The sequence below is a fragment of the Kluyvera genomosp. 1 genome, assembly GCF_001266615.1.
Classification (GTDB): domain Bacteria; phylum Pseudomonadota; class Gammaproteobacteria; order Enterobacterales; family Enterobacteriaceae; genus Kluyvera; species Kluyvera cryocrescens_A.
In genome coordinates, this window is record NZ_LGHZ01000037.1 from 1 (window position 1) to 56,067 (window position 56,067).

Here is a 56,067-nt window from a genome sequence, read left to right on the forward strand (position 1 = left end):
AGATGTGTATAAGAGACAGTCCCGGCGTTTCCCCTAATCGCTTTGCTTAAGTGAACGGTGTTAGGCTCTGCGCCGGGCTTTTTTATGCTTCGTGCTGGCTGGTATTATGCAGCAATTCGCGTAGCCACTGCTGCGCCGCGTCGCGGTGGCTGCGGTCGTGCCAGGCCATGCTTTTGGTGAAGCCCTGAATCTCGACCGGTGGTTCCTGGACGCAAATCAAAGCCGGTGAACGGGCCATTCGGCTGGGTACGACCGCAATCATTTCGCTCACCGCCAGCACCTCCGGCAGCACCAGGAAACTGCTTACCGAGAGTCCAATACGTCGGTTACGGCCCACTTTTGCCAACGCATCGTCGGTGACACCCCAGAAACTTTCCCCTTCGTAGGAGACCAGAATATGCTCCAGCGAGCAGAAGCGATCGAGCGTCAGCGGCCGTTGGGCGTCTGGGTGATCGGCGCGCAGCATGCAGACGTAGCGCTCTTCGTACAGCGTGCGGCTGTGCAGATCGCCGGGCGTGGTATTGGGCGTGAGGAGTGCAAGATCGATCTTTCCCTGTTCAAACTGGCTGTGTAAGCGCTCGGGCTCGACCGGAACCACCCGCACTCGGATACCCGGCGCCTGCACTTTCAGCGCGGCAATAAACGGTACCACCACCGCTTTTAAGGCGTAGTCGGTGGCGGCGAGGGTGAAGGTGAGTTCCGCACTAAGCGGGTCAAACTCAGCTGGTTGAAGCAGCATATTGATATCGTTAAGGATTTTTTTGACCGTTGGCGCAAGCTGCTGAGCCCGCAGCGTTGGCACCATGCCGTGTGGCGCGCGGATAAACAGCGGGTCATCAAAGTTATCCCGCAGACGGGTCAACATGCCGCTGACGGCGGGCTGAGTGAGCGACAGCCGCGCCGCTGCACGCGTTACGCTGCGCTCATCAAGCAGTGCATCCAGCGTTTTCAGCAGATTAAGGTCGAGCGTACGGATATCCGTTTTCATCCCCTGGTTCACTCTCTGGTTGCGGATGTCTGCTGCGAATCAGCGATCTCCTGAGCGGTAAATGTAAACGTTTCGCCGTCAAAAAGCCCCATGCTGGTAAGTTTTAATGCAGGGATAACCGGCAGTGAGAGGAACGCCATCTGGATAAACGGCTCGTCCGGGAGCGACCCACATGCGCGGCAAGCGGCCTTTAACTCGTCGATTCTTGCTGCTAGCGTGTCGGCGGTATCGGTGCTCATGAGCCCCGCAATGGGCAGCGGCAGGTGGCTTTGCACTTTGCCTTCGCGCACCACGCACTGCCCGCCACCATCGGCAATCACCTGATTCACTGCCAGCGCCATCTCCTCGGCGCGACGACCGATCACCACAATATTATGGCTGTCATGGCTGACGGTCGAGGCCAGCGCCCCTTCGCGTAACCCAAAGTGGCCCAACAAACCGCAGGCCGGAGGGAGTTGGTGGCCATAGCGGTCGAGCACGGCGATGTAACAGATATCATCATGGTCGAAACCCTTCGCCGTGTATTGTGTAGACCCTGCGGGCGTTACCAGCTCGTTGGCAATCACTTCAATCACTCGATAGTGCTTGCCCGGCGAGAAGTGCAGGGCGAAATCGCGCGCAGAAACGGGCTGACGGGCGATGGTGTTGCCATACGGCGGAGCGGTTTGCTCTAGTCTGAGACCCTCTTCGGCCCGCAGCGTGCTGGCGTCAATCGGCTCACCTTTGATAAACACCTGCTGTACCGTCACATTACGGGCATCGCTCAGCAGTACAATATCGGCCTGTTTTCCCGGTGCCAGAAGACCCAGATGATGCAGGCCAAAGTGGCGCGCGGCGGACCAGCTGGCGACGCGATAGGCCACGTGTGGCGGCACATTATGCTGTAAAATGAGACGGCGAATCAGCGCGTCAATATGTCCTTCATGAGCAATTTCCCAGGGGTTGCGATCGTCAGTGCACAGCATGCACTGCGGGCTGTTGAAGGCGTTGAGCAACGGGGCCAACGCGTTGAGATTACGGGCGGCCGACCCTTCGCGCATCATCAGTGCCATCCCCAGCTCGAGTTTGCGTCGGCCCTCTTCCAGCAGATAGCTTTCGTGGCAGTTTTCCACCCCGGCAGCAATATAGGTGTTAAGCGCCTTACCGCCCAACCCAGGGCAGTGGCCGTCTATCGTCAGGTGACGGAAGGCGTCAATCTTGTTGAGCTGAGCGTCTTGCCCGGCGATCACGCCGGGATAGTCCATCATCTCCGCCAGCCCGGCAACTAAAGGGTGATCGCGCCATTTCACCATTTTGTCGAGGGGAAAATCCGCGCCGTTGACATCGCAGCCCGCTAACGCGGGCACGCAGGAGCTGACCTGCAGATACTGATTTTGCCTGGCCTGTTCAGCACAGCGAACGAACCACGCAAACCCAGCCTCGCCCATGACGTTGACGATTTCATGCGGATCGCAAATCACGGTGGTAAGCCCGCGCGGCAGCGTTGCGGTTTCAAACGTGACCGGTGTCATCATGCTGGACTCAATGTGCAAATGGGCGTCAATAAACCCGGGAACGGCGGTTGCCCCATGGCCATCGATGTGATGGTGTGCAGGTGCGTTGACGTATTCCGCACCGATGCCAGCAATATGCCTTCCTTTGACCACGATGGGGCCCGCCATTTCACCGCCATTGATTAAATCAAGAATTCGGACATTATCAATAATATAATCGGCAACGGCCTCACCGCGAGAAACGGCTAATAATTCCTGCTGCTCCTGGCGGCTAATATAATGAAATTTATAATTAATAAAGTTATTCATATTTTTCTCATTTTGATTTTATCAAATTGATTGTTATTTATTATGAAGGTGTGCTGTTAGCTAATTTCATTTTATCGGTTAACGTTAGTTTGCAATGTGATTGTAATCACTGAATCAACGTGGTGAGTTAATTTAAAAGGGAGGCATTATTCATCAATAAATGGATGCGAAAATGAAAGGTGAAGAGGTTGGTGACGTAAATAATACAGAAGATCTGCTTAGCCGGTTATTTAAAATTCAACAGCACGGTACAACTGTGCGTACCGAAATGATTGCCGGGATGACCACATTTCTTACCATGGTGTATATCGTGTTTGTGAACCCACAAATCCTGGGAGCAGCCCACATGGATCCCAGAGTGGTGTTTGTGACCACCTGTCTGATTGCCGGTATTGGCAGTATTGCTATGGGTTTAATCGCCAACCTTCCCGTTGCGCTAGCACCGGCGATGGGCTTGAACGCCTTTTTCGCCTTTGTGGTGGTCGGTGCCATGGGCGTTAGCTGGCAAATAGGGATGGGAGCTATCTTTTGGGGCGCCGTGGGACTGTTTTTACTGACGTTGTTTCGGATTCGCTATTGGATGATATCGAATATTCCACTTAATTTACGCGTCGGCATTACCAGTGGGATTGGTTTATTTATTGCACTGATGGGTTTGAAAAATGCCGGCGTTATTGTTGCCAATAAAGATACGCTGGTCGCCATTGGTAATCTAAACACCCACTCAGTTCTTCTCGGTATTGTGGGTTTCTTTATCATTGCCGTGCTTTCATCACGTCATTTTCATGCGGCGGTGCTGGTTTCTATTGTGGTTACTTCCTGCTGTGGTTTGTTTTTTGGCGATGTGCATTTCAACGGCGTTTATTCTATTCCGCCAAGTATTAGCGGTGTGATAGGTGAGGTTGATTTAAGCGGGGCATTATCCCTCGATCTGGCTGGAATCGTTTTTTCTTTCATGCTGATTAACTTGTTTGATTCATCAGGAACATTAATTGGTGTTACGGATAAAGCCGGGCTAATTGATAGCAACGGTAAATTTCCGGGCATGAACCGTGCGTTGTATGTCGATAGCCTCAGTTCGATTGCCGGGGCGTTTATCGGAACGTCTTCGGTGACCGCCTATATTGAGAGCACCTCCGGCGTGGCGGTAGGTGGCCGAACCGGGCTGACGGCCATTGTCGTTGGTGTTTTGTTTCTGCTGGTGATGTTCTTCTCGCCGCTGGCGGGAATGGTTCCCGCCTATGCAACGGCGGGGGCGCTGATTTTCGTCGGCGTACTGATGACCTCCAGCCTGGCGCGGGTCAACTGGGATGACTTTACTGAATCTGTACCCGCCTTTATCACCACCGTGATGATGCCTTTTAGCTTCTCAATTACGGAGGGTATTGCGCTGGGCTTTATGTCCTACTGCATCATGAAACTCTTTACCGGCCGTTGGCGCGAGCTGAATCTGTGCGTTGTTGTGGTTGCAGTGCTATTTGCGCTGAAGATCACGCTGGTGGATTAGTACAGCTGGGCGGTTTCCAGATATCATGAGCGCTGAAGAGACAGGAGAACTCATGGTCTGGATTATGCTGGCCACATTGGTCGTGGTCTTTGTTGTCGGGTTTCGGATCCTCACGTCCGGGCCTCGTCGGGCGATACGCCGTTTAAGTGAGCGTCTGGCGATTACGCCAGAGCCGGTAGAGTCAATGATTGACCAGCTGGGAAAAGCGCAGGGCGATGAGTATTTACGCTATCTGGAACGGCCGAATGAAGCACATTTGCAGAACGCCGCGCAGGTGCTGCTGATTTGGCAGGTGTGCATCGTTGACGGCAGTGAGCAAACGCTGGTGCGCTGGCACCGGCTGCTGCAGAAAGCCCGTCTGGCCGCGCCGATAACCGATGCTCAGGTCCGGCTGGCGATGAGTTTTATGCGTGAACTTGAACCTGATTTCCATGAACTGACGGCTTTCCAGCATCGCTATAACGCATTGTTCCATGAAGAAAATGGCGTCCACTGGTTGCATTGATATCACGTGGCGTGATGTTGGTTATTTATAATGGTGATTATATTTATATCACTCGCGGATGCATGATGAACCTCGTCAACAACATGACTCACGAGGTTCATCATGAAACAGTCCATGCAACAAAGCGCCATCGTCTGGCCAGAAGCGTATCTGCCGGGCACCACCGACAACTTTGCCTCCAATGAAATCATCGTTAGCGGTCTGACCGCTAAACAGATTTGGGCGCAGCTTGATGACACCACGCTGTGGCCAACCTACTACAGCAATGTCGCCGATATCCATTTCCACGACGGCAGCGGCCCTCGGCTCAGCGCGAACGCCCGCTTCCGTTTCTCCACCTTCGGTTTCCCGATTGAAGCGCAAATCACGGAATATGTTCCGCCGGTTGATGGCCAGGCGGCTCGTGTTGCCTGGCACGGCTGGGCTGAAGGCGATGCCACTACGCGTCTCGACGTTATCCACGCCTGGCTGTTTGAGGATTTACCGGGCAACCGCGTGCGTATCCTGACCCAGGAATCGCAGATCGGTGTTCCGGCGCAGGAGCTGGCGCGTACGTTGCCCAATCCGATGATTAATGGCCATCAGGAATGGATTAGCGGGTTGGTAAAATCGGCGCGCGGTGAATGATTCAGTCGTCCGGATAGGTTTCAGTGCCTATCCGGGCCGCTGAGAAAATGCGATACCGCGGCTACCGTTGCTAAAACGTTAAATACGTCACATCTAAAATGTTACACTGCATGGCTTTTCTCCAAAAACTCCTCCGCAGGTAACAATAATGAGCACACATATCGAAGAAAAAACCCGCGCTGAGGCCGTTGTGCGGCCCAACTGGTCGGCAGTGTTTGCCGTGGCGTTTTGCGTCGCCTGTTTGATTACCGTCGAGTTTTTACCGGTCAGCCTGCTGACGCCGATGGCGCAAGACTTAGGCATTTCTGAAGGCGTGGCCGGGCAGTCAGTCACCGTGACAGCATTTGTTGCCATGTTTGCCAGCCTGTTCATTACCCAGGCTATTGGGGCGACAAACCGCCGCTACGTGGTGATTCTGTTCTCTATTTTACTCACGCTCTCCTGCCTGCTGGTGTCGTTTTCCAACTCATTCACGCTGCTGCTGTTAGGTCGCGCCTGTTTGGGGCTGGCGCTGGGTGGGTTCTGGGCCATGTCGGCGTCGTTGACTATGCGTCTGGTGCCAGCACGGACGGTGCCGAAAGCACTGTCGGTTATTTTTGGTGCCGTGTCGATTGCGCTGGTGATTGCTGCGCCGCTGGGCAGTTTTTTAGGCGGGATTATCGGCTGGCGCAACGTTTTTAACGGCGCAGCGATAATGGGCGTGCTGTGTACGATTTGGGTGCTCAAAGCCCTGCCTTCTCTGCCCGGCGAACCTGCGCATCACAAGCAAAATATGTTTAGCCTGCTACAGCGTCCTGGCGTGATGGCGGGGATGATCGCCATCTTTATGTCCTTCGCCGGGCAGTTTGCTTTCTTTACGTATATTCGTCCGGTGTATATGAATCTGGCTGGGTTTGACGTTGATGGCCTGACGCTGGTACTGCTGAGTTTTGGCATCGCCAGCTTTGTCGGCACCTCATTCTCGTCGGTTATCCTTAAGCGCTCGGTCAAACTGGCGCTAGCCGGTGCTCCATTTGTGCTGGCGCTCAGCGCGCTGGTGCTGGTGCTGTGGGGCAGTGACAAAGTGGTGGCGGCGGCGATTGCTATTATCTGGGGGATGGCGTTTGCGCTGGTGCCGGTTGGCTGGTCAACGTGGATCACCCGTTCACTTGCCGATCAGGCGGAAAAAGCCGGTTCTATCCAGGTGGCGGTTATTCAGCTGGCAAATACCTGCGGCGCCGCGGTGGGCGGTTTTGCGTTAGACCGTCTGGGATTAGTTTCCCCGCTCATCCTCTCGGGTTCGCTGATGCTGCTGACGGCTCTGCTGGTCGCGGTTAAGGTGAAAATTAAGCCCTAGTTTTGGTCAGATAATCTGGCGAACGCGTTATCCAGCCTACGGCATGATTGCCATGCAGGCTGGATAACAGCGGCGTTTACGGACGTTCGCCCTTCGCCAGTCGGCTGTTAATGTCGGCAATGACGCCCGGTAAATCGGCCAGCGAATCCACCACATAGTGCGCCCCTGCGGCGTAGAGCTTACCGGCCGCATGTTCGCGGCGAGTGGCAATCTCTTCTGCCGTCATCGCCTGAAATTCCTCCCATGTTGCCCCGAATTCGTTGCCGGATACTGCCAGACCTACGCTCCACATTCCGGCGTTCAGCCCTTCGGTAATGCCCGGCGCGGCGTCATCCACCTTCACGCAGTGGGCAACGTCTTCAATACCCAGCGTAATGACGTTTTGCAGCGCCATCCACGGGCCCGGACGACCGCCAGCGGCGAGATCGTCAGTGGCAACCCAGTGGTCTGGCGCATAGCCGTGTTCGGCGGCAGCGGGCACCAGCTTTTCCATTACCGCGCGCGGGTAGCCGGAGCAGGAACCAATCTTGATATTGTCAGCGCGTAATCCCGCAATGGTGTCGACAACGCCTGCAATCGGTGTGGAGAAATCAACGACTTTGGCAATTTGTAGCGGCATAAACGCGGCGTAGATCGCATCGATATCCGCGGGCGTCATTGAGCGGCCAAATTTAGCCTGCCAGCGGGCATCGACGGCGGGGAGTTTCCCCAGTGCTTCAATGTGTTGCCATTTCCCTAGCCCCATGGGCACCCGCGCTTCGGCGAGGGTTATCTCTACGCCAAATGCCTGTTGAAAGGCTTCGACGAAGATCTGCGTGGGGGCAAAGGAGCCAAAATCGACGGTGGTACCGGCCCAATCGAGGATCACTGCAGTAATACGATTCATTTTGGCTCCTTATTTTGTCCAGTACATCGCGTTTTTGATGGCGGTGAGCAGGGCGGTGATATCGGTGTCGTAGACTTCGCCAATGTTGCCAATGCGGAAGCAATCGCTTTGCGAGACTTTGCCCGGATAGATAACAAAACCCTGTTCTTTCAGTAAGCTGTAGAACTCTTTAAAACGATACTGCGGGCTCTGTGGTGAATAAAATGCGGTGATAATCGGTGAATGCAGTTCATCATCGAGCAGCGTGCTGAAACCCAGTTCGCGCATCCCGGCAACCAGTCGGTGCTGATTCTGCTGATAGCGCCGATGGCGTGCGGCAACGCCGCCTTCGTCGGCGAGTTCTTTGAGCGCTTGGGCGAACGCCAGTACGGTATGCGTCGGCGAGGTAAAGCGCCATTTGCCGTGGTTGTCTTCCATGCAGCGCCACTGGGCATAGAGATCCAGCGACAGAGAGCGAGAACGGCCTTTGCAGGCAGCCAGTTTATCCGCACGGGCGATCACGAAGGCAAAGCCCGGCACGCCCTGAATGCATTTGTTGGCGGAGCTGATCAGATAGTCGATGTTCAGCGCGGCAATATCCATCGGGATGCCGCCGAAGCTGCTCATGGCGTCAACAATATAGGTTTTGCCGTACTGCTGAGCCAGCGCACCGACCTCGGCGATAGGGTTGAGCATGCCGGTGGTGGTCTCACTGTGCACCATCGCGATGTGCGTAATCGCCGGGTCGGCCAGCAAAATGGCCTCGATAGCGTTAACGTCGGGGCGCGCCACTTCACCACAGTCATAAGCGTGGTGAGCGATGCTCATCATTGTGGCCATCTCGACCATGCGGGCACCGTACGCGCCGTTGCTGACAATCAGCACCTTATCTTGCGGAGCAAGTGTACTGCCCAACACGGCTTCGACGGCATAGCTGCCGCTGCCCTGTAGCAGTACCGAGGTGTAGCCTTCCGCTTTGGTGGCGAGTGACGTGAGCTGACGGCGGATCTCTTCAACCACGCCAAGATTGTAATCGTCATCCCAGGTACAGCTGTCGAATAGCATCGCTTCTTTCACGGTGCGTGAGGTGGTCAACGGGCCAGGGGTCAGCAGCAGATAGTTACGCGAAGTCATGTCATTTTACCTTTGGTCTATACCAGATTTGCATTTATCATGACGATCTTTCCCGCAAACGGTCAAAGGGAAAATGGCGTTGCAATAAAAAATTCATCTATCCCCTCCATCCTTTAGGCAGCATCTACATGAGTGGTGCGAAGGATTTGACGTATTTATCTGTATAATGACGACAGGAAAAGTGACAGCGAGCGAGCATGAAATCTATACCAGGTGATATTCCCCAGTACCTGCTAATCAAAGCGCAGCTGCAGGCGCGTATTCAGAGTGGCGCGCTAAAAAGCGGCGATAAGCTGCCGTCTGAGCGCGAGCTGTGTACGATCTTCAATACCACGCGCATTACGATTCGCGAAAGCCTGGCGCAGCTGGAGTCCAGCGGGCTTATCTGGCGCGCCGATCGTCGCGGCTGGTTTGTCACGCCTGAACGCCTGTGGCTGGATCCGACCCAAAACACCAACTTCCATAAACTGTGCCACGAGCAGGGGCGCGAACCGAAAACCGCGCTATTGAGTGGGCAGCTAACCACCGTGCCGGTTGAGGTGATGGAGCCGCTGCAGCTGCAACCATTTGATCAAATCTATCTGCTAACGCGTCTGCGTTATGCCGATGGCCGTGCGGTTTGCTACTGTGAAAATCACTGCCTGCCGGCCCGGGTACCGGAACTGTTACAGTACGATCTCAACGGCAGCCTGACCGAGGTGTATGAGGCGAACTACAACCTTGTCTATACCAGCATGCACTTGTCGTTTTACCCGACCGCGATGCCTGCTCAGGCCGCACAGGCGCTGGGGGTGATGGAAGGGCGTCCGGCGCTGCTGCTGCGCCGCCTCAATTACGATCAGCATGGCCGCGTGCTCGATCTGGATATTGAGTACTGGCGTCACGACAGCCTGCGTATTGAGGTGGATACCCACTGATGCAAAACCGGAGGAGCATCATGTTCCTCTGGTGCCATTCCGCGATTTTCTTTCTCCTTTCATCGTTTTGTCATAATCGGCGTTTAGCGTAAAAAGCAAATCTGGTATAGGCCAGAAAACAAAACATACGCTACGAGGCTATTACGATGAAATTCTCCCGACTTGCTCTGCTGTCTGTTATTGCACTCGCCAGCGCCCCTTCCTGGGCGGAATCGGTGGTCACCGTCTATTCCATCGATGGCTTACATGATGGCGACAACAGCTGGTATCAGACGCAGTTTGATGCATTCACCAAAGCGACCGGCATTACCGTGCGTTACGTTGAAGGCGGCGGTGGCGTGGTGGTTGAGCGTCTGGCTAAAGAGCGCACTAACCCGCAGGCCGATGTGTTGGTCACCGCGCCGCCGTTTATTCAGCGTGCGGCAGCGGAGAAGCTGCTGGCAAACTTTAAAACCGAATCCGCTGCGTCAATCCCGGGGGCAAATGAGTCCTACTCGCCGCTGGTGAAAAACTACCTGAGCTTTATCTATAACGACAAACTGCTGAAAGCTGCACCGGCCAGCTGGCAGGATCTGCTCGACGGCAAATACAAAAATAAACTGCAATATTCCACACCGGGCCAGGCAGCCGACGGCACCGCGGTGATGCTGCAGGCATTTCACAGCTTTGGTGGTAAAGAGGCCGGCTTTGACTATTTGGGCAAGCTGCAGGCCAATAACGTCGGGCCATCGGCATCAACGGGCAAACTGACCGCGCTGGTCAATAAGGGGGAGCTGTACGTGGCCAACGGTGACCTGCAGATGAACCTCGCGCAGATGGAACGCAACCCTAACGTGAAGATCTTCTGGCCAGCCAACGATAAAGGCGAGCGCAGCGCGCTGGCGATCCCTTACGTGATTGGTTTGGTTCAGGGCGCGCCGGAGAGTGAAAACGGCAAAAAGCTGATTAACTTCCTGCTGAGCAAAGAAGCGCAGACCAGCGTTAGCGCGCTTTCCTGGGGCATGCCGGTGCGCAGCGACGTGATGCCGGAAGACGCACACTATAAAGCGGCAACTGCCGCGCTGGCGGGCGTGAAAAGCTGGGAGCCAAACTGGGATGAAGTGGCGGTATCACTGTCGTCTGACATTGCCCAGTGGCATAAAGCGACCGACAGCGAGTAAGCGTGATGTTGATGAAAACGACCGCCGCTCAAGCCCCTGCATTGCAGGGGACTTCGGGGATTGTCCTCGACTCGCTGCGCGTGGCGTATCACGGCAACGTGGTACTCAAACCGCTCTCTTTAACCATTGAACCCGGAGAAGTTCTGGCGCTGATTGGCCCTTCTGGTTCGGGGAAAACCACGGTGCTGCGTGCGGTGGCGGGGTTTGCCCAGCCCGCGGGCGGTCGTATTTTAATTGGTGATACGGATGTCACTCACTTGGCGCCCTACAAACGTGGGCTGGCGATGGTGGTACAAAACTACGCGCTGTTCCCCCATCTTAAAGTGGAAGATAACGTTGCGTTTGGCCTACGGGCGCAAAAACAGCCCAAAGCGTTGATCAATGAGCGCGTGGTGCAGGCGCTCAAAACGGTGGGGATGAGCGATTACGCCACTCGCTACCCGCATCAACTTTCCGGCGGGCAGCAGCAGCGCGTGGCGATTGCCCGCGCTATTGCCGTACGTCCACGTGTGCTGCTGCTGGATGAACCGCTTTCTGCGCTGGATGCGCAAATTCGCCACAATATGGTGGAAGAAATTGCCCGATTGCACCGCGAAATGCCGGAATTAACCATTCTTTATGTCACCCACGACCAAACCGAAGCGCTCACGCTGGCCGATAAAATTGGCATCATGAAAGACGGTTCGATGATTGCTCACGGGGAAACCCGCGCGCTGTATCAACATCCGCCTAATCGCTTTGCGGCCGAATTTCTTGGCCGTGCCAATATCCTTTCAGCCACTGCGCTGGGCGTCACCGATATGCCTGGGCTGGTAGATGTGAGCTGCGGCGGTACGGTGATTCGCGCGTTTAGCCAGGGCAGTCATCACGGTTACAACAAGCTGCTGTGCATTCGTCCGCAGCACATGAGCCTGTCGCCGCGCTCGGCTCACAGCAACCGCTTCAACGCTACCCTGCAATCGGTGCACTGGCAGGGGGATTTAACCCATCTGCTGTGCGATGTTGCCGGGGAGTCGGTGCGTATCGTGATGACTCACGTGAACCCACTGCCGCAGGCCGGTGACAAGCTGGCCCTGTGGTTTGAGCCTGATGACGCTGTCCTGATAGAGGTGTAATGATGTCGCTCACCCTGACGCTGGAAAGAACGACCCCGATTTTGCGCCCGTTACTGTGGATATTCCTGCCGCTGCTGGTGCTCGCGACGCTGTTCTTTTGGCCGCTGTCGCTGATTGTGGAGCAGGCGCTACGCGATAACAGTGGCAATATCGGTCTGGAAATATTCTGGCAGGTCATTGAATCAAAACGCTTTATGTCGGCATTAATCAATACGCTGCAAATTGCGCTGCTGGCGACCGCCGGATGTTTAGTGCTGGGTAGCGTTCTGTCGCTTATCCTGGTGTTTATTCCTTTTCCGGGAAGCGAACTGATTAGCCGGGTTGTCGATACCTTTATTGCGCTGCCGACCTTTTTAATCACCCTGGCATTTACCTTTATCTATGGCTCGGCAGGGCTGCTGAACGGCGCGTTGATGAACCTGTTTGCGTTTGAGCTGCCACCGGTCAATTTCCTCTACTCCATTCAGGGCGTGATTCTGGCGGAGATTACCGTCTTTACGCCGCTGGTGATGCGGCCGCTGATGGCCGCACTGCGGCAAATCGATAAAAGTCAGCTTGAAGCGGCCAGTATTCTCGGCGCGCACCCGCTGCGGGTGATTGCGCAGGTCATTTTCCCCGCCGCGCTCCCCGCGTTGCTGGCTGGCGGTAGCCTGTGCCTGCTGCTGACCACCAACGAGTTCGGCATTGTGCTGTTTATTGGCGCTAAGGGCGTTAACACTCTGCCTATGATGGTTTACAGCAAAGCGATTCTGGAGTCTGACTACAGCGTTGCCTGCATGATCGCCTTAATTAATATTCTGCTGTCGCTCGGGCTGTTTGCCCTATATCGGCTAGCGGCATCGCGCAGTGGAAAAAGGAGCTAATCATGTTGATTTGGTCACGCAAAGGGCGCGTTGCGGCGGGAGTGGTTGCCACCACGTTGTTTGCCCTTTTCTTTTTCCTGCCGCTGGCGGTGATTTTGATGTCCAGCCTTAGCCAGCAGTGGAGCGGGGTTTTACCGAGCGGTTTCACCCTCATTCATTTCGTCAATGCCTTTCGCGGCGCCGCGTGGGATGCCCTCTTTTCCAGTCTGGTGATTGGCTTTTGTGCCAGCCTGTTCGCGCTGCTTTGCGGCGTTTGGGCGGCGCTGGCGCTACGTCAGTACAGCGTGAAAGCGCAGCGCTGGCTGAGCATGATGTTTTATCTGCCCAGCGCAATTCCTTCCGTTTCCGTCGGGCTGGGCATTCTGGTGGCGTTTAGCCAGGGGCCGCTGCAGATGAACGGCACGCTGTGGATTGTGCTAACGGCGCACTTCGTACTGGTATCCGCTTTTACTTTCAGCAACGTCTCAACCGGGCTGGCGCGCGTGTCGGCCGATATTGAAAACGTTGCCTCAAGCCTTGGTGCTTCACCGTGGTATCGCCTGCGGCACGTGACGTTGCCGCTGCTCATGCCGTGGATGATGTCAGCGTTGGCGCTGAGCCTTTCGTTGTCGATGGGTGAACTGGGAGCGACCATGATGATTTACCCGCCGGGTTGGACCACGCTTCCGGTCACCATATTTAGCCTGACCGATCGCGGAAATATCGCCGATGGCGCGGCTCTGACCATCGTGCTGGTGGCGATCACGCTGCTACTGATGATGAAGCTGGAACGGGTCGCGAAGCGATTAGGGCAGAGGTGATGCGACTCCCCTCTCTTAAATCGCCAGAGAGGGGAATCGGCTCACGTTTTAGCTTAGAACCAGGCTTCGAACATGCCGCCGACGTTCAGTGAATCCAGCTGCTCGTCTTCGGTACCGTTCACCTTCGCGGTACGCTTGTTGTCGACCTGACCGCCAGTCACGTAGAAGCGCAGCATCGGACGGAACTCCGGCCCCATTCCGATGGCGATGTTCTGCGACAGCGTCAGCTTCCAGCCGTGGTTATCCCCGCCCTGATCGTAATCTACGCGCTGATAACCCGCTTCCAGCCAGGTCGAGTGCACGTCGTTCCAGAAGTACATCGGACGGACAATCGCGCCGTAGTTTTTACGGTTATCGGTGTTGTCTTTGCTGTTGTCATAATCGTGGAATGCCAGCAGGTATTCGATCTGCGCCTGTTGGGTGAACTTATAGTTACCTTCAAAGCTGGCGTAGATAGCGGTTAAGCCGTCAGTTTTGTTATAGACGCTGTTATCTGAGTTATCGGAATAACGCAGAATCACTTTGTTCACGCCGCTGTCGTTGGTGTGGCTCAGCAACAGCCCGCCCTGCCACGCATCCAGCTGTTCGTCGTTATCCACCGCTTTAGAATCAAAGCCGTAGTTAGCGTAAACCTCTACGTCGATTGGACCTGCTTTGATGTTGTGGGTTTTGGTGGTCAACGCATAATGGCCATCATCCCCGGTGTCAGAGCTGCCGGTACAGGTGATGCGTGATGGGTTTGACTCATCGGCCATCACTTCCGGGCTACAGGATTTCACCTGTGAGACGGTTGCGACGTCGAACTGTACGCCGCCGATATCGAAGTTTTTCACCCCGGCACCCTGGCCGTCGTGGTTCATCCAGAAGTAATCGTTGATGCCCTGTTGTGGACGCTGGTGGAAGTCACGACCGGCCCAGATATAGGCGTTCGGGTTGGACTCCAGCACGTTGGTCACGCCGACGTAGGCTTTTTTCAGGTTAACTTCATCGCTCCAGTGATCGAACATCACGTTGATATCCCAGATGGCGCCTTTGCTGCTCTTAAAGGCCTTGGTTATCTGGAATTCACCGCCGTTGCCTTCGTTACCCAGACGACCAATCGCCGAGGCGCCGTTGTACGAACCGTCAACGCCGACATATTTCTGATCGCCAGCCTGGAAATGTGCGCCGTAGCGGGCGTACCCGCTAAACTTCAGACCGAATGGAATGGCCATATCCGGCGTTTGTGCGGCGGTTTGCGGGTTGGTTTCCAGGTCCACCTTTTTGGCGGCGGCGGCGTCCATTTTAGCCTGGCGGTCCGCCAGCGCTTTATCGACGGCCTTGGCCACAATGGCGTCGATTTGATCCTGAGTAAATTCTTGTGCCATTACCGAAGAAAGCGGGCAAAGCGCGGCGATAACCGCCATAGCTAATGGAAGTTTTTTTACAGTTTTCATGGTTATCTCAAATTAATTAATTATATTTTCAGACAATAACCATCCCGTTCCGGTGAGAATGCATAACATCACCAAAACAAGCTGATTCTATTTTTTATTTAGTAGGGTACAGTTAAATGATTATCGTAATAAAGTTCTCCGTAGCCAGATAAAATAAATATTAACGTTGATATAGATGAATAATCTCTTCTGATAATTCACGCGCAAGTAAAGAGTTCATCAAATGATCCTGTGCGTGCACCATAATTAACGTCATCGGTTGGCGTGCCTCACCGGCATCCTGCTCAATCAATTTGGTTTGCATATGGTGCGCCTGGCGGGCGTAGCCATCGGCTTCCCGCAGCAGATTTCTGGCTTCCTCCATCTCCCCCTGACGCGCGGCGTGTAATGCTTCGAAGCACAGCGATCTGGACTGACCCGCGTTAATGATTATTTCCATTACCGCGTCTTCTAATCCAACCATAATAAGGCCCCCTGACTCGTTAAAGTCATTATTCATAAAGGTCGGAAAATAATGTATTACTGCTTAATAAATATAACTGTCGTTCTTAAATGACCGTTTCTGCTAAAGGTGAAGATGCTTTTAATTTCTGCTCTTCCGTTTTCATTAATGAACGCTCATAGGCGCGGAGGAACGGTAAATACATGGCCGCAGAAATTAACATACAAATAATACACATAATGACCGGGCTTAATGCCCAGTTTGCCGCCCACGAGGCGCCAATCGGTGCAGGGGTTGTCCACGGGGTCAGAGAAACGACCTGAGCCAGCCAGCCGAGACGGGTGGCGGTATAAGCAATGACGGCATTGACCATCGGAATACAGACGAACGGGATAAACATCATCGGATTCATAATAATTGGCGCACCGAACAGAATCGGTTCGTTGATATTAAAGAAGCTCGGCACGATGCCCATTTTACCAATGGTCCGCAGGTGCGCGACGCGGCTGCGCAGCAGCAAGAACGCCAACGGTAAGGTACAGCCTACACCGCCAATCAGCAGGTAGTGATCCCAGAAACCTTGCAGGTAAACGTGTGGTAACACGGTGCCCGCAGCCAGTGCGGCCTGGTTGGCAGAAAGGTTAGCCATCCAGAACGGATTCATGATCCCGGTGACAATCAGCGAGCCGTGGATCCCGGCAAACCAGAAAATCTGGCACATCAGCACCGACAGCAGAATCGCTGGCAAGGAGTCAGAGGCGGAAACCAGTGGCGCCAGCACGTGCATAATGGCCTGTGGTAAAATCATGCCGGTCTGGGCTTCGATAAACAGGTTCAGCGGGTGCAGCGTACCAATCACCACCAGAACAGGAATGAGGATCTCAAACGAACGGGCCACGCCGGTCGGCACTTCTTTTGGCAGACGGATGGTGACGTTGTTTTGCTTGAGCCACGCATAAACTCGGGTGGAATAGATGGCGGTAATCAGTGCGGTAAAGATCCCCTGACCAGAAAGATATTGGGTGGAAATCTTGCCGTCAGCATAGGGCGCAGCAACCAGCAGGAAAGCCATAAACGCCAGCAGGCCAGACATTACCGGGTCGAGATTAAACTGACGACCGAGGCTTGCACCGATACCGACGGAGATGAAAAACGTCATCACGCCCATGCTGAGGTTGAATGGCAGCATCAGCTGATCGCGATAGTGCGCGGAGAAATCAAGCCAGCCGCGGGCGAAGCCGTTGGTGGTGTCCGGTGAAAACGGCGTGAATATGAACACCAACATAAACGAACCGATGATCATAAACGGCAGCGCGGCGGTAAAACCGTCACGGATGGCGATAACGTATTTTTGTTGCCCGAGACGACCGGCCAACGGGGTGATGGATTGCTCGATAACGGCAACCATGGACTGATAGAGTGAACTCATTGGGATACCCTAGTTAGTTCGCCGCGGAAATCAGCGACAGAGCGTAATCCAGAACGTTGTCACCCCGTTGCATTCCATAGTCCATGGTATCAATCGGCTGGACGGGAATATTTTGGGTGGCGGCCTTGTCTGACAAACTTTTTAACATGTACTTCACCTGCGGCCCCAGCAACACCACCTGATAATGCGGGTACTGGGTATCAAACTCGGATACACCGTAGGCATCTATTTTTACGGCTAAATCCCGCTCCTTCGCGGCTTCCACCATCTTTCTGACCAACATGCTGGTCGACATTCCGGCGGAACAGCACAGCATAATCTTGTACATCGACGACCCTCTCATAAATGTAAATAGTTGTTGCGAGCATGATTTGATATGAAACTGAAACCGGTTTCTATTCATAAAAATTAGAAGTGTGATACCCATCAATTTCTCATGCTTATGGGACTAATTATTTCGCTATGGCTCACATAATTTGAGCGGTTTCAGATGAAATGGATATCAAATGGACAATCGGTTTCCATAAAAAATGGAAACAGATATACTGGTGACAGCTATAATTTGAGCCGTTGCTGTACAGAGGATTTACAGAGGGACTTTCAGGGGAGAAAGATGTCTACAATCAACGATGTATCACGTTTGGCCGGGGTGTCTAAGGCCACAGTTTCACGTGTGTTGAGCGGTTCACGAGGTGTCAAAGAAGCCAGTCGGCTAGCGGTGTTGCGGGCGGTTGATGAACTTAACTATCGGCCGAATGTGATAGCCCAATCATTGCTGAGTCAATCCACCGGCTGTATTGGCGTTATCTGCGCGATGGATAACATTAATCAAACGACCGGCTATCTCTATGCGCTGGAAAAACAGTTCAGTCAGCATCAGAAACACTTGTTGCTGCGCTTTGCCAATACGCGAACCGGCGTGATGGCGGCGTTGGATGAGCTGAGTAACGGGTTATGTGATGATGTGCTGATTATTGGCGCGCGTTTTCCCCTTGAAGTGGAGAGTGAAAACGTGGTGCTGATCGATTGCCCCGAGGCTGATACCGTCAACAGCATCCAGTTTGACCATGTCTTTGCGGCAGAAACCGCCTGTAATTATCTTGCCAGCCAGGGGCGGCGGCAGATTGCGCTGATCCAGCCGCTGGGCAGCGGTTTTGCCGACGATGTGCTGTTGGGCTATAAACACGGTCTGGAGAAAAACTTTCTGCCGTTTAATCGCAACCTGGTGTTTATGAACAGCACATCATCCACGGTGGCGCTGCAGGAGTTGCTCAACAATGCGGGTCTTGTCAGCTTTAATGCGCTGCTGGTGGCCGATGAACAAGAAGCGCAGCGGGTGATCCCACAGCTGCTGGCCTTCAACAAACGGGTACCGGAAGATGTGATGGTGTTTAGCCTCGCCGGATCGCTGCATCTGCCCGGCATTCCAACGATTCCGGCGATTGAATATTCCATGGACGCGATTGCCACGCGCATCGTTCGCTGGCTGGACGAGAAAACACAGATGCCGGGCGATACGGCGTTTCGCGGCGATTTAATTATTCCGGATATGCGTCAGCGCTAACGTTATAGCGCCTTGCTGTCGCGTGAGGCCGGATAATGGTTTATCCGGCCAGCGGTTGGCGGGTTATTTGGTTGGACACTGAATCCGTTTAATCGCCTGCTGATAGCCCGCTTTATCATTCTTTTCCAGCGCGCGCGTGGCGCTCTGCACTGCAGTTTTGTTCTGTGCCGATTCCAGCACTCGATTCGCAAATTGGGTATCAGAGAGCCCGATTTGTGCCGGGCAGTTCAGCTTCACATCCTTCACCACCTGCTGCTTTTGCTGCTCAAACTTCAGTCCTTCCAGCGGTGCGGCCATGGCGATGGCGGGTAAAATCAGACTGGCAACGAGTGAAACGGTCAGAGCTGTCTTTTTCATTAGGGATATCCTTATAGTTAACGCGTTGGGTTAACTATAAGTCGCATTTCCCCCGGCGTCATTTTGCTAGCCCGACAACACTACGCTATCGGGCTTTTTCTGTTTAGGCTGTTTTGGTTCTGCGACGAGAATCCAGTGAAATCAGGATAACCGAGGAGAGGATTAGCAGTGTGCCTAGCCAATCAGGCAAGGTGAAGCTGATCCCAAGCAGCACGAGGGACAGGAACGCGCTACTCAGCGGTTCGGCGCAGCTCAGGATGCTGGCTTTTGGCCCGCCGATCATCTGCGCTCCTTTCAGATACAGGCTGAACGTTAGCGAAGTCCCAATCACCACCAGGTAGAAGAACGCCAGCAGTAAATTGCCGGTAATGACCACCTGAGCGCCGTCGCCTGCGTAGAACGGCAGCAGCATTGCGCCGCCCAGCAGCATACTCCAGCCGACGATAGGCAGCGTGCCGTAACGGGCAATCAGCGTGGAGGGATAGGTGGTATAGAACGCGGCAGCGAATGCCGAGGCGATCCCCCAGAATAGCGCCGCGCCGGAGATGGATAGCGAAGTCGGGTCCCCGTGGGTCACCAGCAGGAACGTTCCGATAAGCGAAGTGCCGATCGCGGCACAGACAAATGCACCCGGACGCGCTTTGCGCACAAGGGCGAACCAGGCCACGATAATGGTCGGCGACAGGAACTGCAGCACGGTCGCGGTGGCGGCGTTCGATTTTTCAATCGCCATCAGGAAGGTGAGCTGTACGGTCATCGCGCCGACAAGGGAAAACAGCAGCAGGCTGAGAATATCTTTGCGGTTTTTCAGAATGCGGAAAATGCCGTCGCCGTGCAGGAAGGAAAAAGTGAGCAGAATAAAGCCACCGGAGAGCAGGCGAATCATGGTCAGAAACGGCGACTGCATCTGACTGTTTTCCATAATGTACTGCGCGCAAACGCCGGAACTTCCCCACAATATTGCTGCGATCAGTACGTTTAGCATCCCTTTTCTGGTGGTGCCCATTTTTCCTCTACCCTGTCATATGATTTTATTTTGGCAGGCATCATAGCATGGCGAGAGGCTTGCCCCCAGCGATGCGCCGGGGGCAAAAAGGGTTAGCTGAGATCGACGTTTTTACTGCCGAAAAGCCAGGTCAACAGGAAGCCGAACAGGTAGGCGACGGCCAGGCCCGCGACATAAACCGCCATCCCAGCATAGATACCGCTGGCGGAGGTCATCAGCGGAATCGCCACCAGGCCGGAAGGGCCGAAGACCGTATTTAACCCGACAGGCAGGCCCATCCAGGCGACCAGACCAATGAAGAAGCCGCCACAGGCACCGCCAAGACAGGCGGTGATGAACGGCTTCATACGCGGTAGGGTCACGCCGTAAATCAGCGGTTCGCCGACGCCCAGCAGGCCAGGAATGATGGCGCCTTTAATCTGCGTACGCAGCAGCGAGCCTTGTTTAGCACGATAGTAAAGCGCCAGCGCGGCGCCGACCTGGCCTGCGCCCGCCATGGCCAGAATGGTGAACAGTGAGTTGAACCCCTGAGCCTCCATCAGCGCGAAGTACACCGGCACAAAGCCCTGGTGCACGCCAAACATCACCGCCAGCAGGAACAGGCCAGCCAGCACTGCGGAGCCAAACGGGTTACCGTTAAGATGCAGGAACAGCCATGACATGCCGGTAAACAGATAACCACCGATAGGCATGATCACCACAAAGGTGATGGCACCCATAATCAGCAGCGTGACCGCCGAAGTCAGGATCATATCGAGGTTGGCCGGCATTATGCGGCGAACCTGTTTTTCCACCCATGCGCCGAGGATCGCGGCGATCAATACGCCGATAATATTGCCGCGCGGATCGATAGTGTGGCCGAAGAAATCGGAGATCCCGGAGTAGAAGCCCACCGCCGCTTTCGGGTCGTAGCCCAGAATAAACAGCGCGGCGATAATCGCCCCGTTGACGCCAGAGCCGCCAAAAGCTTTCTGAGTGTTATAGCCAATTAGAATACTCAGGAAGGTAAACATGCCCTTACTGAACACTTTCATATAGCTGATAACATCAACCAGCGTGGCGTTGGGATGTGCGTTTTCCAGCACGAACAGCTGTTCAGCCAGCGTCGCAAAGCCCAACAGCAGGCCGACGGCGATAAAGCCGGGGATAAGCGGCGTAAAGATGGTGGCAAACTTGGCAAGGAACTTCTGCACGCTACCGGTCTGCTTGCCCTTCAGTTCCTGCTTTTTCGCACTGGCGATATCCGCCAGCGACGCCGCAGGTGCGCTCTCTTCCTGAACCGCTGGTGCCTCTTCTAACAGCTGGTTCATCAGTTCAGCGGCGGTTTGCGCTTTACCTGGCCCCAGGATTATCTGGAACTGTTCGTTGCTGACCACCACACCCATCACGCCTTCGACCTGACGAATGGCGGTAACATCCGCCGGTTCTTCGCTGCGCAACGTCAGGCGCAGGCGGGTCATACAGTTGCCCGCCTGAACCACATTTGGCGCACCGCCAACCAGAGCGAGGAGGCGCGCTACCATCTCTTTATTTATCTTAGCCATATCACTCTACCTGTTTGACGGATTATTTTTGCAATGCTTTGCGGATAAAGCCGTTGTTGTTTGCCAGCAGTGTTTTAGCCTCGTCGGCGCTCAAATTTGCCAGCACCATGACGATTGCAGTTTTGCAATGGCTACCGCAGGCGTTCAGCGCGACCTGCGCGGTGTCGCGGTCGCATTCGGTTGCTTCCATTACGATGGATACCTGGCGTTCAATCAGCTTGGCGTTGGTGGCTTCAACGTCCACCATCAGGTTGCTGTACACCTTGCCGCTGCGGATCATTGCCCCGGTGGTGATCATGTTCAGCACCAGCTTCTGCGCGGTTCCAGCCTTCAGGCGGGTGGAGCCGGTCACCACTTCTGGGCCAACCACCGGCGTAATGGCGAGATCAGCGCGCTGCGCCATTTCACCCTGCGGGTTACAGCTGACAATCGCCACCAGCGCATTCTGCTGATGCGCGTATTCCATGGCGCCCAGCACGTACGGCGTACGGCCGCTGGCGGCGATCCCGACCAGCACGTCGTGCTCGTTAAAATTCAGCGCCTGTAGGTCTGCTGCGCCCTGAACGGCGTTATCTTCAACGTTTTCCACGGCTTTAAGAATAGCGGTATGGCCGCCGGCAATCAGGCCAACGACCTGTTCTGGGCGGGTCCCGAAGGTCGGTGGGCACTCGCTGGCATCCAGGATCCCCAAACGCCCAGAGGTGCCGGCGCCAATGTAGATCAGGCGTCCGCCCTTGCTAAAGGCAGCCGCAACGCTATCAACCAGCTGAGCAATCTGCGGAATGTACGGCGTGATTGCGTGGGCAACCAGCTGATCTTCCTTGTTAATCACCGTCAGCATCTCTTCGGTGGAAAGGGTGTCAATATTGGCGCTGTTCGCGTTACGTCGTTCGGTTAGCAGTTTGCTCAGGTCGATACTCATCGGAAAACCTCATCATTCACAGTGGCGGGCAGTATAAGGAATTATTTATTCCATTCATGTGAAGGTTATCACGATTGATGTGGAAGGAGTAATAGGGAATTTGTAGGTATGGCGGGAAATGTTGCGGTAATAGTGATGGAATATTTTATTACCGCGACATTTTTTACTGTGCAGTGCGCGCTTTTTTAAGGCCAAAACACAATGCGATGGCGTAGGAAATCGCCATCGCGAGACTCATTTTCAGCATGGTTTCGCCACCCAGTCCGGCCAGCGGTGCGGCGATGCCGCCGCAAACGAACATCAGCGTGCCCATCAACGCGGATGCGCTGCCCGATTGTTCACTGCTGACGGCGCTCATGGCTTCAGAGCCCGAGACGGTGCTGATGCCGCTCATGAATGAAACGGTAAAGAACAGGCCAACCAGTGCGGGAATCGCCAGATGCAGCGAAGCCAGCAGTACGGTGACGACTGCGCAGGTGACAGCCAGCAGCAGGCCTCGTCGCAGCAGCGTTTCGGCGGCAATACGTTGGGAGAGACGGGAGAAAATTAACGCGGCGATAATCAGGCCAATACCGTTAAGGCCAAACAGCAGGCTGAACTGCATGGCGCTCATCCCGTATTCGCTTTGAATCACGAATGATGAAGAGCCGATGTAGGAAAACAGCCCGGCCATCATAAAGGCCTGAATCAGACAGTAGCGCAGGAAGCGGCGGTTTTTCAGTACCGGTGTTTTCGCGCGCGCTTCGTGCGCGGTGGCACTTTTGGCAGGCAGCGTTTCATGCAGCACGACCAGGCTTAACAGCAGTAAAACCACGCCGATACCGGCCATCGCCCAGAACAGAATTCGCCAGTCAAAGGCGGTGATGATGTAGCCGCCGATCACCGGTGAAATCACCGGAGCAATACCGTTAACCGTCATTAGCAGGGCGAAAAACTGGGTCAGCATCGCGCCCTGATACCGGTCGCGGGCAATAGAACGCGACAGCACCGAACCGCCCGCCCCGGCAAAGCCCTGCACGAAGCGCCAGACGATCAGCATATGGATATCCTGAGTCGTCGCGCACATCGCAGAGGAGAAGATAAACAGCAGTAGCGAAAGTGCCAGTGGCTTTTTACGGCCGATGCGATCGCTTAACGGACCGAAAAATAGCTGGCCAAGGCCGAGACCAATCAGCGCGGCGGTCAACGAAAATTGCGTTTGCGTGCCGGTAGCATTCAGCTGGTCGGTGATTTCCGGCAGCGCCGGGAGGTAAAAGTCAGTACAGAGTGGGCCGATGGCGGTTAGCAGGCCCAGCGTCAGCACCCATGAAAGGGCGATGCGTGGCATAAAAGCTCCTGTTGTGAATTCGGTTATCGGGTAGGTCGGTTTAGTGGCCACCCAACATGGGAGACATGTCGGATGGCGCTGCGTTGAACCGGTCTACGTGATGCGCAAAGGGCAGAAAATTAGCTCGCCCCGCCGCCCAGCGACTGCCATAGGGTGATGCGGTTATCCAGTTCGGTCTGCTGGAGGGCAATCAGCCCCTGCTGCGCCGACCACAGCGAACGCTGCGCGGTCAGCGCGGTCAGGTAATCGCCGACTCCGGCCTGGTAGCGCTTCATGGCAACGTCAAATGTCTGCTGCTCGGCCGCGATGTACTGGCGCTGGGCATCCAGCTGTTCCTCCAGCGTTTGTCGGCGCGCGAGCGCGTCGGCGACATCTTTAAACGCGCTCTGAATGGTTTTCTCATAGGTGGCGATCAACCCCTTTTTCTCCGCTTCGGCATAGCGCAGCTTCGCCATATTGCTGCCGCCGCTAAACAGCGGGAGAGAAATCGACGGAGCGAACGACCACACGCTCATGCCGTGGCTAAACAGCGATGATAACGAATCACTGCCCACGCCCGCGCTGGCGGTCAGCGAGATGGTAGGGAAGAAATTCGCTCGCGCAGCACCGATATTGGCGTTAGCGCTCAGCAGGTTGTGCTCGGCCTCCTGAATATCCGGGCGTTTGAGCAGCACCGATGAAGAAACGCCTGCTGGCACCAGCGTGATGGTGTTTTCGCCGAGGCTTTCCAGCGTGCCCGGCAGCAGGGAGTCCGGAACGGTTTGCCCGGCTAGCAGATTGATGGCGTTTTTATCCTGCATCACCAGCGTTTGATAGCTGGCAACGCTGGCGCGCGCTTGCTGATAGACGCTCATTGCCGAGCTTACGTCCGTAGCGGCAGCGGTGCCAATCTGCTGCTGACGCTGGACGATTTTTAGCGAGTTGGCAGCGCTGGCCATCGTCTGCTGCGCCAGCGCGAGGTTGCTGTTATCTGCCGCCAGCGTCACCCATGCGGTGGAGAGTTCAGAAATCATCGTCAGGCGCGTATTCTGCGCGGTGTATTCGCTGGCAAGCCAGGTCTCACGTGCCGCGCGAGAAAGGCTCTGGTTGCGGCCAAATAAATCCAGCTCGAAGCTGGAAACGGCGCCATCGGCCTGCGCGGTGGTGCTGACGCCGGTGGTGGTGGTACGGCTACGGCTTCCAGTTAGCTCGGCATCAACCGTTGGGAAGAGCGACGCGCGCGTTTCACCAAACTGTGCCCGCGCGGCATCGATATCGGCAATCGCCTTTTGCACATCGCGGTTGCTGTTTAGCGCCATGCTGACCACTTTGTTCAGGCGGGCATCTTTCACCACCTGTTGCCAGTTGCCAATGACCGCCGTTGCCTGCCCCTGCGTACCCGGCAGCGAGGCCGGGACGGGGGCGTCGGGGCGCTGATAGTTCGGGTCGAGTGACACACAGCCGACGCTCAGGAAAGCAATAAATAAAACAGAGAGACGAAACATAACTTACCCCTGACGGCGTTTACCGGCGAACAGACGTTTCACCAGCACAAAGAATAACGGAACAAAGAAAATCGCCAGCAGCGTCGCGGTTAAGGTGCCGCCGATAATCCCGGTACCGATGGCGATACGGCTGTTTGCACCCGCACCGGTGGCGATGGCCAGCGGCGTCACCCCGGCGACAAACGCTAGCGAGGTCATGATGATAGGGCGCAGGCGGGTTTGCGCTGCGCGCAGTGCCGCACGGGAGAGGGAATACCCCTCTTCCACCGCCGCTTCGGCGAACTCGACAATCAAAATGGCGTTCTTCGACGACAGCCCAATCGTGGTTAACAGCGCCACCTGGAAGTAGACGTCATTGCTCAGCCCTCGCATCCAGGCCGCCAGTGCAGCGCCCAACAGGCCAAGCGGAATCACCATGATGACGGAAATCGGCACTGACCAGCTCTCATACAGCGCCGCCAGACACAGGAACACCACCAGAATCGAGATGGCATACAGGGTCATCGCCTGGCCGCTGGCCAGTTTTTCTTGCAAAGACAGGCCGCTCCACGCCCAGGTAGAACCGGCGGGGAGATTGTTGGCCAGGGTTTCCATGGTGGTCATCGCGGTACCGGAGCTGGCGCCGGAGGCGTTTTCACCCTGAATTTCATAGGCTGCTGCGCCGTTGTAACGCACCAGGCTTTCCGGGCCGTATTCCCAGCGGGTGGTGGCGAAGGCGGAGAACGGCGTCATGCTGTTATCGCTGCCGCGCACGAACCATTTACCAAGATCGGCCGGCGCGGAACGAGAGTCGCTGTCGCCCTGGATATAGACTTTTTTCACACGCCCACGGTCGATGAAGTCGTTCACGTAGGTACCGCCCCACGCGCTGGAGAGCGTCGAGGTGACATCGCTCAGCGACAGACCCAGAGACACCGCTTTACTGTTGTCGATATCCACCTGCAGCTGCGGAGTTTGCGGCATATCGTTGGCGCGCACCGCGTGCAGCGTGGCGTCCTGATTGGCTTTGCCGATCAATTCATCGCGCATTTTCAATAAATCCGCGCGGTCGGTGCCGCCGCTGGCCAGCAGTTCGAAGGTGAAACCGTTGCTCTGGCCCAGACCATCGACCGAAGGTGGCGTCATGGCGAACAGGGTGGCATCACGAATCGCGCCCAGCTCTTTGGTTGCGCGTAGCGCAATGGCCTGCGCGGTGTTTTCCGTCCCTTTACGTTCGGACCAGTTTTTCAGCGAGACGAAGGCCATCCCGGCGTTCTGCCCGCTGCCGCTGAAGCTAAAGCCGTTAACGGTGAAGATAACGTTGGTGTTGTCTTTTTCGTTGTTGAGGAACCAGTTGGTCACCTGCTGGCTGACTTCCGCGGTGCGCGAGTTGGTTGCCCCCGCAGGCAAGGTGTACTGGACCATGATTTCGCCCTGATCTTCGACGGGCAGGAAGCTGCCGGGCAGTTTCCACATCGCCAGCGCCATACCGCCGCAGATGGCCAGATACACCACCATAACCAGGCCGGAGCGGCTCAGGGTGTTCAGGACTTTGTGTTTGTACTTGCGCTCGCTGGCGCCGTAAAAGCGGTTAAACGCGCCGAAGAAGCCTTTTTTGTGCGGTGGGGTGTGGCTCAGAATCGAGCCGCACAGCGCGGGCGTCAGGGTTAACGCCACTACCACCGACAGCATCATTGCCGAAATAATGGTGACCGAGAACTGACGATAGATAACGCCGGTAGAGCCGCCGAAGAACGCCATTGGCAGGAATACCGCAGAGAGCACCAGCGCGATGGCGACCAGTGCACCGGAGATTTCGCCCATCGATTTTTCGGTGGCTTCGCGGGCAGGTAGCCCTTCGTCGCGCATAATACGCTCGACGTTTTCTACTACCACGATGGCGTCATCCACCAATAGCCCGATGGCCAGCACCATCGCAAACAGCGTCAGGGTGTTAATCGAGTAGCCGAACAGCGCCAGAATACCGAAGGTCCCCAGCAGTACCACCGGCACGGCCAGTGCGGGGATAAGCGTCGCGCGGATGTTTTGCAGGAACAGATACATCACGCACACCACGAGGATAATGGCTTCAAACAGCGTTTGAACCACGTCCTCGACGGAGATTTTAATAAACTCGGTACTGTCTTTTGGATACGCAACGTCATAGCCCTGCGGCATGTTACGTTTGTATTCGTTGATTTTATCTTTAACCAGCGTTGCGGTGCTCAGGGCGTTAGCGCCTGGTGCCAGCATCACCGCCATCCCGGCTGCCGGGTGGCCGTTCAGTTTCGCGACAGCAGTGTAATCTTCACTGCCCATTTCGACGCGGGCGATGTCGCCGACGCGAACCACTGCGCCGTTCGACTGGCTTTTGACGATGATATTTTTGAACTGTTCGACCGTTTGCAGTCGTGACTGAGCGCGAACGGTAGCGGTTAGCTGCTGGGTATCCGGTGACGGCAGGGCGCCGATTTTACCGGCGGAAACCTGCACGTTTTGCGCTTCAATCGCCGTTTGCACGTCAGACGGCATCAGGGAGTAAGAGGCCAGCTTGGCCGGATCCATCCAGATGCGCATCGCATATTCAGCGCCAAATACCTGCAGACTGCCGACGCCGTCGAGACGGGCCATCGGGTCCTGCATATTACTCACCAGCCAGTCGGCAATATCCGAACTACTGGCTTTATCGGTGGTGTCGTAAACCCCCATGATCAGCAGGAAGTTGCTTTGGGATTTTACGACGGTTACCCCAGCTTGCTGAACTTCGCTCGGCAGGCGCGATTCCGCCTGCTGCACTTTGTTCTGCACCTGAACCTGCGCGGTGTCCGGGTCGGTACCCTGTTCGAAGGTCACGGTAATACTGACCGAACCGTCGGAGCTGCTGGTGGAGGTGAAGTAGAGCAGGTTATCCAGCCCGGTGAGCTGTTGTTCGATAACCTGGGTCACGCTGTTTTCCAGGGTCTGCGCTGAGGCCCCGGTGTAGGTGGCGGAAATTTTAATCGACGGTGGTGCGACGTCAGGATACTGCGCGACCGGCAGCGTTTTGATGGCCAGCATCCCGGCCAGCATAATCAGAATCGCGATAACCCAGGCAAAGACCGGGCGTCGCACAAAGAAGCTGGAAAACATTAGGCTTTGCCTCCGTTGCTGGTTACTTCAACGGGTTTCACCTGCTGCCCAACCATCACTTTTGCCGAACCTTCGACAATCAGCTTATCGCCGGCCTGTAAGCCGCTTAACACCAGCCACTTGTCGCCGTAGGTGTCACCGGTTTCCAACTGGCGCTGTTCAACTTTGTTGTCAGCACCGACGACCAGCGCGGTGGCGATACCTTTCGCATCGCGGGTGACGCCCTGCTGTGGTGCCAGAATGGCATCGTTCATGATGCCTTCATCCACTTTGGCGCGCACGAACATCCCCGGTAGCAATTGCTGTTTTGGATTCGGGAATACGGCACGCAGGGTCACGGAACCGGTCGATTCATCCACCGCCACTTCGGTCAGCGCCAGGCGACCTTTTTCGCTGTAGGTTGAGCCGTCTTCCAATATCAGCGCCACATTCATGGTGTCGCTATTGGATGCCAGCGACTGTTTGCGCAGGCGCAGCAGGTCAACGCTGGAGCGGGTAAGATCAACGTACATGGTGTCGAGGCCGCGAATAGTGGCCAGCGCAGTGGTTTGCTCAGCGGACACTAGCGCCCCCGGCGTCACGGAGGAGATACCGATCCGCCCGGCGATCGGGGCGGTAATGGTGGTCCAGTTCAGGTTGATGCGTGCGCTTTCCAGCGCGGCTTTTTTCGACTCAACGCTGGCTCTATCCTGCGCACAGGTGGAGGCCGCGTCGTCGGCATCCTGGCGGGAAACGCCGTTTTCTTTAACCAGCTGCGCGTAACGCTGGGCTTTCGCACAGTCGGCGGCGACCAGCGCCTGCGCCTGTTTCAGCGCCGCGGCGGCTTCGTTGTAGGTGGCACGGAAGCTGTCAGGTTCAATCTGATACAGCGGCTGTCCGGCTTTAACGTTATCGCCTTCATTAAAAAGCCGTTTCTGGATAATACCGGTGACCTGCGGGCGGACTTCCGCGCTCATGGCGGCAGATGTGCGTCCGGTCAGTTCACTGACAATCGAAACGGGTTGGCTTTTTAATGTGACGATGCCGACTTCCTGCGCTGGAAGCTGCGAAGGCGCAGTGGGGACATTATCGCATCCGCTCAGGAGAAATAATGCAGCGATGGTGGTTGTGATGTATTTCATATTTTTCTCAGGGTGAACGAAGACCTCCTCACGAATTAACGCAAGGATTTTAAGGGTAAACAGGCCCGCGCTTCCGGAAGGTCGGAAACGACAAAAGGGGGAAAAATATTCCCCTGGTGATTAAACGGTATTAATTATTTTGCAGTCACAAGCATATTAATAATTTCCTGATAGATTTTTTCCATCGCTTCCGGCTGAACCTGTCGTGGGATCTGCCGCCGGTAAATGGTGCCTTCCACCATCACCGCCATCACCTCGACGCAACTGCGAATGCGTTCCTGGCTAAGGTGTGGGTACTCTTTGCTCATGTGCGCGCAGGCGTTGTTGAACATGCGCTCGTCTGCTTCTGCCAGCCACGCGGCGACCTGTGGGTTGCGGGTGGCCTCGGCGGACATCTCCAGCATGAGGCTGTCATCATCTTCGCTTGGTGTCATGCGCCACGCCAGCATATGCGGCATCAGATGGGTATGGGTTTTTCCTTCCATCTCGGCAATACGATAGTCGATGATGCGACGGATCATCTCTTCAATGATCGCGTCTTTATTATTGAAATAACGATAGATTTGACCAACGCTGAGCTTAGCTTCTGCCGCTATCTGCGACATGCTGGCAGCATGGAATCCGCTGTGACGGAAGCAGCGACGTGCGGCGGCGATAATGTCGTCTTGTCGGGCTTTCTGACGGGCTTCCAGCTTGCTGGTCATGCATCTCTCCGCGTTTTTTGAAACAGTGAGAACGATCGTTCTCATTTTCGCTCATTATACGTCGCTGAAAGCCGATGAAAAGCGTTTTTTTGCAATGAATTTTTGTGGGTTAGTTTGTTCAGAAAATAATGGAGGAAAAAAGGATTTTCTGTGAAATTAATAAGTGCGGCGAGTAAAAATAATGGAGAAAATATGCCTTTTGAAATTAAAGAAGTTATTACGCTGGAAGATAAAGAAGAATTACTGGATGGGCTACGGGCTTATAACCGGCAGTTCGTGGATACCCGCGATTGGGGGGATGTGTGCGTTTATCTCCGTGATGAACAGGGGGTTATGCAGGGCGGATTGATTGGTCAGCGCAAAGGACTGTGGCTGAGCATTGATTATCTATGGGTCAGTGATTCAGCCCGTGGGAGTGGGGTAGGTAGTCAGCTTATCAAAACCGCGGAGCAGACTGCCCGGCAGAAAGGCTGCCAGTTTGCGCTGGTGGATACCATCAGCTTCCAGGCGCTGCCGTTCTACCAGAAACAGGGGTATGTATTGAAAACGACGCTGGATGACTTCCCTCTGGAGGGCATGGCGCGTCACTATCTGACCCGGAAACTGTGAGTGATAGGCCGGATGGCGGTTATGCCATCCGGCATTAACGGTCACTCGTGCCGTGTTTTCAGCGGTGCCTCTTTGAGCAGCCACGACAGCACAAAGGCGATGACCATAATGCAGGCCGCCATAATAAATGCCGCATGGATAGCCGAGCCAAAGGCAGTGAGGTAATCGCTGCGAATCGCGTCGGGAAGCTGGTGAATGGCTACCGGGTTCATCCCTTTGGGGATCCCTGCGCCTTCTGGCAACAAGGTGGCCAGGCGCGATTGCAGGACCGAGGTAAATACCGCACCAAACAGCGCGACGCCAATAGAACCACCAATAGAACGGAATAACGTCACCCCGGATGTTGCCACGCCGTACAGATTTGCGCTCACCGTATTCTGCACCGCCAGCACCAGCACCTGCATCACCATGCCCAATCCCATGCCCAATACGGCGGTAAACACATACAGCTGCCAGGTCGGTGAATCGATGGTAATCCGCGTCAACAGCACCATGCCGATAAAGCCCATCAGGGTACCGACAATCGGATAGATACGGTATTTCCCGCTGCGGCTTATCGCCCTGCCGCTGATAATTGAGGTCAGCAGCAGCCCGCCCATCAGCGGTATCAGCTGTAGCCCGGCTTCGGTTGGCGTGGCGTTTTTTACCACCTGCAAATAGAGCGGCAGGAAGGTGACGGAGCCAAACAGCGACATACCGATAATAAAGCCTATCAGGCTGCACAGCAGGAAGCTGCGGTTGCGGAACAGCGACAGCGGGATAATCGGTTCCCACGCCAGCCGCTCTTCATAGATAAAGCCGGCGATGCCGATAAGGCCGAAGGCCAGAATGCACCACAGTTGAGGATCGCTCCATTCGCGAACCGTGCCGCCTTCGGTGGTGAAGAGAATGATGCACACCAACGCCATCGTCAGATACAGCGCGCCCAACCAGTCTATTTCATGCTGGCTACGTTTGTTACTGGAGTGGAATACCGCACCGATGACAAACAGGGCGAACAGCCCCAGCGGCAGATTGATGTAAAAAATCCAGCGCCACGAAGCGTGCTGAACGATAAAACCGCCAATCAGTGGGCCAATCACCGTTGCCAGGCCAAATACGCCGCCAAATAGCCCCTGATAGCGGCCGCGCTCGGCTGGTGGGATGACATCCGCTACCGCCGCCATGCTGATAACCATCAGCCCGCCGCCGCCAAGGCCTTGCAGCGCGCGCATCAGCACCAGCTGGGTCATATTCTGCGCCAGCCCGCACAGCGCGGAGCCGACGAGGAACAGGATAATGGCGATTTGCAGCACCCGCTTTCGACCAAACAGATCGCCAAACTTGCCGTACAGCGGCACGACGATGGTCGAGGTGAGGATATAGGCGGTGACCACCCACGAGAGCTTGTCGAGGCCGCCCAGCTCGCCGACAATGGTCGGTAGCGCGGTCGAGACGATAGTCTGGTCGAGCGCGGAGAGCAGCATCACCAGCAGCAGCGCGCTGAACAACAGGCGGATTGAGCTCACGCCGGTTGGTTGTGGGGCCGTCGAAGTTTCAGACGCCATCATGTTCTCACTTGAAATTAATTAAATGCATAATTAATATTTATTGAAGATCATTCAGAGGTCAAGAGATCCCGTTTCTATGCCAGCACAAAAAGACAATCTCAAACCACGTAAGCCCGGACGTCCACGCGGCAGCAAGCCGAATGCTGCCAACCGTGAACAGCTCATCGACATCGCGCTGCGATTGTTTTCCCAGCAGGGTATTGCGCGCACATCGCTGAACGCTATTGCTCGCGAAGCCGGCGTTACGCCCGCCATGCTGCACTACTATTTCAATTCACGAGAGCAGCTGCTTGATGTGATGATTGAAGAGCGCTTCTTGCCGCTGCGCGAGCAAATCACCGGCGTATTCGGTGAGCATCCTAACGATCCGGTGACGGCGTTGAGTGAAATGGTGAAGACGCTGGCCGCTGTCGCTGCGCAACACGAGTGGTTTGCGCCGCTGTGGATGCAGGAAGTTATCGGTGAAATGCCGGTACTGCGTCAGCATCTGCATGCCCGTTTTGGCGAGGAGAAATACCACACTACGCTGGAGACGGTGAAAGGCTGGCAGGCGTCTGGCAAGGTGAACCCACATCTAACCGCTGAGCTGCTGTTTACCACGTTGTTGAGCCTGGTACTGGTGCCGTTTTCCCGTATGCGTAACGATGAACGACTGGCGATGCTGACGCCGGAGATTATTGTCAACAATGCGCTGGCGTTGTTGCGCCAGGGAGTTGGACCTGCTTAAGGCATGCAGTTGCGATATTTGAACGTATCGAGGGCTGATATTCACTAAAATGTTTTGCTGCGGTGAGAGATATTATTCTCACCGCGCACGTGCTATGTGTATTTAAATAATTCAATAAGTGAAACAATAGTTAAATATTAGATCTCCACTTCCTGAGTCAAATCATATTCAATGAGTGCCCAAGCCGCGGGTTTGCCCTGATAATAAGGCATGATATCCCCTCGTCGGAGGCTTATTACCGCGGGAATAGTGCTGTCGGAGAGTTGCCAGTGTCCGCCCTGTGGGCTGTACTGGCCGCTGTTGCGGATGGTGCCTAGCGGTTTGCGATCGGTGTTTTCTTGAGAAGTGAACGAAGAAAGTACCGAAAGCGTGTAATTGCTACTATCTATCTTCATAACGTGATAATCCAAAAATGAACACACGTCATAAACAAGCGACAATATCCTGCTACAACTTAAGCAGATGTGAAATTATTTAATATGTGAATTATTCGAAGTGTTTTATTGCAATGAAAGACTGTTTTAGACAAAATAAGCCATCTCATTGGTCAAAAAGTATTCTAAATGATTAAGCGCCTGATTAATTCATGCATTCTTATTATGGCATTTACCGCTTCCAGCGCCTTTGCCGTGGACTGCCAGCGTGCCGCAACGCCGCTTGAAAATACGATCTGTAGCAATGGCAACCTGAACTGGCTGGATGACACCATGGAGAGCGTGTATCGCGCAATGCTGGTGCGTCGTGATGCCACTACGGTTCATCAGGAATATGAAGCGTGGGAAAAATCGCTGAAAAGCTGTTCATCGGATGAGTGCATTGAACGCGCTTATTATACCGGGATCAGTAAAATTGCTGACTCACCGGCGGATTTTAACTGGGAAGGGCGCTGGTGGAATTCCAGTGCGGCCAACATGAGCGGTGGAGTGGTGCAATTCAGCCACAGCGCGGACTGGTCGATTACTACAGATATTCGAATTTGGGCCGGGCTGAATAAAGATGAGTTCACCGCTGAGGCGCGTAAGCTCAATAACATGGTACTTATCGACAATATGGTCGACAGCAAGCATTGCAAAGTCCTGTTTATTCCCCGTAAAAGCGGAGCGATTCAGGTCTACAGTAATGCTGATTTTGGTTGCCGCCTGTCATTACCGAACGGCGCTTTTATCGATGGCCGCTATCTGAAGTCGGATGTCGATCCGCGACCAAAAGCCACGCTGCTGTCGCTGGCGATTTTTTCTGACCCGAAAATGGATGAACGTTTCCGAACGATGGTGGGTGAGGATTACCAGAAGTTTGTCGATACTGCGAATATTTATATCTATCAGGAAGATATCGATAATATTGGCGCGACGGTTGTCTCAATGTGGGTTCGCGGTGCGGCGAATGCGCACACGGCCATTATTATGTACACCGCCAACGATATCTGGGCGGCGAGGGTTGAACCGGATGCTACCGGTAAGCTGGCCTTCTCCTATTTCAGCACTCAGGGTAACGATGTGGCGAAAATGCCGCGTACTCTGGCAGGCTGGCGACTGCGTTTCCTCGACCAATAACCTCACGCGTTGAACGGGCCATATCACGACGGCCCGTTCAGACTAAACGGCTTACGCCAGCGTCCCCACCACGTTCAGATCGGCATCGTCCGGCACTTCATTGTAAGAAAGCACATGCAGCCCGCTGGCAAACAGGCGTCCGTAGCGTGAAATCACCGGGCGCAGCTGTGGGGTCACCAGCAGCAGCGGCGGCAGACTCTTGGCTTTCATCTGCTCGTAAATCATTGGCATGGTATTTTGCAACTGGGTCAGAATGTTCGGGTCAACCGGGAAGCTGTCCAGCGCCACTTTGCCGGCCTGCTGCGCCTGATTGAGCGCGCCCAGCAGCATGTTTTCCAATTGATTATCAATGGTGTAGGCCGCCAGCTGCGGTCGGTCGCCGTTGATATTGTGCACGATGGCGCGGCGCAGCGCATAGCGCACGTCAGCGGTTAGCAGCACCGGGTCTTTGGTCACCGCTGAGCTCTCCAGCAGCGTGGAGGCGATGGTGACAATATCCTTCAGCGAGACCTGTTCCAGCAGCAGTTGGCGATAAATACGCAGCAGCTGGCTGTAGTTGATCGCAGCATTTAAATCTTCCGCCAGTTTCGGTGCCTGTAGCGCTAAACGCGCGTGCAGATGGGTGATGTCGTCGTAGTTAAACAGATCCGGCAGATGTTCGCGGGCAACCTTGTTCACGTGGGTGGCCACTACGCTTGCGCAGTCCACCACCTGATAACCAAGGTTCAGCGCTTTGGCTTTCTGTTCCTGGTCAATCCATACAATCGCCATGCCGTAGGCCGGATCGGTATCCAGTACGCCGTCGATTTCACCGTACAGTTCGGTCCCGGGAATCGCCATCAGCTTTTCGGCATTCACTTCCCCCATGGCGGTGCGGATGCCGTTAATATGAATGGCATACTGCGCGGGCTTCAGGCGGAAGTTTTCCCGGATACGGATTTCGGGCAGCAGCACGCCGCACAGTTCGGAAATCACCTGACGCACCCCGCGTACGCGCAACGACAGCGGGCTGCCTTTGGCTTCATCTACCATCGTGACGAGCTTGTAGCCGAGGTTGAGGCCAATCGGCTCGACCAGCGGAATGCTGTCCCAGGTTATTGCCGGGTTAGCGTCTGGAGCCAGCGCGTCGGTAATTGCCTCCATATCTGTTTCTTGCGGCGCCGGCTGCACCACCTTGCTTTGTCGCCAGGCCGCGAACAGCAGCAGAGCAGTAAAGCTCAGGAAGGCGATATGCGGCATGCCCGGTACGATCGCGAGAATGAACATCACGAACGCGGCGGTATACAGAATCTTCGGTTTGGAGAGCAGCTGCGTTTTAATTTCGTCGCTAACGTCGTTGCCTTCGCTGACGCGGGTCACGATGATTGCGGCGGCCGTCGCCAGCAGCAGTGACGGAATCTGAGCGACCAGGCCGTCACCGATGGTTAGCAGTACGTACTGACGGAAAGCGTGACCGGCATCGAGATCGTATTTGAAGATACCGATGCAGATACCGCCGATCACGTTGATGATAAGCACCATGATCCCGGCGACGGCGTCACCGCGCACAAACTTCGACGCACCATCCATCGAACCGTAGAAGTCTGCCTCTTTGGCCACTTCCTGACGACGAGTACGCGCCTGCTGCTGGTTAATCAGCCCGGCGTTGAGGTCGGCATCGATCGCCATCTGTTTACCCGGCAGGGCATCCAGCGTAAAGCGTGCGGAGACTTCGGAGATACGTTCCGCACCTTTGGTCACCACCACAAAGTTGATGATCATCAGGATGATAAACACCACGAAGCCGACAACGAAGTCGCCGCCGATCACCACCTGACCGAAGGCTTCGATGACCTTACCAGCAGCACCTTCCCCTTCATGGCCCTTTAATAGCACCACGCGCGTTGACGCTACGTTCAGCGTCAGTCGCATCAGGGTGGTTATCAGCAGCAGCGTCGGGAAGATGGCAAAGTCCAGCGGACGCTGCATATTGACCGCAACCAGCAGCACGATCACCGCCAGCACGATGTTGAATGTAAACAGAATATCCAGCATCAGCGGCGACAGCGGTAGGATAACCATTGCCAGCACGCAGAGAAGCAGAATAGGCACAGCAATCTGCCCCTTGCGGAGCACGCTGAGCGCGTTGCGCATCTTACTGTTCGCCATTGGCTTTTAATACCTCTTGAGGAATGTCTATGTGCCTGTTCAGGCGGGGTTTTTGTTCAGCACGGCCTTCGCGCCAGGATTTCAGCTGCATCACGTAGGTCAGCACGTGAGCGATGGCGCGAAAGAGCTGAGCCGGAATTTGTTGATTGACGCGAGTGGTGTAGTACACCGCACGTGCCAGCGGTGGAAACTCCACCACCTCAATGTTGTGGCTGGCACCCACTTCACGGATCCACAGCGCCACGTCATCAATACCCTTGGCGACGATGTACGGTGCTTCTGCTTTCTGCGGGTCATACTTCAACGCCACCGCGTAGTGGGTCGGGTTGGTGATGATGACGTCAGCTTCCGGGACGGTCCGTGAAATCTGGCCCATCGCCATTTGGCGCTGGAGCTGGCGAATACGGCCTTTTATCTGCGGGTTACCGTCGTTATTTTTGTGTTCTTCCTTCACTTCCTGCTTGGTCATGCGCATTTTTTTGGTGAACATGAATTTGCTCAGCGGCACATCTAACAGGGCAAAAATGACGATAACGGCGACAAAATAGCTGATAACGTGCTTAAAAATACCGAACCCGTGGCTAATCGCCTGCGTCAAATACAGGCGTTGCAGGTGCAGCAGATTATCCATCTCGTCGTGCACCATGGTGTAGATAACCGCCAGAATGGTGGCGCATTTCAGCATCATCTTGCCCACTTCGGTGTAGTGGCTGGCTGAGAACATGCGCTTCACGCCGCTGATAGGGCTGAGTTTTTTAAAGTCCGGTTTGAGCTTGTTGGGGGTGAAAATCCACCCGCCCGGCACAAGGCTCGCAATGATGCAGACAACCGGAATCGGGGTGAGCGTGGCGATGAAGCGCAGGATTACCCACAAATTGAGCATCAAAAACTGACTCAGGATGTTCGGGTTATCGAGATCCTTTGCCATTTCGCCAACGGCGGCAAACGACTCGCCAATCAGCTGGCGGTAGTACGGCAAAAAGGTCGCCATCGTAAAGAACGAGGCCACCAGGCCCGCCGCCATGGTTAAATCTTTTGAGCGGGGAATGTCCCCCTTTTCCCGCGCTTTGCGCAGTTTTCCCGATGTGGGTTTTTCGCTTTTATCGCCGCTGGAAGAGGACATTACTGCACCCTTATGGCGTCGAGTTTCGCCAGAATTTCGTTGGTCAGATTGATGTAGTGGTCAGGAATGTTGGTGACCAGCATCGAAATACACAGCAGGCCAAACAGCATGCTGATAGGAAAACCGAGAGAAAACAGGTTCAGCGTAGGTGAAACGCGGTTAAGCAGACCAAAGCCACCCTGTACGATAAGCATCACGAAGGTCGTCGGAAGCGCAATCAGCGTGGCGGCAGACATAATCCAGCCCAGCCCCTGGCCAATTAACATCAGCGTCGGTTGGTTAATGGCCTGGCCGATTGGCCAGTAGCTGAAGCCTTTGAACAGAATCGTGACCAGCAGCAGGTGCCCGTCCATAATGAAGAACAGCAGGGCGCAGAAGACGTAGATAATCTGCGAGATGACCGTGGTCGAACTGCCGTTGACCGGGTCGTTCATCATGGCCATCCCCAGACCCATGTTCATGGACAGGATGTTCCCCGCCGTTTGCAGCGCGACAAACACCAGCTGCAGCGCGGTGGCAAAAAGAAAGCCCCACAGGATCTGCTCACCGATAAGCAAAAGAGTGCGCATGGACAGCAGTTCATTCAACACCACGTTGTTCGGCAGCATCGGCGTAATGATGATCGCCAGCGCCATCGCCGTGCCGATTTTAATTCGCCGTGAAAAGACGCGGTTATCGAGCACCGGCACGAACTGTAAAAAGGCGAGGATGCGAAAGAAAGGCAGCACCAGGGCCATCACTGGCGTCCACAACGTCTGAATATCGATTCCCATAATGACTTAGCCGACCAGCGCCGCCGCCTGCTGGAAAATCTGCACGGTAAAATCGACCAGCTGTGTCAGCATCCATTTGCCCGCGAAGATGAGTACCCCAAGCGTGACCACCAGACGCGGCAGAAAGCTCAGCGTCTGTTCGTTAATCTGGGTAGTGGCCTGAAAGATACTGACGCACAGGCCAACCAGCAGGCTGGGGATAATCGCCACGGCGGAAATCAGCAGCACCAGGTGAATACCGGATGCCATGATGTCGCCTGCGGTGTCCATATTCATCATGGCTATAATCCTTGTACGCTGGAGGTGAGCGTACCGACTATCAGCGTCCAGCCATCGCACAGAACGAACAGCATCAGCTTAAACGGCAGCGAGACGATAAGCGGCGACAGCATCATCATCCCCATTGCCATCAGGATACTGGCGACAATCAGGTCGATAACCAGGAATGGGATGTAAATCATAAAGCCAATCTGGAAAGCGGTTTTCAGCTCACTCAGCAGATAGGCCGGGGTGACAATAGTCAGATCCTGTTCGTGAGCGTCGCCTTCAATACCGGCAATGGTCATAATCTGCGCCATCGCTTTATTGTTGGTCTGCGCCAGCATGTATTTCTTCAGCGGCGCTTCGGCGTTAACCAGCGCTTGCTTCAGGGTTATCTGGTCATTCTGGAATGGCTCTACCGCATCGGAATATACCGTCATCCACACCGGACGCATCACCAGCAGCGTCAGCGCCAGCGCAATCCCGGTGAGGATTTTGTTGGGCGGACTTTGCTGCAGGCCGAGCGCCTGGCGCAAAATCGCCAGCACGATAATAAACCGGGTGAAGCAGGTCATCATCAGCACCATGATCGGCAGCAGGCCGAGCAGGGTCATCAGGATCAGGATTTCAATTTTTACGTTGTAGTCCTGACCCGCGCCGTTTGATGTGGCGCTAAACAGTGTGATGTCGCCGTTCGCCGCCAGCACTGGCTGGGCAAACAACAAACCGACGAGCAGCAGCAAAAAGCCACCGCGATAAAGCGTGCGGTTCATCGCGTTAACTCACCCAGTTCTTTCGCGTTGAATTCGATGATACGCAGGCCGTATTTGTCATTCAGGACGACGACTTCCGCTTTACCGAACGCAATGCCGTTCACTTTGATATCCAGCGGCTCGCCGGCCATTTTGTCCAGCTCGATAACCGAGTCGCTGTTGACCGCCATCAGCTCTGCCAGTGAAATATTCACCGACGAGACTTCCAGCGTTAGCGTTACAGGGATGCGGCTAAACAGCGCCATACGACGTACATCAGTGAGCGGCGCATTGCGCGTTTCTGGCTGTAAATCGAGGCGAATATTGCCTTCTACGGTTTCATCCTGTGTCATATCGCTGAGATTCAGGTCGTCCAGATCCAGGGACTGGCTCAGCTCATGTTGCAAATCACTCATATTGCTTCTCGGTTGTTTTGTCATGGATATCGCACAAGAAAAGCTTGCTGCGATCTTCGGCAATAGCCGCTTCAAAAATCTGTTCTTTGCCGATAAATACCGGTAAGGGTTCATTAATCGCGATAGGGATAATGTCCCCTGGTTTGATATCGGCAACCTGCGCGACGGTTAAATTCAGGCTGGCAAGACGGCCATTGAGCTTCAGCGGCAGGCTGTCGAACAGGCGTTCGATTTGTCCTGGGCTTAAAGTGACGCTTTTCTCGGTGACACGATCATTGATGTCTGGCGTACGCAGCGCGGCCAGCATTTGGTCGACATGATAGTTATCGAGCAAAATGGTAAAGCTGCCGTGGCTGTATCCTTCAAGGGTGAAGGTAATACACCATGACCACTGGTTAATAACCGTGGAGTAATCCACTTTAATATCCAGTTCTTCCCCGAAAGTCTCTTTGCAAATAATCAGAGAAGTTAATTCCTGACCCAGTTTGCTTTTCAGTCGTTCTTCCGTTTTGGTGATCGGTAAAGAGTCATCTGGTTCGACATGGTTACTGTCTTTGCTCAAACCATAATAATCATGAAGAATATTCAACAATAAGATGCGGTCGATAACAAACGCGATATTTCCATAAGGGGTGGAGAATATCTGGGCATTCTTATAATGCTGATCGATAGCAAACGTCATCGATTCTAACGCTGCGTTAACACGTAATTTCTTTAGAAAGTAAATGCCAAGACGAGCATCAAGAATGTCAAAGCTATCATTCATTAGCTTAGGCAGTTTATGCCATGGGCGTCCGAGTTTACTGACGTCAAGTTTCACCAGTTCCGGAAGGTCATCCTGCTGGTGGATTCTGATTCGATGTGAAGCAGGGTACATAATTATTCCAGTTCTTTAGTCATGGCCGGTGGAACAATAACGTGTTCGTTTCGGTGACGATAACGTGCACGAAATTTTTTACTGAAAATATTTGAGTTTTGGGAATGTTGTGACGCTTTACACCAACATCGAAGAATCTTCGGTAAAAGAAAATTCATGCACTCTTTTATTCAGACTGTGGATTAAACCTTTCTGGCCATTTTATTGCAAGTGGTAGAGAGTTATTAATCCATTATTTTTCCGCCTGCCTGTAGATTAATATATTTTGTAACTACATGATTTATATAGATTAATGTTTTAATATCCATTAAAAATGAGACAATTATTGTTCGCTGGGTATACTAGGCGTCATATTTTCACGGAAACAGAATTTCCCGTGTCGATATCAGAGTCTTTAATTTTTATTAACATTATAAAAACGCCTTTAATCCTCCATGTAGAAGGTGCTTTTTTATTACCTGGTTAATAAAGATGTAGCGTATTTTCTTTTTAGTCTTTTTTACTGGTACTCCAAAATGAACATTATCATTGAACGTGAAGACCGTAATGGTGATGGCTTTGTAGCCGTCTCCCCTGCCAGCGTGGGCGTGATCTCATTGGCCCGCCGCGTTGCTAAATATAATGTTTCAGTATTGGTTACTGGTGAAACGGGAACCGGAAAGGAATGCGTTGCCAAATATATCCATGAGCACGCCTGTGGTAGCGACGCCCCGTATGTTGGGGTGAACTGTGCGGCTATTCCAGAAAGTATGCTGGAAGCGATTTTATTTGGTTATGAGAAAGGCGCATTTACCGGTGCGGTAGCCAGCGTAGCCGGTAAATTTGAGCAGGCAAATGGCGGAACGCTACTATTAGATGAAATTGGCGATATGCCTTTAGCATTGCAGGCAAAACTATTACGCGTATTACAAGAGCAGGAAGTTGAGCGTTTGGGCAGTCATAAACGCATCCCTCTAGATATCCGACTGATCGCTTCGACTAATAAAGACTTGCAGCAGGAAATTGCTGAAGGACGATTCCGTCAGGATCTGTTCTACCGTATTTCCGTGGTGCCGATTCACATCACACCGCTGCGTGAGCGCAAGCAAGATATTTTGCCTTTAGTCCAGCGTTTCATCGCCAAATACCGCTCATTCCATAAGGGCGATGTTCGCCTGAGCGATGATGCCCGTAACGCACTGCTTGGCTATGACTGGCCGGGTAATGTGCGTGAGCTGGAGAACGTTATCCAGCGGGGCATGATCCTCGGAAACGGTGACGAAATTAAAGCCGCCGACTTTGGTCTGATTGCCCGTGTTCCTTTGCCGGAAAGCCCGGTGGTCGGCGTCATGCCGGCTTATCGTGAACAGGATGCCAGCCAGGCAATCCGCGATGTCAAGCTGCACGGTCGTCTGGCGGAATACCAGTACATTATTGACCTGTTAAAACGCCATAAAGGCAACAAATCCAAGACCGCGGAATTCTTAGGCATTACTCCGCGTGCACTGCGTTACCGCCTTGCGTCAATGCGCGATGAAGGCATTGATATCGAATGTTATTCCTGAGGCCAGGAAGGAAGACTAAATGGACAAAATAGCAGCCGCAGGTATGAACACCGCGCAACAGGCGATGCTCAACCGTATGCAGCAGACGGCCTCATTGGCCTCTGCCGGCTCGGTTAACGCCTCACAAACCATAGCACCTGCAAACAGTGCGTTTAGCGCGACGGATTCAGTCTCTTTCTCCCGCGTGTTGAATAACGCTATCGACAATGTCGATGCGTTGCAGCACAGCGCGGGGGCAAAGCAGACCGCTATTGAGATGGGTCAGAGTGACGATTTAGCCGGCGCGATGATTGAGAGCCAGAAAGCCAGCGTGGCTTTTTCGGCCATGATGCAGGTGCGCAATAAGCTCAATAGCGCGCTGGACGAAGTGATGAATATTTCGCTGTAAGGTCTGTACCGTGTTAAACAAAATCAAAGATCGTCTCCCCGCCCTCCCGATGCCCGCTGGCGTTATCAATCCAAAGCTACTGGCCATTATTGGCGGTACGGTATTGGCGCTGGCGATTATTGCCTCTCTGTGGAAAGGCAATCAGGGATATGTGGCGCTGTATGGCGCGCAGGAAAGCATTCCGGTGTCTCAGGTGGTTGAAGTCCTGGGCGCGGAAAATATCGCTTATCGTATCAACCCGGACAACGGCCAGGTGCTGGTGACCGAAAGCAAATTGTCGCAGGCGCGTATGGCGCTAGCGGCGAAAGGCATCACCGCAGCGACGCCGGACGGCTACGAGCTGATGGACAAAGAAGAGATGCTGGGCAGCAGTCAGTTCATCCAGAACGTGCGCTATAAGCGCAGCCTGGAAGGTGAGTTGGCAAAAAGCATCATGGCGCTAAATCCGGTAGAGCACGCGCGCGTGCACTTGGGGTTGAGCGAATCCAGCTCCTTTGTCCTGACCAACAAACCGAACAGCAGCGCCTCCGTGGTGCTGCAGCTGCGCTACGGCAAACAGCTTGATGAGCAGCAGGTGGCATCGATTGTGCAACTGGTCTCCGGATCGGTGCCAGGGATGAACGCCAGTAGCGTTCGCGTTGTCGATCAGACGGGAAATCTGTTATCCGACGGCGTTGCCGGGCCCGATGGCACGATGGCGGGCAAGCGTCTGGGCGAAGACGTGATGCAGCGTATCCGCGAAGATACCAACAAAAATATCTCCACTCTGCTGACCTCTTTGGTCGGTGCGGGTAATTATCGTATCAGCGTCGCGCCGGCCGTCGATTTAAGCCGCGTGGAAGAGACGCAGGAACGTCTGGGTAAAGATCCGCTGGTGAGCGATGAACAGCTGAGCCAGGAAAATACCACCAATGAAATGGCATTTGGTATTCCGGGCTCGCTGAGTAACCGCCCGGTGAATCAGAACCCACAGGCGGCGGCTGCGCAAGCGGCGGGTGCCCCTGCAGCAAATCCACAGGCCGCCGCGGCCGACAATGCAACCAGCGACCCGCGGGCGCTCACTAGCCGCAGCCAGTCCCAGCGTAAATATGCGTTTGACCGCGATATCCGCCATATCCGTCACCCCGGTTACAAGCTGGAGAAACTGAACGTGGCCGTGGCGCTGAATCAAACCGCGCCTGCGCTTGCCAACATTACCCCAGAACAACTGGCCTCTATTACCCGTTTGGTTGAAAGCGCCGCTGGCATTGATAAGCAGCGTGGCGATGCGTTAACCCTTGATGTGCTGGCATTCAGTGTCCCAGTGAATGATGGAATTCTGCCGCAGCAGTGGTGGAAAGATCCGGATATGCAGTACTGGGGGCAAAACGGCGGCATTGGCCTGTTAGCACTGCTCACGCTGCTGTTTGGTGTCCGCCCGCTGGCACAACGCTTTGGCCGCCGTGAACGCGTGGTCAACGATGCCGACCAGCAAGAACAAGATCTGCTGACTGACGCGACGACCGAGAAGGAAGAAACGCTGTCTGCGCTGCCGAATATCGGCTTCAACACTAATGACGACATGCTGCCACCGCAGAGTTCGGGTCTGGAAACCAAAGTGGAGTACCTCCAGGTTCTGGCCCAAAACGAAACTGAACGTGTAGCAGAAGTTCTGAAACAATGGATTAACAGCAATGACCGAAGCAACCGCAAGCAGGACTAATCAATCCGGTGGCCGCAGCCGTCTGGAGCAGGCAGCGATTTTGCTGCTGAGCGTGGGCGACCAGGCCGCGGCACAGGTGATGCAGAAGCTCAACCGTGAAGAGGTGGTGCTGCTGAGTGAAACCATGGCGCGTTTACATGACGTCAAGGTGAACCAGGCGCGTCAGGCGATGAACAACTTCTTCTCCGACTACAGCGAGCAGAGCGGCATCAACGGTGCATCGCGCTCCTATTTGCGCAGCATCCTGGAAAAAGCGCTCGGCGGCGAAATTGCCCGCAGCGTCATTAACGGAATTTATGGCGATGAAATTCGCTATCGCATGGCCCGTCTGCAGTGGGTGGATACGCCGCAGCTGGCGGCGCTGATCGATCAAGAACATTTACAGCTTCAGGCCGTGTTCCTGGCCTTCCTGCCGCCGGATATTGCCGCCAGCGTACTGAGCGTACTGCCGGGTGAGCGCCAGGATGAAATCATCTATCGCGTTGCGCGCCTCGATGACATCAATCGCGACGTGATTGACGAGCTGGATCGCCTGATCGATCGCGGCATCGCCGTGCTTTCCGAACATGGCTCCAAAGTGGTGGGCATTAAGCACGCCGCTAATATCGTCAACCGTATTCCGAGCAATCAGCAGGAGCTGCTGGATCAGCTGCGCGAACGTGATGAAGGCGTGGTAGATGAGCTGCAGGACGAGATGTACGAATTCTTTATCTTAAGCCGCCAGACGCCGCTCACGCTCCAGCGTCTGATGGATGAAATCCCTATTGACGAATGGGCGATTGCGCTCAAAGGCACCGAGCCGGTGCTGCGACAGGCGATTTTTGACGTGATGCCAAAGCGCCAGGTCACTCTGCTGCAAAGTACCACTACGCGTCTGGGGCCGCTGCCGGTGAGCCGTATTGAACAGGTGCGTAAAGAGATCATGCAGACCTTACGCCAGCTGGTAGAAGAAGGTGAGATTCAGGTGCAGCTGTTCGCTGAGCAGACGGTGGAATAAGCCATGTTTAAGAAACGGAGTATACCGCTGGATAGGCTGACTTCTCGTCGCCAGGGCGTGGTAAAACCGCGGCTGCATAAATTTCCTCCGTTACGTAAACGCTGGGCGGCATCCCATGAGCCGGTTGAAGACGATGCAATGGCAGCGCCGGACCCGGCTGAGTATCAAAAGCAACTGCAGGAAGGGTTTAGCGAAGGCGTAAACCAGGGCTTCGCGCAGGGGATGGAAGAAGGCAAAGAAGAAGGCTACCAGGAAGGTGCGCGCCTTGGCTTTGAAGATGGAATGCGCAAGGGGCTCGCCGAAGGCAAACAGCAGGCGCGTCAGCAGTTTCTCGACGCCGCGGAGCCATTTGAGCGCGTCACCGCGAACGTGCAGCGTTTTCTTGAAAGCTACGAGCAGCGCCGCCGTGAAGAGCTTTTGCAACTGGTGGAGAAAGTGACCCGCCAGGTGATCCGCTGTGAGCTGTCGCTACACCCAACGCAGCTGCTGGCACTGGTAGAAGAAGCGTTAACCAGCCTGCCGCAGCCGCCGGAACAGATCCGCGTATTGTTGAATAGCGAAGAGTTCCGCCGCATCAGCGAAGCCGAGCCGGAAAAAGCCCGTGAATGGGGGCTGGCGGCCGATCCTTCTCTGGAACTGGGTGAATGCCGAGTGGTGACTGACACCACCGAGATGGATGTCGGTTGCCAACATCGCCTGGACCAGTGCGTCTCGGTACTGAAAGACAACCTGCTGCCGGAAGATATGCATGAGTAATCTCGACTTCGAGCAGGCGTTGCGCTCCATCGAACAGATTGATCTGGCGCGCGTCGCCGGGCGTCTGGTGCGGGTGAACGGCATTTTGCTGGAGTGCGTGGGCTGCCGTCTGGCGATTGGCCAGCTATGTCACGTCGAAAGTATCGAACAAGAGATGATGGAAGCGCAGGTGGTGGGCTTTGACCGTGAAGTCACCTACCTAATGCCATTCAAACAGCCATCCGGGCTGATTGCCGGTGCCCGCGTTTTCCCGGCTGGGAAAAGCGAAGGCGTGATGATTGGCGATCAGTGGCTGGGGCGCGTGGTGAACGGCCTCGGCGAACCGCTTGACGACAAAGGTAAGCTTGGCGGCGACACATTACTCCCGCAGCAGCTGCCGCAGGTGCATCCCCTTAAGCGTCAACCCGTTGAAGCACCGCTGGACGTCGGCGTGCGTGCCATTAACGGCCTGCTGACCATCGGCAAAGGCCAGCGTGTTGGTCTGATGGCCGGTAGCGGCGTGGGTAAAAGCGTGCTGCTGGGAATGATCACTCGTTACACCCAGGCCGAAGTGGTAGTGGTCGGGCTCATTGGCGAACGTGGCCGCGAAGTGAAAGAGTTTATTGAAAACTCATTGCAGGAAGCGGGGCTGGCGAAATCGGTAATTGTTGCCGCGCCAGCGGATGAATCGCCGCTGATGCGTATTAAGGCCACCGAGCTGTGCCACACCATCGCCAGCTACTACCGCGATAAAGGTAAAGACGTTCTGTTGCTGGTGGATTCGCTAACGCGTTACGCCATGGCGCAGCGTGAAATCGCGCTCTCGCTGGGCGAACCGCCAGCGACGAAAGGCTATCCACCTTCGGCGTTCAGCATGATCCCTCGGTTGGTTGAAAGCGCGGGCAACAGCGAAAGCAAAGGCTCGATGACGGCGATTTATACCGTACTGGCGGAAGGTGACGACCAGCAGGACCCGATTGTCGACTGCGCGCGTGCGGTACTTGATGGCCATATCGTGTTGTCACGCCATCTGGCGGAAGCCGGGCACTATCCGGCGATTGATATCGGCCAGTCGATCAGCCGCTGTATGAGCCAGGTGACGGCTCGCGAACACCAGCTGGCGGCGCGAACCTTAAAGCAGCTGTATGCCGAATACCAAAGTATTAAGCCGCTGATCCCACTGGGTGGCTATGTTGCGGGTGCCGATCCGCTGGCGGATAAAGCCGTGCGTCTCTCGCCGGCCATTACGCAGTTCTTACAACAGGAAGTTCAGGACGCGGCGTTGATTGATTCAACCATTAACGATCTGCGAACGTTAGCGCAAGCAGGGTAATGCACCATGAGCAAACTCATCTCTACACTCGAACAGCTTCATCTGATGCGCACCCGCGCAGTGGACGATCTCAGCCTGAAGCTGGCCTCGCAAAAGCAGGTCTGCCAGCGTTTTGAAAAGAACATTGATGCGCTGACGTCACTGGCGTCGGGTCTGGCCACGCAGACGGCCGACAATGCGGTGATGATGATCAATCAGTCAAAATATAAGCAGAATATTCAACGCGTTATTAATTGGCAGAAACAAGAACAGGCGTTGGCCAGCCTGGAAGAGAAAAAAATCCAGGGCAACTTGCTAGCCGAAGCCAAGCGCGAGAAAAGCCTTGAGCTGGTGCTGGATGCCAAACGTAGCGACCGCCGAATGGAGATCAATCGCCGGGAGCAAAAGATGACCGATTCTGTTTCTGCCCAATGCTGGCTGCGCCAGCAGCTGGCTAGTGCACGCCAACGATAGATGTTATGAAAACGACCCGCAAGAAAACCCAGCCCTCACTGATGTCGGCGCTGCTAGAACGCCAGAAGCGCGCGCAGCCTTTGCCGACGCCGTTTGTCAGCGTGGTTTGCCCGACCTATAACCGCCGTGAGTTTCTCCCTTATCTGCTCTATATCTGGCAGTACCAGGACTACCCGGCGGATAAGCGCGAGCTGATTATCCTCGACGATTCACCGGTCAGTAACGCCGATCTGGTTGCCATGATGAGCGACTCTGTAACGCCGAATGTGCGCTATATCCATAGCCCAGAGCGATTGGTGCTGGGGCAAAAGCGCAACATGCTCAACGAACTGGCGACCGGTGAATACATCATCTGCTTTGATGATGATGACTACTACGCGCCGAATAAAATCTCCCATCAGGTGGCTGAGATGCAGGTGAACAACGCCCTGTTCTCCGGCAGCGACCAGATTTATATCTGGTATAGCCATCTGGATAAAATTTACCTGACCCATCCGTTTGGTGAGCGCCATGCGCTGAATGGGACTTTTGGCTATCACCGCAACCTGCTGAAAAAACATCGCTATGAAGACAGTGCGACAAAGGCGGAAGAAGTGGGATTCCTGAAGGATTTCACCACGCCGGTGCAGCAGATTGACCCGAAGCAGACCATTTTGTGCATTTCGCACAGCAGCAACACTTACGACAAAGATTTCATTCTCGACAGCTCCACGGCGGTGGATTTGACGCTGGAGGACTTCGTTAGCGATGCCAACCTGCTGGCGTACTATCGCCGCTTGAGCCATGCGCCGCTCAGCGTCCAGGTGAATTGGTCAGTATTTGAAAAAATCGCCGTCATTTATGACCCCCGGCGTGAAGAGTCGCTACCCGAGCGGTGCGAAGCGCTGCTGGCGCTGGGTGTGGAAGCCGGGCAAATCTGGCCGGTGGCCATCGCCCAGGCCGACTCCGCCCAAGCGGCGGAATTGCGTACGCATTCTCTGGTGGTGGAACAGGCCAAGGCGCAGGGCTGGAAGAACGTGCTGCTGCTCGATTCAACGCTGAGCTTTGTCAAAAAAGAGAACGTGGTCAACAACATCAACAAGCTACTCAACGGTCTGGATCAGGTTGGCTGGCAGATGTTGCTGTTAGGTGGACGCTATGAAAACTTTACGCCAACTCAGGCCCTACAAGGCGTAGCGCGTATTTATAACGCCGGATGTGCGTGTGCCTATGCGGTGAACGCCAGCTATTACGACGTGCTGCTGGATGCCTACCGGCAGGCCAGTGAACAGGACGTCAGCCTTGACCGCTGCTGGGCGGCACTGATGCGCCAAAGCGCGGCGCTGTGGTTGGGCTTTAGCCCGAGCTTTGCCTTCTTACAGCACTATCCTCACCCGACTAGCGGTGAACTTATCGACTGCACGCACTGGTTTTTCCGTCAACATCGTGAACCCGAGGCGGCTAAAGAGACTAAAAATGGAACTGATTGAACATTACCAACCTGAATTTGTTACTCGCTTCGATGCGCGTGAAACCCCGTGTACCTGCCCGGCGTGCCAGAGTGCAGAGCAAGCCTGGCCGCACATTAGCGTGAAGATGAAAAACCAGCAGCGTGAGAGCCTGGATATTGGCTGTGAAACGGCAGCCAAAGAGATGCTGTTCAACCCTGAGGCGTTCATTCTGCATATTGAGCAGGCCGCACCGCAGAGCGAAGAACTGCTGCCGGTCTGGAGCGAAGTGCTCAATCAGCAGTGCATTAATCTGGCGGTTCATCCGTCATTGCCGCTTGAGGTCAGCCTTTACGCCATCGGCATTCTGCTGAGCAAAGCACAACAGCATTGGGATAACGGTGAGACCGATCCTAATTTGCTGATCTCCATGACCGAACAGCTGGCCGCACTCGCCGAGCAGGGCGTTCTGGAACAACAGTTCGCCATGCTGCCGCCGATTGTTGAGAACCGTATTGCGGCATTAAAAGAGATGGGTGCGATGCGCCTGAACCTGAATTTGCCGATGGTGGAGAAAATGGGTCTGGCGTTGAAGCTGAGCGAGCTTTCAATCATGCAGGCGCCCCGCCTGGCAGAGCGCTTACAGACGCTGGAATCGGTGTGGTCCGGTATTGCACTGTTTAACGAACAGCCGCATACGCTGCGCAACATTCTGATTTATCAGCTGTATAGCGACATTTTTCCTGGCGTGAACTGCACCAACTACGGTGAGGCGCTGCTGGGTCTGACTCGCCAGTTCTTCCAGATCAAAATGCTGTGCGCGATTCGCGCTGAGCTGGGTGAATTAACCCAGGATGATGTGGCCATGTTGGTCAGCGCACTGCGCGGCTGGCAGCAGCAGAACCCGTTTGCTGCTGAGGCGGAGAATACGTCGGATTATAGCCTGCTGAGCGGGTTGTCGTTGCTGTAAGGGTTTAACCAGGATTCATGATGTTGCCAGGAGTTTGTGCGTGAAAATAAAGGTCGATTTTTTATTCCAGTGGGCACCCGGTTGGTCAAACTATGCCTCCGTACTGGCGGCATTGGAGCAGGATGATAATTTTATCTGCCGATTGGTGCTATTACCTTTCCACCATAGTGGCATCCTGGATCATGAAAATGCAGAGGCCAGGGCTTTCCTGGATGCTCAGGAAATATCCTGGGTCTGGCATGAAGATTATGACTATATCGCTGATAAGCCAGACATGGTGTTTATCCAGAACCCTTATGATTTCACGCGTCCCGAACGTTTTTCCTGCCGTGCCCTGAAAGCACAACATATTAAATATGCCTATATTCCCTACGGCCTGGACGTGGGTGAAGGGGAAACTAACCTGACTTTCCAGTACAACATGGAATGTCATAATTTTGCACAATGGATATTTGTACGCTCGGCACAGCATAAGCGTTTTTATAAACAATACTGTCAGGCGGGCAATAAGCATGTGCACGTGACAGGACACCCAAAATTTGATCGCGTGAGCCAGTGGGTAAATCCAGTTAAGGAAGAACGTAAAGTACTGCTATGGACACCGCATTTCCAGGAGGGGGATGCTAAGGGCTGGTCGACGTTTAACCTATACTGCGACACCATGTTGTATATTGCGCTGACCTATCCGGTGATGTTGATTGTTCGCCCGCACCCTCTGTTTATTGGGCGGCTGAAAGCCTTTGGTGGCACAGCGGTTGAGAAGTTTTCCCGTCTTATTGAGTATGCGAAAGCCAGTAACAATATTACGCTGGATTTTGACTCCTCTTATGATGAATCATTCACACGTGCCGACGCCCTGCTGACGGATGCAGGTTCATTCCTTTTGGAATATTTGCCCACGCAGAAACCGATTTTATACCTGACGCACGAAGGATGCTTTGGGTTGAATAAAAGTGCCAGTTTTGTGCACCAAAGCTATTACGTTGCGCACAGTGAGCAGGACATTGATAACTTCGTCCAGATGCTACTGGCTGGAGAGGACCCGAAAAAAAGTAAGCGCCTTGCTGCGTTGCGAGATAATTTCTATATTCCTCCGGTCAGCGCAGCACAAGAAATTCGCCAGATTCTTGTTAATCATTTTGCCGCTAAAATTGCCAAAAAGACTCGCCTGTTTGGCAATCAGGATGTGACGATTAACGAGAGTGCGGTATTGGATTTCTTCGAGTCCCGAGCTACGCAGAAAGAAAATAGCCACCCGCTGACTATGACGATGTATCAATCGGTTGAGCTCGCTACACAGCGCGATGTGCATGAGAAAGCCCTCATTACACCGAAATTACACCTATTTTCCGATGCTAACGTACTGGATATAGGTTGTGGTAACGGTCGCTGGTACGAAGCGTTGCAGCCCGAAGGCGTTCTCTATACTGGAATCGATTTCTCGCCAGCGTTAATCGCTATCGCAGAAGAAAAATATAGTCGGGATCCCCGTAGCGCATTCCATGTGAAAAATGCGTATGACCTGACACCCGAGTTGATGGCTTCATCAGGTCGTCCCTTTACTCATGTCATTATTTCTGGGGTGTTGTTGTATCTCAACAATGAAGAAGTTTTCACATTATTTAAGAAACTCGCTGCGATCATTGAACCAGGAACGGTTATCTTCATTCGAGAACCGTTGGCGATGGAACAACGTTTAACACTGAAATCGCATTGGTCAGAAGAATTGAAGGCACAATATAACGCGATTTATCGTACGGCGGATGAGTTACAGTCTTTTGTTGATGGCTGTAGCGATGTTCTGTCTTTGCAGTTACTTGAAATGGGCCCCATGTATCCGCAAGACTTCAATAATCGAAAAGAAACTCAGCAACATTATTTAATATATAAATCAAAATGACAGAAAGTATATTTTGCTTCGACCTTGATGGCACGCTTACCCGACGCGAACTATTGCCGCTGATTGCCAATGAGGTGGGGCTTGAGCATGAGTTCGATGTGCTGACGAAACTCACCATTGATGGCGCAATCAGTTTTGAAGAGTCACTGCGCTTGCGTTTTGCCATTCTTAAACATGTCCCTGTGAAAGTCGTACAGGATATTATTTGTGGTGCAGCGCTATTTGATAAGGCCGTTGATTTTATTACTTCGCATCGCGACCGTTGCTTTATTGTAACGGGAAATTTGGATGTGTGGATACAGCCATTAATGCAGAAAATCGGCTGCCGCTATTTTTCCTCCCGCGTACAGGAGCGTAATGGAACGCTCTTGTCTTTGGATTATATTCTCAGGAAATCTAGCGCTATTAATGCGTTACGTAAACAGCATGCAGATAGAAAGATTGTCGTTTTTGGCGATGGATTGAATGATTACCCCATGTTTGAAACTGCAGACCAGGCCGTTGCCATTGGATTAACTCACCAGCCGAGCCCAGCATTAATTGCGAAGTCGAATTTTATTATTTATGAAGAGGATGCGCTGTGTCGTCTGTTAAACACGCTGTAATTGCTGCAGCAGGAGTAGGCAGTCGGTTGGGATTAGGCAGGACAAAGTGCCTGCTCGAAATTAATCATAAACCGCTTATCGCCTATCTACTTAAGCTGCTGGAAGATGTCGAAGATGTTCGCATTGTCGTCGGCTTTCAGGAGCAAGAGGTGATGGAGACGGTACTTCGTTATCGTCGTGATGTCACTTTCGTCCGTAATCCTGAATACCTGTCCACCTCAACCCTGACCAGCTATTGGTTGGGCGGCCAGGGCATTAACGAAAACTGTCTATTTATGGATGCAGATATTATCTTCGACCCAGATAGTTTTATGCAGTTTAAGAACTTCTGCGCCGCTAGTCATCAGGACAATATTATCGGGATCACCAAAACAAAAACCCATGATGCCGTTTGTGTTTCACTGGATAATCATTGCGTCATCAACTTTAGCCGTGAGAATAAAACAGACTATGAATGGGCTAACCTGTGCTTTATTCATCCTGGATTACTGATATCAGCAGGTGATTCGGTTTTCCAGCAATTGACACAGTACCTTCCATTAACGGCCAGAGAAATTATTTCTTTTGAGATAGATACTAAGGGGGATATGGAACAAGCTATGCGATCAAGTATTGCACAAGATAGTTTCTACGCTGCGGGTTCCTAGCTCACTGCTTTTTAATCCAATTCATACGAATAAGCAGGTTTTAACCCTGCTTATTCATTTCCGTCCATTGACTTCCGTTTTTAATATTTCCCCATTTTGGTGCAATCCCATCCTCAAATTGATAGATAAGGGATAACACGAGATTTATGTTGTATGGAGTGACCCGGGTATGTTCCGTAACTAATGGCGAACAGGTTTCAATGAGGTTGAAACCGGAGTATTTACTGAATAATGCCAGGTGTGGTTCAACTTCGTTAACAAACTGTTGGTCCTGAGGGGAGGTAAACAAGTATATGTTTCTATTTGTTGTTTTGTCATGTTTTATTATTCCAGGAAGATAATGGTCGAGTATAAATACCTTTTCAGGGCTGGATTTCCCCATCATGTTGCGTCCGACAGGTTCCCAGTGACCGCTGGAAACATAACTTCCAATCCTAAATTGAGGCACGCATGAAATAATATTTTCGATTTTATGTTTGATGCCATAATAGAGTGATGCACTCCCGCCTTTGGATGCGCCTAATATTGAGGTGTATTTGGGTTTTACCGTATCGATAATGGCATCGATAAGCGTACTAACACCTTTCTCAATATCAAATTTCATATTATTACAAAGGTAGTAGGCTGGAAGACCATTGAAGTCATCTTTGATCCACACGATTGTGGAACGGCAATGCGCAAGCATATCAAAGTCATAAATTGTAGGGTCAGGAAGGTTAAAACCTGACATAACGATTAAAAGATGCTGGCAATCATACTTAGGCGTTTGCAGACGATAATGGATTTCCAGACCTGGCTGGGCTTTGAAAACACGCTCTATCATAACTGTATTTCTATCACGACGATGTTACCCCTGCTGATACAACCAGTTCTCAGGCTCGCTAATATTCATCATATTATTCAGAATGTCCTGCTGCATGCTCAGCAGCGCGCCGTTGTATTCGTTAGCGGTTTGGCAATCTAAAGCCTGCTGCTGCAGCCCTTGCCATAGTGCGGAAACCGACGCGCGATGGACTTCTGGCAGACGAGCGATAAGCGCCTGCATACCTTCAGTATTGGCATCGATACCCAGCTGATTCAGGATTTGGTAGCGCTGTTGGCTGCTTTGCGATAACAACTGGTACTGCGCCATAATCTGCACGTTGAGTGCGTCCAGCGCTACCGCATCGCGGGCAACGATATGATGGCGCTGTTTTTCGAGCAGCGTGGTCAGGACATGGTAGTGTTGACGATCTTCAGCCATGTCCTGAATCAGTGTTTTAACGCGCTGGGTGGCGTTAGTCATATATTACCTCTGGAAATACTTCTGCATCGCATCAGTTAGCGAGTCTATGTTTACGGCAATTTTGCCGCTGCTGATTGCATCTTTCATTTCGGCGACGCGCGCCATATCCACTTCCGGCAGCGTACTCAGCTGCGTTTGTGCATCACCCAGAACCGGGTCGATGGCGGCACTGCGCGTGATGCTGGTTCCTTCCTGCGCCACGGTGCGGGTTTGCTCCGCGCTGCTGGCTTTATTGATTGCCGTCGTCAGGTTGTACTGTGTAGGTGCTACTTTCATCGCTTTGCCCTCGTTCTCATATTTTGTTGTGGTTGCGTATGAACCTTGCCATGCGGAAGACCGACTTCCTATGCCCTTGTGAGTAAAGAGCGGCCAGGGAGAGGGGCAACTTAAACGGCGATGAAAGATTTTTACTGGCCACTGGCATACACCATGTTGACCACGCCGGTATCCGCGACGATAGCGCTCACGATGCGCCCGCTGCTCTCATTTTTCACTTTAATGATTTCGCCCTTACGCCCTTTCTTCATGGCTTCACCCATGGTGCGGGCCTCAACGCCGTTTTGCTCGGCAATCATCAGCACGCGCTGCCCACGATCGACCAGCGTTGGGGAGTCGAGCTGATTGGTGGTGATGGGCTGTCTGTCGCGGATGCGACGTTTTACCGTCATCCCCATCACATCATCCGGTTTGGTGATGTATTCGCCGCGGGTACTGCTGATGTTGATTTTCTTAATCGTAATGCTGCTGGCGGAAATGACCTGACCGCGTTCAAGCGTGTTATTGGCTACGACTACCGGCAGATAGATATCCGGTTTTACCGTCACCGAAATATCCCAACCGTTCGCGCCCTCGCAGCGGACATCAAAACGCAGTCGATTGATATCAAGGCGATCGCTGCCGGGAATCGATACGGCAGGCTCCTGGTGGCAGACAGCATACTGCGACGCCTCAGAAGGAATAAACAGATTCATCTTCGCCTGATAATCGGGCCACTGACGGCGTTTGGCTTCCTGGCGAATGATATCCGCCGCGTGTAGCTGAACCGCGACATGGATTTGCTTGCGGGCGTTGGCTGGGCTTGAGGTATTGGCGGACACCATCGCTGTGCCGCAAAGCGTAAGCAGGAAAAAGCCAAAGAGGAAGCGGAAATGCCGTTTCACCCTGGCATGAAGGAAATTCAAAAAATCGTTATTAATCATGTAATTAAAACCTTGGCATGAATATTGCTA

At 53.9% G+C, this 56,067-nt stretch carries 55 protein-coding genes; 25 read left to right on the top strand and 30 right to left on the bottom strand.

Annotation, left to right across the window (positions count from 1 at the left end; genetic code table 11):
- Nucleotides 1-82: 82 nt before the first annotated feature.
- Together KP80_RS17980 and adeD are read right to left on the bottom strand one after the other, a co-directional pair.
- Nucleotides 83-988, bottom strand: a complete 906-nt coding sequence (locus KP80_RS17980) for a LysR family transcriptional regulator (RefSeq protein WP_052284999.1) — start codon at nucleotides 986-988, stop codon at nucleotides 83-85.
- A gap of 8 nt (nucleotides 989-996) precedes the next feature.
- Nucleotides 997-2,790, bottom strand: a complete 1,794-nt coding sequence (gene adeD, locus KP80_RS17985; RefSeq protein ID WP_052285000.1) for an adenine deaminase — start codon at nucleotides 2,788-2,790, stop codon at nucleotides 997-999.
- Between the two features lie 172 nt (nucleotides 2,791-2,962).
- Between adeD and KP80_RS17990 the strand changes: the two genes are divergently transcribed.
- The 4 genes from KP80_RS17990 (at nucleotide 2,963) to nepI (ending at nucleotide 6,765) form a co-directional block, all read left to right on the top strand.
- A complete protein-coding gene (locus KP80_RS17990; protein ID WP_052285076.1) occupies nucleotides 2,963-4,297 on the top strand; it encodes an NCS2 family permease in 1,335 nt (444 codons plus the stop codon).
- A 52-nt stretch (nucleotides 4,298-4,349) separates the two neighbouring features.
- On the top strand, nucleotides 4,350-4,802 hold the full coding sequence (locus KP80_RS17995) for a DUF1198 domain-containing protein (RefSeq protein ID WP_052285001.1): 453 nt from the start codon (nucleotides 4,350-4,352) through the stop codon (nucleotides 4,800-4,802).
- A gap of 114 nt (nucleotides 4,803-4,916) precedes the next feature.
- On the top strand, nucleotides 4,917-5,429 hold the full coding sequence (locus KP80_RS18000) for a polyketide cyclase (protein ID WP_052285077.1): 513 nt from the start codon (nucleotides 4,917-4,919) through the stop codon (nucleotides 5,427-5,429).
- A gap of 148 nt (nucleotides 5,430-5,577) precedes the next feature.
- Complete coding sequence (gene nepI, locus KP80_RS18005) at nucleotides 5,578-6,765, top strand: purine ribonucleoside efflux pump NepI (protein WP_052285002.1); 1,188 nt, start codon at nucleotides 5,578-5,580, stop codon at nucleotides 6,763-6,765.
- 76 nt (nucleotides 6,766-6,841) lie between these two features.
- On the opposite strand, the gene phnX is transcribed toward nepI, so the two are convergent.
- Together phnX and phnW are read right to left on the bottom strand one after the other, a co-directional pair.
- On the bottom strand, nucleotides 6,842-7,651 hold the full coding sequence (gene phnX, locus KP80_RS18010; RefSeq protein ID WP_052285003.1) for a phosphonoacetaldehyde hydrolase: 810 nt from the start codon (nucleotides 7,649-7,651) through the stop codon (nucleotides 6,842-6,844).
- A gap of 9 nt (nucleotides 7,652-7,660) precedes the next feature.
- Nucleotides 7,661-8,764, bottom strand: coding sequence for a 2-aminoethylphosphonate--pyruvate transaminase (phnW, locus tag KP80_RS18015; protein ID WP_052285004.1), 1,104 nt, complete (start codon nucleotides 8,762-8,764; stop codon nucleotides 7,661-7,663).
- Nucleotides 8,765-8,961: 197 nt separating this feature from the next.
- Between phnW and phnR the strand changes: the two genes are divergently transcribed.
- From phnR to phnV, 5 genes are all read left to right on the top strand, one after another.
- Nucleotides 8,962-9,681 (top strand): phosphonate utilization transcriptional regulator PhnR, encoded by a 720-nt coding sequence (gene phnR, locus KP80_RS18020; protein ID WP_052285005.1) that lies wholly within the window; start codon nucleotides 8,962-8,964, stop codon nucleotides 9,679-9,681.
- A gap of 146 nt (nucleotides 9,682-9,827) precedes the next feature.
- Complete coding sequence (gene phnS, locus KP80_RS18025; protein WP_052285006.1) at nucleotides 9,828-10,841, top strand: 2-aminoethylphosphonate ABC transporter substrate-binding protein; 1,014 nt, start codon at nucleotides 9,828-9,830, stop codon at nucleotides 10,839-10,841.
- Between the two features lie 5 nt (nucleotides 10,842-10,846).
- Nucleotides 10,847-11,956: a 2-aminoethylphosphonate ABC transport system ATP-binding subunit PhnT gene (gene phnT / locus KP80_RS18030; RefSeq protein ID WP_052285078.1), complete on the top strand. Its 1,110-nt coding sequence runs from the start codon at nucleotides 10,847-10,849 to the stop codon at nucleotides 11,954-11,956.
- Between the two features lie 2 nt (nucleotides 11,957-11,958).
- Nucleotides 11,959-12,819: a 2-aminoethylphosphonate ABC transporter permease subunit gene (phnU, locus tag KP80_RS18035; protein ID WP_052285007.1), complete on the top strand. Its 861-nt coding sequence runs from the start codon at nucleotides 11,959-11,961 to the stop codon at nucleotides 12,817-12,819.
- A 2-nt stretch (nucleotides 12,820-12,821) separates the two neighbouring features.
- Nucleotides 12,822-13,619 (top strand): 2-aminoethylphosphonate ABC transport system, membrane component PhnV, encoded by a 798-nt coding sequence (phnV, locus tag KP80_RS18040; RefSeq protein WP_052285008.1) that lies wholly within the window; start codon nucleotides 12,822-12,824, stop codon nucleotides 13,617-13,619.
- A 53-nt stretch (nucleotides 13,620-13,672) separates the two neighbouring features.
- Here the strand turns inward: phnV and KP80_RS18045 are convergent, their stop codons facing one another.
- The 4 genes from KP80_RS18045 to KP80_RS18060 form a co-directional block, all read right to left on the bottom strand.
- Nucleotides 13,673-15,055 (bottom strand): carbohydrate porin, encoded by a 1,383-nt coding sequence (locus tag KP80_RS18045; protein WP_052285009.1) that lies wholly within the window; start codon nucleotides 15,053-15,055, stop codon nucleotides 13,673-13,675.
- Between the two features lie 160 nt (nucleotides 15,056-15,215).
- Nucleotides 15,216-15,518, bottom strand: coding sequence for a PTS lactose/cellobiose transporter subunit IIA (locus KP80_RS18050; RefSeq protein ID WP_156315689.1), 303 nt, complete (start codon nucleotides 15,516-15,518; stop codon nucleotides 15,216-15,218).
- 85 nt (nucleotides 15,519-15,603) lie between these two features.
- The gene (locus KP80_RS18055; protein WP_052285010.1) at nucleotides 15,604-16,926 is read right to left on the bottom strand and encodes a PTS sugar transporter subunit IIC; all 1,323 of its coding nucleotides are present in this window, start codon (nucleotides 16,924-16,926) and stop codon (nucleotides 15,604-15,606) included.
- A 13-nt stretch (nucleotides 16,927-16,939) separates the two neighbouring features.
- Nucleotides 16,940-17,254, bottom strand: a complete 315-nt coding sequence (locus KP80_RS18060) for a PTS sugar transporter subunit IIB (RefSeq protein WP_052285080.1) — start codon at nucleotides 17,252-17,254, stop codon at nucleotides 16,940-16,942.
- A gap of 285 nt (nucleotides 17,255-17,539) precedes the next feature.
- On the opposite strand from KP80_RS18060, the gene KP80_RS18065 reads away from it, so the two are divergent.
- A complete protein-coding gene (locus KP80_RS18065; protein WP_052285011.1) occupies nucleotides 17,540-18,490 on the top strand; it encodes a LacI family DNA-binding transcriptional regulator in 951 nt (316 codons plus the stop codon).
- 63 nt (nucleotides 18,491-18,553) lie between these two features.
- On the opposite strand, the gene KP80_RS18070 is transcribed toward KP80_RS18065, so the two are convergent.
- The 9 genes from KP80_RS18070 to KP80_RS18110 form a co-directional block, all read right to left on the bottom strand.
- A complete protein-coding gene (locus KP80_RS18070) occupies nucleotides 18,554-18,847 on the bottom strand; it encodes a YicS family protein (RefSeq protein ID WP_052285012.1) in 294 nt (97 codons plus the stop codon).
- Nucleotides 18,848-18,950: 103 nt separating this feature from the next.
- Complete coding sequence (locus KP80_RS18075; RefSeq protein ID WP_052285013.1) at nucleotides 18,951-19,853, bottom strand: EamA family transporter; 903 nt, start codon at nucleotides 19,851-19,853, stop codon at nucleotides 18,951-18,953.
- A gap of 92 nt (nucleotides 19,854-19,945) precedes the next feature.
- Nucleotides 19,946-21,397 carry a PTS N-acetylmuramic acid transporter subunit IIBC gene (gene murP, locus KP80_RS18080; RefSeq protein ID WP_052285014.1) on the bottom strand — a complete coding sequence of 484 codons (1,452 nt, stop codon included), beginning with the start codon at nucleotides 21,395-21,397 and terminating at the stop codon, nucleotides 19,946-19,948.
- A gap of 22 nt (nucleotides 21,398-21,419) precedes the next feature.
- A complete protein-coding gene (murQ, locus tag KP80_RS18085; RefSeq protein WP_052285015.1) occupies nucleotides 21,420-22,319 on the bottom strand; it encodes an N-acetylmuramic acid 6-phosphate etherase in 900 nt (299 codons plus the stop codon).
- A gap of 163 nt (nucleotides 22,320-22,482) precedes the next feature.
- Entirely contained in the window at nucleotides 22,483-23,646 is a 1,164-nt protein-coding gene (locus KP80_RS18090; protein WP_052285016.1) for a multidrug effflux MFS transporter, read from the bottom strand.
- A 119-nt stretch (nucleotides 23,647-23,765) separates the two neighbouring features.
- On the bottom strand, nucleotides 23,766-25,130 hold the full coding sequence (locus tag KP80_RS18095) for an efflux transporter outer membrane subunit (RefSeq protein WP_052285017.1): 1,365 nt from the start codon (nucleotides 25,128-25,130) through the stop codon (nucleotides 23,766-23,768).
- A 3-nt stretch (nucleotides 25,131-25,133) separates the two neighbouring features.
- Complete coding sequence (locus KP80_RS18100) at nucleotides 25,134-28,238, bottom strand: efflux RND transporter permease subunit (protein ID WP_052285018.1); 3,105 nt, start codon at nucleotides 28,236-28,238, stop codon at nucleotides 25,134-25,136.
- Nucleotides 28,238-29,359, bottom strand: coding sequence for an efflux RND transporter periplasmic adaptor subunit (locus tag KP80_RS18105; RefSeq protein ID WP_052285019.1), 1,122 nt, complete (start codon nucleotides 29,357-29,359; stop codon nucleotides 28,238-28,240). Before KP80_RS18105 ends, KP80_RS18100 begins: the two co-directional genes overlap by 1 nt.
- A 134-nt stretch (nucleotides 29,360-29,493) precedes the next feature.
- Nucleotides 29,494-30,063 (bottom strand): TetR/AcrR family transcriptional regulator, encoded by a 570-nt coding sequence (locus KP80_RS18110; protein ID WP_052285020.1) that lies wholly within the window; start codon nucleotides 30,061-30,063, stop codon nucleotides 29,494-29,496.
- 192 nt (nucleotides 30,064-30,255) lie between these two features.
- Between KP80_RS18110 and KP80_RS18115 the strand changes: the two genes are divergently transcribed.
- The gene (locus KP80_RS18115) at nucleotides 30,256-30,672 is read left to right on the top strand and encodes a GNAT family N-acetyltransferase (protein ID WP_052285021.1); all 417 of its coding nucleotides are present in this window, start codon (nucleotides 30,256-30,258) and stop codon (nucleotides 30,670-30,672) included.
- A 41-nt stretch (nucleotides 30,673-30,713) separates the two neighbouring features.
- Here the strand turns inward: KP80_RS18115 and KP80_RS18120 are convergent, their stop codons facing one another.
- A complete protein-coding gene (locus KP80_RS18120) occupies nucleotides 30,714-32,219 on the bottom strand; it encodes an MDR family MFS transporter (protein ID WP_052285022.1) in 1,506 nt (501 codons plus the stop codon).
- A 79-nt stretch (nucleotides 32,220-32,298) separates the two neighbouring features.
- On the opposite strand from KP80_RS18120, the gene KP80_RS18125 reads away from it, so the two are divergent.
- Nucleotides 32,299-32,949, top strand: coding sequence for a TetR/AcrR family transcriptional regulator (locus KP80_RS18125; RefSeq protein ID WP_052285023.1), 651 nt, complete (start codon nucleotides 32,299-32,301; stop codon nucleotides 32,947-32,949).
- 137 nt (nucleotides 32,950-33,086) lie between these two features.
- On the opposite strand, the gene KP80_RS18130 is transcribed toward KP80_RS18125, so the two are convergent.
- Nucleotides 33,087-33,344 carry a hypothetical protein gene (locus KP80_RS18130; protein WP_156315690.1) on the bottom strand — a complete coding sequence of 86 codons (258 nt, stop codon included), beginning with the start codon at nucleotides 33,342-33,344 and terminating at the stop codon, nucleotides 33,087-33,089.
- A gap of 204 nt (nucleotides 33,345-33,548) precedes the next feature.
- Between KP80_RS18130 and KP80_RS18135 the strand changes: the two genes are divergently transcribed.
- Nucleotides 33,549-34,502 carry a lysozyme inhibitor LprI family protein gene (locus tag KP80_RS18135; RefSeq protein WP_231625938.1) on the top strand — a complete coding sequence of 318 codons (954 nt, stop codon included), beginning with the start codon at nucleotides 33,549-33,551 and terminating at the stop codon, nucleotides 34,500-34,502.
- Between the two features lie 51 nt (nucleotides 34,503-34,553).
- On the opposite strand, the gene KP80_RS18140 is transcribed toward KP80_RS18135, so the two are convergent.
- From KP80_RS18140 to KP80_RS18170, 7 genes are read right to left on the bottom strand one after another with little or no spacing between them, the layout of a single operon-like run.
- Nucleotides 34,554-36,650: a flagellar biosynthesis protein FlhA gene (locus KP80_RS18140; RefSeq protein WP_052285026.1), complete on the bottom strand. Its 2,097-nt coding sequence runs from the start codon at nucleotides 36,648-36,650 to the stop codon at nucleotides 34,554-34,556.
- The gene (flhB, locus tag KP80_RS18145; RefSeq protein ID WP_052285027.1) at nucleotides 36,637-37,773 is read right to left on the bottom strand and encodes a flagellar biosynthesis protein FlhB; all 1,137 of its coding nucleotides are present in this window, start codon (nucleotides 37,771-37,773) and stop codon (nucleotides 36,637-36,639) included. Before flhB ends, KP80_RS18140 begins: the two co-directional genes overlap by 14 nt.
- Complete coding sequence (gene fliR / locus KP80_RS18150) at nucleotides 37,773-38,546, bottom strand: flagellar biosynthetic protein FliR (protein ID WP_052285028.1); 774 nt, start codon at nucleotides 38,544-38,546, stop codon at nucleotides 37,773-37,775. The genes flhB and fliR overlap by 1 nt, the downstream gene beginning before the upstream one ends.
- A gap of 6 nt (nucleotides 38,547-38,552) precedes the next feature.
- A complete protein-coding gene (gene fliQ, locus KP80_RS18155) occupies nucleotides 38,553-38,825 on the bottom strand; it encodes a flagellar biosynthesis protein FliQ (protein WP_052285029.1) in 273 nt (90 codons plus the stop codon).
- A 2-nt stretch (nucleotides 38,826-38,827) separates the two neighbouring features.
- A complete protein-coding gene (fliP, locus tag KP80_RS18160) occupies nucleotides 38,828-39,580 on the bottom strand; it encodes a flagellar type III secretion system pore protein FliP (protein WP_052285030.1) in 753 nt (250 codons plus the stop codon).
- The gene (gene fliN, locus KP80_RS18165) at nucleotides 39,577-39,975 is read right to left on the bottom strand and encodes a flagellar motor switch protein FliN (RefSeq protein ID WP_052285031.1); all 399 of its coding nucleotides are present in this window, start codon (nucleotides 39,973-39,975) and stop codon (nucleotides 39,577-39,579) included. The genes fliP and fliN overlap by 4 nt, the downstream gene beginning before the upstream one ends.
- On the bottom strand, nucleotides 39,968-40,852 hold the full coding sequence (locus tag KP80_RS18170) for a FliM/FliN family flagellar motor switch protein (RefSeq protein ID WP_052285032.1): 885 nt from the start codon (nucleotides 40,850-40,852) through the stop codon (nucleotides 39,968-39,970). Before KP80_RS18170 ends, fliN begins: the two co-directional genes overlap by 8 nt.
- A gap of 515 nt (nucleotides 40,853-41,367) precedes the next feature.
- Between KP80_RS18170 and KP80_RS18175 the strand changes: the two genes are divergently transcribed.
- The 12 genes from KP80_RS18175 to KP80_RS18230 are packed head-to-tail and all read left to right on the top strand — an operon-like array spanning nucleotide 41,368 to nucleotide 53,553.
- Nucleotides 41,368-42,396 carry a sigma-54 interaction domain-containing protein gene (locus tag KP80_RS18175; protein WP_052285033.1) on the top strand — a complete coding sequence of 343 codons (1,029 nt, stop codon included), beginning with the start codon at nucleotides 41,368-41,370 and terminating at the stop codon, nucleotides 42,394-42,396.
- Between the two features lie 19 nt (nucleotides 42,397-42,415).
- Nucleotides 42,416-42,784 (top strand): flagellar hook-basal body complex protein FliE, encoded by a 369-nt coding sequence (gene fliE, locus KP80_RS18180; protein ID WP_052285034.1) that lies wholly within the window; start codon nucleotides 42,416-42,418, stop codon nucleotides 42,782-42,784.
- Between the two features lie 10 nt (nucleotides 42,785-42,794).
- Nucleotides 42,795-44,486: a flagellar basal-body MS-ring/collar protein FliF gene (gene fliF, locus KP80_RS18185; RefSeq protein WP_052285035.1), complete on the top strand. Its 1,692-nt coding sequence runs from the start codon at nucleotides 42,795-42,797 to the stop codon at nucleotides 44,484-44,486.
- A complete protein-coding gene (locus tag KP80_RS18190) occupies nucleotides 44,458-45,483 on the top strand; it encodes a flagellar motor switch protein FliG (RefSeq protein WP_052285036.1) in 1,026 nt (341 codons plus the stop codon). Before fliF ends, KP80_RS18190 begins: the two co-directional genes overlap by 29 nt.
- A 3-nt stretch (nucleotides 45,484-45,486) precedes the next feature.
- Entirely contained in the window at nucleotides 45,487-46,239 is a 753-nt protein-coding gene (fliH, locus tag KP80_RS18195; protein WP_052285037.1) for a flagellar assembly protein FliH, read from the top strand.
- On the top strand, nucleotides 46,232-47,551 hold the full coding sequence (gene fliI / locus KP80_RS18200; protein ID WP_052285038.1) for a flagellar protein export ATPase FliI: 1,320 nt from the start codon (nucleotides 46,232-46,234) through the stop codon (nucleotides 47,549-47,551). The genes fliH and fliI overlap by 8 nt, the downstream gene beginning before the upstream one ends.
- A gap of 6 nt (nucleotides 47,552-47,557) precedes the next feature.
- Nucleotides 47,558-48,004, top strand: a complete 447-nt coding sequence (gene fliJ, locus KP80_RS18205; protein ID WP_052285039.1) for a flagellar export protein FliJ — start codon at nucleotides 47,558-47,560, stop codon at nucleotides 48,002-48,004.
- A 5-nt stretch (nucleotides 48,005-48,009) separates the two neighbouring features.
- Nucleotides 48,010-49,473 (top strand): glycosyltransferase family 2 protein, encoded by a 1,464-nt coding sequence (locus KP80_RS18210; protein ID WP_197276171.1) that lies wholly within the window; start codon nucleotides 48,010-48,012, stop codon nucleotides 49,471-49,473.
- Nucleotides 49,460-50,401 (top strand): hypothetical protein, encoded by a 942-nt coding sequence (locus tag KP80_RS18215; protein WP_052285040.1) that lies wholly within the window; start codon nucleotides 49,460-49,462, stop codon nucleotides 50,399-50,401. The genes KP80_RS18210 and KP80_RS18215 overlap by 14 nt, the downstream gene beginning before the upstream one ends.
- Nucleotides 50,402-50,441: 40 nt before the next feature.
- On the top strand, nucleotides 50,442-52,301 hold the full coding sequence (locus KP80_RS18220; RefSeq protein ID WP_052285041.1) for a methyltransferase domain-containing protein: 1,860 nt from the start codon (nucleotides 50,442-50,444) through the stop codon (nucleotides 52,299-52,301).
- Complete coding sequence (locus tag KP80_RS18225; RefSeq protein WP_052285042.1) at nucleotides 52,298-52,906, top strand: HAD family hydrolase; 609 nt, start codon at nucleotides 52,298-52,300, stop codon at nucleotides 52,904-52,906. The genes KP80_RS18220 and KP80_RS18225 overlap by 4 nt, the downstream gene beginning before the upstream one ends.
- A complete protein-coding gene (locus KP80_RS18230) occupies nucleotides 52,882-53,553 on the top strand; it encodes an NTP transferase domain-containing protein (protein WP_072129161.1) in 672 nt (223 codons plus the stop codon). The genes KP80_RS18225 and KP80_RS18230 overlap by 25 nt, the downstream gene beginning before the upstream one ends.
- 40 nt (nucleotides 53,554-53,593) lie before the next feature.
- Here KP80_RS18230 and KP80_RS18235 read toward each other — a convergent pair whose 3' ends face one another.
- From KP80_RS18235 to flgA, 4 genes are all read right to left on the bottom strand, one after another.
- Nucleotides 53,594-54,376: a hypothetical protein gene (locus tag KP80_RS18235; protein ID WP_052285044.1), complete on the bottom strand. Its 783-nt coding sequence runs from the start codon at nucleotides 54,374-54,376 to the stop codon at nucleotides 53,594-53,596.
- Nucleotides 54,377-54,400: 24 nt separating this feature from the next.
- Complete coding sequence (locus KP80_RS18240; protein WP_052285045.1) at nucleotides 54,401-54,838, bottom strand: flagellar protein FlgN; 438 nt, start codon at nucleotides 54,836-54,838, stop codon at nucleotides 54,401-54,403.
- 3 nt (nucleotides 54,839-54,841) lie between these two features.
- The gene (flgM, locus tag KP80_RS18245) at nucleotides 54,842-55,114 is read right to left on the bottom strand and encodes a flagellar biosynthesis anti-sigma factor FlgM (RefSeq protein WP_052285046.1); all 273 of its coding nucleotides are present in this window, start codon (nucleotides 55,112-55,114) and stop codon (nucleotides 54,842-54,844) included.
- Nucleotides 55,115-55,245: 131 nt separating this feature from the next.
- Complete coding sequence (gene flgA / locus KP80_RS18250; RefSeq protein WP_072129162.1) at nucleotides 55,246-56,037, bottom strand: flagellar basal body P-ring formation chaperone FlgA; 792 nt, start codon at nucleotides 56,035-56,037, stop codon at nucleotides 55,246-55,248.
- Nucleotides 56,038-56,067 lie beyond the last annotated feature (30 nt).

What these genes read in the sequence shown, in the direction of transcription:
- KP80_RS17980 (WP_052284999.1), bottom strand. Translation starts at nt 988, where the DNA reads ATGAAAACGGATATCCGTACGCTCGACCTTAATCTGCTGAAAACGCTG.
- adeD (WP_052285000.1), bottom strand. Translation starts at nt 2,790, where the DNA reads ATGAATAACTTTATTAATTATAAATTTCATTATATTAGCCGCCAGGAG.
- KP80_RS17990 (WP_052285076.1), top strand. Translation starts at nt 2,963, where the DNA reads ATGAAAGGTGAAGAGGTTGGTGACGTAAATAATACAGAAGATCTGCTT.
- KP80_RS17995 (WP_052285001.1), top strand. Translation starts at nt 4,350, where the DNA reads ATGGTCTGGATTATGCTGGCCACATTGGTCGTGGTCTTTGTTGTCGGG.
- KP80_RS18000 (WP_052285077.1), top strand. Translation starts at nt 4,917, where the DNA reads ATGCAACAAAGCGCCATCGTCTGGCCAGAAGCGTATCTGCCGGGCACC.
- nepI (WP_052285002.1), top strand. Translation starts at nt 5,578, where the DNA reads ATGAGCACACATATCGAAGAAAAAACCCGCGCTGAGGCCGTTGTGCGG.
- phnX (WP_052285003.1), bottom strand. Translation starts at nt 7,651, where the DNA reads ATGAATCGTATTACTGCAGTGATCCTCGATTGGGCCGGTACCACCGTC.
- phnW (WP_052285004.1), bottom strand. Translation starts at nt 8,764, where the DNA reads ATGACTTCGCGTAACTATCTGCTGCTGACCCCTGGCCCGTTGACCACC.
- phnR (WP_052285005.1), top strand. Translation starts at nt 8,962, where the DNA reads ATGAAATCTATACCAGGTGATATTCCCCAGTACCTGCTAATCAAAGCG.
- phnS (WP_052285006.1), top strand. Translation starts at nt 9,828, where the DNA reads ATGAAATTCTCCCGACTTGCTCTGCTGTCTGTTATTGCACTCGCCAGC.
- phnT (WP_052285078.1), top strand. Translation starts at nt 10,847, where the DNA reads ATGTTGATGAAAACGACCGCCGCTCAAGCCCCTGCATTGCAGGGGACT.
- phnU (WP_052285007.1), top strand. Translation starts at nt 11,959, where the DNA reads ATGTCGCTCACCCTGACGCTGGAAAGAACGACCCCGATTTTGCGCCCG.
- phnV (WP_052285008.1), top strand. Translation starts at nt 12,822, where the DNA reads ATGTTGATTTGGTCACGCAAAGGGCGCGTTGCGGCGGGAGTGGTTGCC.
- KP80_RS18045 (WP_052285009.1), bottom strand. Translation starts at nt 15,055, where the DNA reads ATGAAAACTGTAAAAAAACTTCCATTAGCTATGGCGGTTATCGCCGCG.
- KP80_RS18050 (WP_156315689.1), bottom strand. Translation starts at nt 15,518, where the DNA reads ATGGTTGGATTAGAAGACGCGGTAATGGAAATAATCATTAACGCGGGT.
- KP80_RS18055 (WP_052285010.1), bottom strand. Translation starts at nt 16,926, where the DNA reads ATGAGTTCACTCTATCAGTCCATGGTTGCCGTTATCGAGCAATCCATC.
- KP80_RS18060 (WP_052285080.1), bottom strand. Translation starts at nt 17,254, where the DNA reads ATGTACAAGATTATGCTGTGCTGTTCCGCCGGAATGTCGACCAGCATG.
- KP80_RS18065 (WP_052285011.1), top strand. Translation starts at nt 17,540, where the DNA reads ATGTCTACAATCAACGATGTATCACGTTTGGCCGGGGTGTCTAAGGCC.
- KP80_RS18070 (WP_052285012.1), bottom strand. Translation starts at nt 18,847, where the DNA reads ATGAAAAAGACAGCTCTGACCGTTTCACTCGTTGCCAGTCTGATTTTA.
- KP80_RS18075 (WP_052285013.1), bottom strand. Translation starts at nt 19,853, where the DNA reads ATGGGCACCACCAGAAAAGGGATGCTAAACGTACTGATCGCAGCAATA.
- murP (WP_052285014.1), bottom strand. Translation starts at nt 21,397, where the DNA reads ATGGCTAAGATAAATAAAGAGATGGTAGCGCGCCTCCTCGCTCTGGTT.
- murQ (WP_052285015.1), bottom strand. Translation starts at nt 22,319, where the DNA reads ATGAGTATCGACCTGAGCAAACTGCTAACCGAACGACGTAACGCGAAC.
- KP80_RS18090 (WP_052285016.1), bottom strand. Translation starts at nt 23,646, where the DNA reads ATGCCACGCATCGCCCTTTCATGGGTGCTGACGCTGGGCCTGCTAACC.
- KP80_RS18095 (WP_052285017.1), bottom strand. Translation starts at nt 25,130, where the DNA reads ATGTTTCGTCTCTCTGTTTTATTTATTGCTTTCCTGAGCGTCGGCTGT.
- KP80_RS18100 (WP_052285018.1), bottom strand. Translation starts at nt 28,238, where the DNA reads ATGTTTTCCAGCTTCTTTGTGCGACGCCCGGTCTTTGCCTGGGTTATC.
- KP80_RS18105 (WP_052285019.1), bottom strand. Translation starts at nt 29,359, where the DNA reads ATGAAATACATCACAACCACCATCGCTGCATTATTTCTCCTGAGCGGA.
- KP80_RS18110 (WP_052285020.1), bottom strand. Translation starts at nt 30,063, where the DNA reads ATGACCAGCAAGCTGGAAGCCCGTCAGAAAGCCCGACAAGACGACATT.
- KP80_RS18115 (WP_052285021.1), top strand. Translation starts at nt 30,256, where the DNA reads ATGCCTTTTGAAATTAAAGAAGTTATTACGCTGGAAGATAAAGAAGAA.
- KP80_RS18120 (WP_052285022.1), bottom strand. Translation starts at nt 32,219, where the DNA reads ATGGCGTCTGAAACTTCGACGGCCCCACAACCAACCGGCGTGAGCTCA.
- KP80_RS18125 (WP_052285023.1), top strand. Translation starts at nt 32,299, where the DNA reads ATGCCAGCACAAAAAGACAATCTCAAACCACGTAAGCCCGGACGTCCA.
- KP80_RS18130 (WP_156315690.1), bottom strand. Translation starts at nt 33,344, where the DNA reads ATGAAGATAGATAGTAGCAATTACACGCTTTCGGTACTTTCTTCGTTC.
- KP80_RS18135 (WP_231625938.1), top strand. Translation starts at nt 33,549, where the DNA reads ATGGCATTTACCGCTTCCAGCGCCTTTGCCGTGGACTGCCAGCGTGCC.
- KP80_RS18140 (WP_052285026.1), bottom strand. Translation starts at nt 36,650, where the DNA reads ATGGCGAACAGTAAGATGCGCAACGCGCTCAGCGTGCTCCGCAAGGGG.
- flhB (WP_052285027.1), bottom strand. Translation starts at nt 37,773, where the DNA reads ATGTCCTCTTCCAGCGGCGATAAAAGCGAAAAACCCACATCGGGAAAA.
- fliR (WP_052285028.1), bottom strand. Translation starts at nt 38,546, where the DNA reads ATGGGAATCGATATTCAGACGTTGTGGACGCCAGTGATGGCCCTGGTG.
- fliQ (WP_052285029.1), bottom strand. Translation starts at nt 38,825, where the DNA reads ATGATGAATATGGACACCGCAGGCGACATCATGGCATCCGGTATTCAC.
- fliP (WP_052285030.1), bottom strand. Translation starts at nt 39,580, where the DNA reads ATGAACCGCACGCTTTATCGCGGTGGCTTTTTGCTGCTGCTCGTCGGT.
- fliN (WP_052285031.1), bottom strand. Translation starts at nt 39,975, where the DNA reads ATGAGTGATTTGCAACATGAGCTGAGCCAGTCCCTGGATCTGGACGAC.
- KP80_RS18170 (WP_052285032.1), bottom strand. Translation starts at nt 40,852, where the DNA reads ATGTACCCTGCTTCACATCGAATCAGAATCCACCAGCAGGATGACCTT.
- KP80_RS18175 (WP_052285033.1), top strand. Translation starts at nt 41,368, where the DNA reads ATGAACATTATCATTGAACGTGAAGACCGTAATGGTGATGGCTTTGTA.
- fliE (WP_052285034.1), top strand. Translation starts at nt 42,416, where the DNA reads ATGGACAAAATAGCAGCCGCAGGTATGAACACCGCGCAACAGGCGATG.
- KP80_RS18190 (WP_052285036.1), top strand. Translation starts at nt 44,458, where the DNA reads ATGACCGAAGCAACCGCAAGCAGGACTAATCAATCCGGTGGCCGCAGC.
- fliH (WP_052285037.1), top strand. Translation starts at nt 45,487, where the DNA reads ATGTTTAAGAAACGGAGTATACCGCTGGATAGGCTGACTTCTCGTCGC.
- fliI (WP_052285038.1), top strand. Translation starts at nt 46,232, where the DNA reads ATGAGTAATCTCGACTTCGAGCAGGCGTTGCGCTCCATCGAACAGATT.
- fliJ (WP_052285039.1), top strand. Translation starts at nt 47,558, where the DNA reads ATGAGCAAACTCATCTCTACACTCGAACAGCTTCATCTGATGCGCACC.
- KP80_RS18210 (WP_197276171.1), top strand. Translation starts at nt 48,010, where the DNA reads ATGAAAACGACCCGCAAGAAAACCCAGCCCTCACTGATGTCGGCGCTG.
- KP80_RS18215 (WP_052285040.1), top strand. Translation starts at nt 49,460, where the DNA reads ATGGAACTGATTGAACATTACCAACCTGAATTTGTTACTCGCTTCGAT.
- KP80_RS18225 (WP_052285042.1), top strand. Translation starts at nt 52,298, where the DNA reads ATGACAGAAAGTATATTTTGCTTCGACCTTGATGGCACGCTTACCCGA.
- KP80_RS18235 (WP_052285044.1), bottom strand. Translation starts at nt 54,376, where the DNA reads ATGATAGAGCGTGTTTTCAAAGCCCAGCCAGGTCTGGAAATCCATTAT.
- KP80_RS18240 (WP_052285045.1), bottom strand. Translation starts at nt 54,838, where the DNA reads ATGACTAACGCCACCCAGCGCGTTAAAACACTGATTCAGGACATGGCT.
- flgM (WP_052285046.1), bottom strand. Translation starts at nt 55,114, where the DNA reads ATGAAAGTAGCACCTACACAGTACAACCTGACGACGGCAATCAATAAA.
- flgA (WP_072129162.1), bottom strand. Translation starts at nt 56,037, where the DNA reads ATGATTAATAACGATTTTTTGAATTTCCTTCATGCCAGGGTGAAACGG.